Below are 57,671 nucleotides of genomic sequence, written 5' to 3' on the forward strand. Positions count from 1 at the left end.
TGCGCTGGAAGAGGCACGGAATCGAGACAATCGCACATTTGCGCTCTGCAGTGCTTAATAAAAGAACTGGCAATATATTAGAGGCTGCCAAAATTGCAGCGTGATTCCGTAAATCTGACATGCACCCAGATTCAGCTTGAGAGTTCATTTACACAATGCTATGATATATCACCAGTCGAGTATACACATTAAGAGGTATGTAATGATTTCCAAGTGCATTCGAGTCAGCGCCTTGCTGGGTAGTATTTTCCTCTCGACATCCAGTTGGGCAATTAAAGTTCCAGTCACGCAATACGCAAATGTATCGCCGCTTCCGGGAGGCTGCATAGCACTCAACCAGGACGGCAAGCCTGATGGCCGCGGCGCAATGCAGATAAATATTCCTGTAGCTTATACGCCGGGCAATGGCTATGCTAGCCTGGGTGCTTTCAGCGGAGAGCATTTGAATGCTTACTATAGTGACAAAGAGCAAAATGGCACAGGCGTGCTTGCGTTCGGCTTCGGAGGTTGGCCAAAGCTTTACGCGTCGGCCATGGCTGTGAGTAGTTGGATTGCGGATGACAGCAAGTCCGTGAGTTTTCAGCTCCAGTGCATTAAGGAAACCGATAAGGTGCCTGCAGTTGCGGTTGGTGTTCAGGACCTGTTGAATAAAGAATGGAAGCAGTTTAGGCAAAAGATGAATACCAAAGTCGGGTATTATGCCGTCGCCACTAAACAGTTCGATATTGATAACAAATCTATTTATACTACACTCGGCTACGGTGCAGGCAAGTTTTTAAACAGGCCTTTTGTGGGTCTTTCGTACCCTATCAATGACCACTTGAGCATCGCAAGTGAATATGACGGCTATCAGATTAATGGTGCGCTGGGATGGAGGCCATTAGGTAGATACAGTTCATGGACAGTCGCAGCAGGCTTTAATGGCAAATGCGGTCCATTCTTTGGTGGATGTGCAACAGGCACAATGAATAGCGCGTGGTCGGTTCCGATAGGGCTCTACCTGATTTATAAGTAGTTACAAGATTCGCCTCAAGGTTTTCAAGATTATCCAGAAGTCGCTCAAGACAGACGAATGCAGTGCATAATCCAGATTGAGGCGTATTTTTTCGGGCATCACTTCATTTATGTATGCAGATTCAGGGTCGGATGCCTGCGCAAGCACGGTGCTTTCATCCCTGTAGCGGATGGAAGCGGGGTCGGTGATGCCGGGCGGTATATCCAGCACTGCGCGCTGCTGTTGACTGTAAAGCTCAACATATCGCTTGACTTCCGGGCGAGGTCCCACCAGGCTCATCTCGCCCATAAATACATTAAATAGCTGCGGGAGCTCATCAAGCTTGCTCTTGCGCAGAAACCTTCCAGCGCGCGTGATACGAGTGTCTTTACCGACCGTAAGCTGCATGCCGATCTTCTCCGCATCCACGACCATCGTCCGAAACTTCCACATCCCGAACGGTTTGCCGTGCAGCCCGATGCGCTCCTGGCGAAAGAAGACCGGCCCCTTGTCATCCAATTTGATAATGATTGCTGTGACAAGTAAGACCGGCCACAGCACAATCAGTCCCGCGCTGGTGAAGCAAAGATCGAATAGTCTTTTTCCGGCTCTCATGCAAGAATCTCACGGACCGCGTTAACAACTCTCTCGGTATCTGCATCGCTCATACGAGTGTAGATCGGCAGGCTGACGGCGTGCTCATAACACTCAACTGCGCATGGATAATCCTCAGCTTTAAGATTATAGTATTTACTCCAATATGGATGGATATTGAGCGGGATGTAGTGCACGCTCGTGCCGATGCCGCGCTTGGTCATTTCCTGAATGAAATCATTGCGGGAAATGGGCGCATCATCGGTCAACCTGATGACGTAAAGATGCCATGCATGCATTTCGCCCTCTGGAGCTTTTTGTGGCAATATCAAAGGCAGATCAGCAAATCTTTCGTTATACACCTCGGCAATTGCTTCGCGGGAAGCCCTGAATTTATATACTTTGGTAAGCTGGTGTATTCCAATAGCTGCCGCTATATCGGTCATATTATACTTGAAGCCTGGAGCCACAACTTCATAGTACCAAGACGGCTTATCGGAATTATATCTGTTAAACACGTCGCGGTCGATTCCATGCAGGCGCATCATACGGCAGCGATCGGCTTTGTCTTTATCTCGCAGCACGATCATTCCGCCCTCGCCGGTCGCCAGAGGTTTTGTAGCATAAAAGCTGAACACTACCGCATCACTTTCGATTGCGCCAATCAATTTGCCTTTGAAAGTCGTCGGAATGGCATGAGCCGCGTCTTCGACTACTTTCAGATTGTGCCTGTGGGCAATATCGTATATGGCATCCATATCACATGCCAGCCCACCGACATGCACCGGTAAAATCATCTTGGTGCGCGGGGTAATTGCAGCTTCGATCTTAGCAGGATCGATAATAAGTGTCTTGGGATCGATATCTACAAACACAGGGTCTGCTCCAAGATATCTTATGACCTCGGCTGTGGCGGTAAATGTGTAAGGAGTAGTAATTACCTCATCGCCTGCAGTTATTCCCAGGGATTCGAGCGCAAGATGCAGACCTGCCGTAGCCGAGTTTACCGCGATGGTTTCTACATCTCCTCCCAGGAAGGTCGCGAAATCCTGCTCAAACCGGCGCGTTTTGGGTCCGGTGGTAAGCCAGCCGGAGCGCATCGAATCGACGACTTCCGCTATTTCCTCCTCACCTATATCAGGCAGTGCAAATGGTAAAAAAGTGTTTACATATGAACTCATAACTATTCCTGTTTCTCTATCCAGCACAATACGTGTGTTCGCAGTAATGGAATGCAATTGAATAAACTATATAGCCAAGGGTGTACAGCAGTAACTCGGCGGTTGATCGGTGGAGCAAGCGTTACGCGCCACGACGATATCTTGCCGTCGGGAAAGAGTTCTCTGATCCGTCTTAACGGAACTCCCCGCACATCGGGATTATTGGGGTTATTCATTACAAAATCGTACCACAATACGCCGCCCCCAGGCTTTGTAAGCGACCACATTTTATCGGCCAGCCTTTGCTGAAACTGATTGTCCAGAATTGAAGTGAAAACTGTCGATTGCAATACGATATCAAACGATTCGCGTTCCAGGTCAAGTGCGGTTGCGTCCCCGCAGATTACTCTGGTTGCGTTTGGAAGTCTGTTTCTCGCAGTATTTGCACGTTCTTCGAGCAGTTCATTTGCAATAAGATTTTCAGGCTTGAAGCCAATGCTGATTAAATAAAGAAGATTTGTACCTGTCCCACAGCCAACTTCCAGAACTCTTTTACTTTCAACAGGCGCAATACCGTAATTGTTGATCCATCTTATTATAGCCCGCTCTTTTTCCTGAGTACTTAGACAGACATCTATGCGTGTTGGAATGTACAACGAAGACGTTTCTGCTTGCTTTCGACGGGAGTACCTTTCTCGAACTCTATCTACTTCGCTCATTACACAAATGCCTCCAGGAAACGCTTGGCCAAGATCGAATAGTCGTGAGATTTAAGCACATATTCATGTCCGCGCGCCCCCATTCGACTGCGCTCTTCGGGGTTCATCTTCATAAGAGTTAAAACCGCATCGGCAATATCCTTCTGACTGCCCGTGGATATCGATATGCCACACCCACTCTCGCTCACCATATCATTACCTGCATCTATCGACTGCACCACGGGCTTTGCAGCCATCATGTAATCCATAAGTTTATTCGGACTGATGCCAAACCTGAAAAGAGACTTGTGAGCCAGGCCAATGTACAATACATCCATCTTGCTCAGCAAGCTCGGAATTGATGCCTTCGGTACAGCGGGCAAAAACCTTACATTATTAAGACGCATGTTGCTCGCGGTTTTTATAAGTTTCTCTTTATCAGGCCCTTGCCCGACTAAAATAAAAACAGCATTTGACCCTTCTGTCAGAGCGGCTGCTTCCATGAGGCGTTCGAGTGCATTAGCCGGCCCGTGAGCTCCCGCATAACAAACAAGAAACCTGCCCTCGCCTTGCAGCGCATCCAGAATATCTTTTTGCTCCTGTGGGATGGTCTGCTTGCTTTCCAGCCACTCGCTTGTATCGATCCCATTCGGCACATAGCAAAACTTACCTTCTGCCAGGCCATGTTTGAGCATATGGCTCTCTGCAAGCGGCAACATAGATACCACTCTATCGCAGTGCTTGTATGCATAGTTCTCTGCCCACTGCATCAGCATGATAAACGGATGCCATTTGGACATTCCACCTATCTCCATAGGTGATAGCGGCCACAGGTCGTGGACTTCATATATCAACTTGGCAGAGGCAAGCCGGGCAATTTTGCTGGCTGGATAATTGTCCAGGGGATATGTAGATGAGGCTATGACCACATCCGGCTTGATCGTCCGTGCAAGTTCGATTCTACGAAGAAGCAGTTGATTGGTAAAACTGAGCATGTTCTTTACACGCCCAACGCCATTCCCCGAATACGCTGGAGTCTTAAGCCAGATATAATGGACTCCCTCGATTACCTCATGAGTCATATTGCCTTTGATCTGTGGATTACAGGTGCGAACATGCGAGTTTGAAGCAGCAATTATTGTTACTTCATGTCCAAGCCTTACCCATTCGCGAGCCATATAGAATGGTCGATATTCCATGCCATGCTTTATTGAGCCGGCGTAGTGGTTGATGAGTAAAATTTTCATATGATTCAAATATGCGCGGCAGCAGTTGAAAGAACTCTCTCATAGAAATGCACCGTTTAATCCACACATGCAGACCATTTATAGCGTTTCTTAAAGAATCCCCGTCCGTTCGGCGCGGCACCTTGCACGTTGGTATTTTAGCATAACCGTCTGTTTGGTGTCCAACACTGGGGCGTTTTGAATTGCGCTGAACATGAAACGCTAAATCAGACAGACGCCCTCGACAAACGCCAAATCGAGTTGACATGCCTACAGTGTCCTGATAGAATGACGTAGGTAGGCAGGCTTTGACAAAACAGGTTCAAGTTATTCAAACCGAAGCCGGTCTAATATGCCAAGGGCACGGATGGTTTTACGCAATTATGAGCACTGATGCCGCGGTTCGTCGCGACTCTCTTCAGGACGATCCTGAGGTTGATCTTCGAGAGCAAGTTAGGAAGTGGCGCGCCAGGTGGAAGCTGCTTCTGGCTTTCATATTAGGTGGCATGGCACTTGCTTTTATCTATACAAAGATGCAGCCCAACATATATGAGTCAAAAGCTAGCCTCTACGTGAAGTCGACCTCAAGTACAGCAGGTCTGTTGGCAGATTTACCAATAGGACTCAGCCAAGGTTCCAGCGGTTCGGGATATATCATTGCGCTTCTCAAAAGTGAAACAATGTACAGGCGTGTGATAGTCCAGTTGAATCTCCTCCAGAGTCATGCGTTTGCCGACAGAAGGGTTTGTAACATACCTTCCGCCGTAGAGGAGCTTTCTCGCTCGGCAATGGTCCACGAAGAAAAGGATGGTACGATCAGTCTGATTGTTCGTTCACGAAGTCCAGAATTGTCGGCAAAAATCGCAAATGCCATGGTAGGCAATCTCGGTACGATGGTCATTACGGTCTCGAAAAAGAAGACCGATTTTATCCAAGGCAAGATGACCGGCACACTGCGCGATTTGGAGAAAGCCGAAAACGATCTTATGATCTTCCAAAAGCGTAACAGCATAGCCTCGATAGATGATCAAACGAAGGCTATGATTACAGAGTTGAGCGAGCTCGATAGCAAGCTGGTCGAACTGGACGTGCAGCAACAGGACATAAGGAGCCAACTCGCCAATTCCGGTGACCTGAATGATTTGGTTGGTCTTGAAGTTGAGTTAAAGTCTTTGGAATCGAGTCGCAGTTTTCTGGAGAATAAACGAACCGATCTGCAAAAAAAACTGGAAACGCTGCCGCAGATGGGGCTGGAATATATGCGATTGCAGCGTCGCGTTGCCTCGCTGACCAAAACCTATGAACTGCTGTTGCAGCAATATGAGATGGAGTCCATCTCCCAGCGCGGTGAAGACGGCGATTACCAGATAATAGATAAGGCTCACCCCAACAAGCAAAAAGTCGCTCCAAGCGCGGCCAGAAATGCCGTATTGGGTGGTATGATCGGTTTGATGGTTTCCATGGGATTGGCAAGTTTTATGTCGAACCCAAAAGGCGCATATAAGAAGCGTCATGCCTGAAGACCATGCTTTACCACGATAGATGACGGGGCTCCGGTCCCGACTTCTGCACATTCGGAACCAAACAACTATAGACATAAATGAGCGACGGCAGTCCTTAGCTGTCCGATTTCAGCTATTTTTGTGGGAGGGTAAAATGGAAAAAGTTGGTGCCACTTTGGCAGAGTGCGATAAGCGCGCAACCGAAACCGGCTTGCTGCGAGTATGTGTAGTTGGACTTGGATATATTGGTCTTCCCTTAGCCACAGTTTTAACTGCAAACAATATTGATGTCTACGGAGCCGACGTTTCCAGAGAAGTGGTAGCCAATCTTAACTTGGGTCAGACTCACTGCGTTGAACCCGGACTGGATGAAATGCTGGAAAAAGCTGTTTCCAGCGGACGTTTTCGCGCGTTTGAGCAGCCGGCGGAAGCTGATGTTTTTGTGATTGCTGTCCCAACACCGATAACAAAAGAAAAGGAGCCGGACGTCACTTGCGTTATCTCGGCTGCGGAATCTATCGCTCCTCGTCTCGTGGCCGGCAATCTTATAATAATCGAGTCCACTTGCCCCGTAATGACAACAGAGGTGGTTAAGGACCGTCTGAGCAAGCTCAGGCCTGATCTTGAATTTCCAAAGCGAGATGAAGCGGGGCATCCTGACCAGGTGAGCATAGCTTATTGCCCTGAAAGGGTGCTGCCTGGTCGTATATTTCTGGAACTGGTCGAAAATGATAGAGTCGTAGGCGGTCTTGATGAGCTTTCCACCCGGTTGGGCGTAGCTTTTTATGAAAGATTCATTCATGGCAATGTATTGCCTACCGATGCGCGCACTGCCGAAATGTGCAAGTTAGCTGAGAATGCCTACAGGGATGTAAACATTGCTTTTGCCAACGAACTGTCGCTGGTATGCGAGCGTTTTGCGATAAATCCGTTCAAGCTTATAGAGCTTTCTAATCGGCATCCCCGTGTAAACATACTCCAACCCGGACCTGGTGTAGGTGGCCACTGCATTGCAATAGACCCATGGTTTATTGTGGATTCGGCGCCTGATCTTGCTAATCTGATCAGAACATCTCGCCAGGTAAACGATTCAATGCCCGGCAGAGTTGTCGAGCGCGTTCTGAAAGCGGCAAAAGAGTTTTCCAACCCGACAATTGCGTGCCTTGGTCTTGCGTTCAAACCCGATGTGGATGATCTAAGAGAGAGTCCGGCGGTTGAGATTACAAGAGAACTGGCGCAGATGGGTATGGGCCGAATCCTTGCCGTTGAGCCGAATGTCAACGTCCTGCCAAGCATACTGCAAGAACAACCGGTTGAACTAGTCGATATTAACAATGCGCTGGAAGCTGCGGATGTGGTGGTGCTTCTGGTAAACCATAGACAATTCCTTAGCTTGGATCCCCACTGCCTGTGTGGCAAAAAAATCATTGATACGCGGGGCGCTTGGCGGTCTGCTTACGAGTAGGAGATGTGCATTGATTGAACATGCCGCCGCATCGTCCCCGGATGGATGCTTTATAGCAGAGGTCCGATCCACAGTGGATCGCCTGCTCGAAACCCTGAAATCCGTCGATGGCTACGGTTATGATACCTATGACTACAGAGTAGGTAAGTTATATGAGAGCTTGTTTCATGCACGTAAGACAAGCCTATTGTGCGAGGCTTTAATCAGATGCTTCTATGCAGTCGAGATAATAGCCCCTATCGCATTTCGCAGGCTCAGAGGGATTAAACCGCATTGGGACCCTATGGGTAACAGCTACCGCGCCGGCGCTCATATGTCGCTCTATCTGGTCGATGGTGACCGAAAACATCTGGACGAAGCCCGAGCTATTCTAGACAGGATCGTTACATGCGCTGTGGGAAATTCGCCCGCCAGGGGCTTTGCGCTCGGATTCAAGTGCATTACAGGTTCGGGCAAGCTCTGGCGAACGGATGTCCCGGTCTCGCACTATTCTCTTAGAGTCGCACGTAAGTTGCTGATGTGGGAACGTATCAATAGAGATGACCGCTATGCCGAAATGCTCGACGAAGTGATACGGTTCCTTACAGAAGCACTGGCCTGGGTTGAGCACGAGGGTATGCTGGGTGTCGGCTACACTCCCGATGATCCACTTCAGGTTATTAATATTTGGGCGGATGTGGCATCGCTGCTTGCAAGCTGGGATGTGTTGCGCGGGACTCAGGTCCACAAAGAGAAGGCGCTGCGGCTGGCAAGAGGGGTGCTGGCGCATCAGCAGGATGACGGCACTTGGCCATATTTCGCAAGTTGGATGAATATCCCAGGTAGGGTGGATAACTCCCATACGTCTATGGTTCTTGGCGCACTTGCGGACATCGCGGTCTGTTACCCGAACGATATACGCCATGAAGTGGTCGCGGCGCTTGAGAAGGGCACGCGTATATGGCTAAATATGTTCTTTGATGAAAATACGGGCAAGTATTGGCATTTGCCGGGTATTAAGCATCAGTGTCATGCTGTTGCCTTTGGTGACGCCCTATATGCGATCACTAGGCTCGTTCGACCCGATTTGGGACTTTCAGCCGAGCTTGTCGAGCGGCTGGGGCGTTTAGCGGACAAGATGGTCGTGTGGTCGCTGCGAGAGATGAGGCTGCCCAACGGCCGGTTCTGCGAAAGAAAACTGCCGTATCGCCGCTACAGCGTCCGGAGTGTCAGATCTTTTGATGGGCTAATTGCAGACGCCTTGGCGCTCTACTGGGCAAGGATGCAGGGGCATGAGGGGATTTACAGCAAGTTATGGACGGTCTAGATTCCGCTCCTGATATAATATCAAGTAAAGAGACCGCGAGCAAACAGCCTTCATTTCGCCGCAGCGCAGTATTGACCGGTTTGACACAAGGGTCGGTGGCTGTGGCAACACTGCTGCACTACTGGCTGATTCGCTGGCATTGGAGCGTAGACGATCTCGGCGGATACACACAGCTCATGCGCGTGCGCGGTATACTGCAATGGGTTGTGCTGCTTCAACTGCCGATTGCACTGGCGCGCGAGCTGGGAGCTTCTCTGTCGGACTCCTCACAGGAAAGCCGCAGATCGCTGACATGGACTGGGCTAAGCCTCGGCACATTGCTGGTCGCTGTTTTTAGCTTGGCAATGGTTGCTTTTCCCCGCCAAAGCGCTTATCTGATGTTTGGCAACGCACACATGCAAGCATGGGTTTTGCCGTTTGTATGGCTATTGTCAGGTAATGCTCTTTGTTCACTGATTGGAAGCGCCGCGCGCGGACTGATGTCATTCCACATCACCAACTTGGTTCAGTTCGTATCAGCGGTGATTGTTCCCACAGTATTGCTGTTGACCGCAGGGCATTACAGCATGCAGTTTGTGGTCGGGGCAATAGGAGTGCTTTCCACAATGACGGCTGTGGTGTTCACGGTTGTCCTTTGGCAGACACGTCAAGAAGATGCAGCGCCTCTCTTTGCATGCGCAAGAGAACAATGGCGTATTGCAAAACAACTGCTTATGTTTGGAGTCCCAAGACTTTCCACCCTTGTGTGCGTAGCATTGCTCAACCTTGCAGTTCCCTGGCTGATTTCCAAGAATGGAGATTTGCATCTGCTTGCAGCGGCGAACACGTTGCTGGGCGTCATTTCATCCATTACAATTGTGGTAGCTCCATTGGGTTTTGTCCTTCTGCCGCATCTCAGTAACTTGCTTACTAATGGTCATCGCTCGGAAGCAGGGCGAATTATGAGCATTACTATGGAGTTTTCGTTGGTAATAGGAGGACTAGGATCTCTGGCAGCCATGGGACTGCTTCAGATTGCGCTGCATGCCTGGCTGGGATCTGAAGTGGCCAGTTATACCCCAATGGTGATAGCATGCGCCATAGCGCTGCCCGGATCACTTGTCCTTGAGATGCTTCGGAGTCCGCTTGACGCCGCATCACGTGTACCGTGGAACAGTGTGATGTACGGCTCTGGAGCTATTGCTTCACTTGCTGCTTTCTTTTGCCTTAGAGACGTCGGTTTCTCATTGAGCGTCTCGGCTGCATGGTCTCTCGGAATAGGATACATCGTATCGGCTCTGGTGGGAAGTCTGATCGGCTATCGGTGCTACGACATGGAGTTTAGCGCCAAGCGAGTATTACCGGCACTTGCCGTTTGGTGCGCTGGGACGGCTATTCTCATTCCTATGCATTATAATCATTCTTTAGCGCTCCAAGCCATAGTCACAGCCGTGTTTATGACAGCGTATGTAGGCGTGATTTTTGTAACAAGACCTCCATGGCTCGAACGACTTCTTCCAGGGCGAATTGCACTCCGCCTTTATCCGGGAGGAGCAAAACAATGAAAGTCCGTCGCAGCAGGCTGCTGATTATCCTGGGGTCGCTTGCGTACGTCTTGCTGCTGCAGTGGATATATCCCAACGTCATAGCGCCAATCTATTCAGATGTAGGAATGATATACACCAGGTTGCATACCTGGGAGTATATTCTTCAAACCGTTTTAGGAATAATCCCCGCCTTTTGGATGCCCGCTGAGATGAAGAAACCGTCTCAATATCAGTGGTGGCTGCTCTACTTGACCGTGATAGTTCCAACTTGCATTCTTCCTTACCATGTTACTCTGCTGCCGCATGACATGATAACTTTTTATGTGTTTCTGATAATTGTATGTTTCGCGTTTATGTGCAGAATATCGTATTTGCCTCCGCTGAAGCTGCCGTTGCTGAGAATTTCCCGGTTCTATTTCGTGTTGGCTGTAGTGGGGTTTACAGCAGCCACTTATGGCATACTTATAGCTTATCTGGGAGTGCGCACCATGATACCGGGATTTGCCGAGGTGAGCGGCCTGAGACAGGAATTCAAATCTATAGGGCTACCTGGTGCGGTGATTTACCTGTACTGGTGGCAGGGGACCGTTGTTAACCCATTGATAACTACACTCGGGTTGGTCAATCGCAAAATATTGCTGGTTATTCTAGGTACGTTGCTGCAATTCGAGCTGTTTGCGCTTACCAGTCTACGAGGGTTCGGTGTATCTGCAATGCTGCTCTTGGGTATGGGTGTGCTCATTTTACGCACGCGCAGACAAATGGGGGTTGCTTTTCTTTACGCATTATTCGGTGCCACGGCTGTCATGGTTATCTGGCATGCAATCAGTCCTTCTGCATTTGGTCCGCTTTTGTTTCTCAAACGTTGGATACTTAATGCAGGTCAGTTGTCGGGCTATTATCTGGAGTTTTTTACAAACCACGTTCCCGCGCACCTGCAACACTCAAGCTCACTGCTTGAATGGCTTTTTCCCGGCCCTTATGATTTGCCAAAAGGCCAGGTTATAGGAAGAGCCTATTTCCTTAGATTTCCAACGGGAGATTACACGAATGCCACCGCGCACATCTGGGCTGATTCCTATGCATCATTCGGATATTTCGGTGTGGTGTGGGCATCTGCTGTTGCTGCGTTTATCATGTGGATAGTCGACAGCGCTTTCAGGCATACGGATCGAAGAATTGCGCTTATGCTAATGTGTGTTGTGGCACTTGCCTATGCGGGGCAGGGAGTTCATACGAGCCTTCTCACTGGGGGAATTGTTCCGATGGTATGCGTGGGTTTGACATCACCCTTTGGCTCCTTGCAGAAATTGAAATTCAATGATTTGCCGGACGAAAACGGCGAAAAGTGGGAGCTTTGATGATGCGGATAGTACACATGACTTCTGTACACGCACCCTACGATGTGCGTATATTTCATAAGGAATGCAAGACACTTGCCGCAGCGGGCCACGATGTCACATATATTGTGTCGGGGCCATGCGATGAGCAACGAGACGGTGTAAAGTTTTTGTCAGTGCCGCTTCCTTCAAACCGAAAAGAGAGGATGCTCAAAACAACTCGTGAGGTCTATCGGGCTGCAATGAAACTGGATGCGGATGTTTATCACTTTCACGATTCAGAACTCATCCCTACAGGCTGGCTCCTGAAGGCCAGGGGAAAGCGGGTCATATATGACGTGCATGAAGAACTTGCATCGGATATCTTATATAAGGATTGGGTGCCTGCATGGGTCCGTCCCGGACTGGCTCTGGGGGCGACAGTGGTGCAACATATATCATCTTGGGTATTTGACGGCATAATCGCTTCGCGGCCAGCTCTTGCCGAGAGTTTTTCTAAAAGGAAGACCACGCTTGTAAACAACTTCCCTATTCTCGGAGAATTGGTAAAAGCGGAGTGTGTGCCGTTCAGAGACAGACCCGGAATTGCCGCATATGTAGGAGGGCTAACTGCTGAGCGAGGGATTCCGGAAATTATTGAAGCTTTAGGTAAACTGCCCGACGATATCGATTTTGAAGTTCACATCGCGGGAGAGTTTTATCCTGCAGCGCTTGAGGAGCGAGTTCGTAGCATGCCCGGCTGGAAGCGGGTTCGAATGCTTGGCTGGCAATCACGAGAGCAGGTTGCCGATCTGCTGAACCGTGCCCGTTTCGGTCTGATTATGTTTCTCCCCATAGCCAACCATGTGCGGAGCTTTCCTACTAAGATGTTCGAATATATGTCCGCAGGACTACCAATATTGGCTTCCGACATGGATTTGTGGCGCGAGATAGTCGAAAAGCCCGGTTTTGGAAAAGTTGTTAATCCAAAAGATACCGACGCGCTTGCGAATATGTTCCGATGGATGCTTGAGCATGAAAGCGAGTGCGAAGAAATGGGCAGATGCGGTTGTGAAGCAGTGCAGCGCGAATACAATTGGGACGTAGACGCAAAAAAACTACTTGCACTCTATGATAAACTCGGCGCAAAAAAGCGCTGATATCTGCTGTGATTTGCCATGCTGATTCTACCGCACTTGACCATTGCTTTCCGATCTGATATGATTTTGAATGTCAAGGGCAGGATGTTATTAGTCCGGCCTACAAAACCGAGGTGAATCAACATCATGTTGAAGGGTATATTTATCGCTCTACAAGTGATCAGCGCTTTAGCGCTTATAGCTATCGTAATGTCTCAGGCAACTAAAAGCGAGGGCTTGAGCGGCACTATCGGTGGAAAGACCGAATCTGCGTTTCATGGAAAACCGGGCATCGAGGAAAGACTTGAAGAACTCACCAAATGGTCCGCTATCAGTTTTATGGTGTTGAGCGCGATCGTTATGTATGTTGTTCGGTGATATTTATTACACTATAAAGCCAAATCGCCCGCCAATCTGAATAAGATTGCGGGCGATTTTTTGTGACAATGCTTATTAGGCAGCACGCTTGAGCTGATCTATAGATTGAGCTTTATGCGGACACTGGCTGCACTCTGTAAGCGAGCAGTCAAAACACTCTTCACGCTCCGGCTCTTTCGCCGTTGAGATGAGATATACATACAGCGCTACGCTGCCGATTATCCAACCAGAAAGAATTGCAATCCACATTCTTGCCATCCTCCATACTTATTATTGGCGGCGTGGGCAAAATCCTCAGATGGTATCATATATCTTTGCCTTACGCTTGTTTTATTAAGCAAATAATACATACGCTACATGTCAAGCTCCGCTTCTTCACACTTGCTTAAGGCAGGTTCATAGGATATAATGTGAGTCAGCAGTTGCAATCCCTTGCGTTTAGAGAGCGGTATCTTACCTCAAACTTCTAAAACCGGAGGTTCATAATGGAACAACGTCAGTTCGTCCTCTCGCAACGAGATATGCCGACGCAGTGGTATAACATTTCCGCAGACCTAGACCAAACTCCGCCGCCGCTTCATCCCGCCACAAACCAGCCCTGCAAACCTGAAGACCTGGCGCCAATATTTCCGATGGGCGTCATTGAACAGGAGATGAGCACGCAAAGGTGGATAGATATCCCCGAGCCCGTGCTTGAAAAGCTGGCTCTCTGGCGTCCATCGCCTTTATACAGGGCGATATTTCTTGAAGAAGCGCTTGGCACGCCTGCGAAGATATACTACAAATATGAAGGCGCAAGCCCAGCCGGAAGTCATAAGCTCAATACGGCAATAGCTCAAGCTTACTACAACAAACTTGAAGGCACGAAACGGATCGCCACCGAGACAGGTGCGGGACAGTGGGGAAGCGCATTGTCTATGGCGTGCAGTTTCTTCGGGATAGGCTGCACGGTATATATGGTCCGCTGCAGCTTTACACAGAAGCCTTATCGTAAGTCGCTGATGCATGTTTATGGGGCTGAGGTCTACCCAAGCCCTAGCGAACAAACCAACTTCGGCAGAAAAATCCTCTCCAAAGACCCTGACTGTCCGGGAAGCCTTGGGATTGCGATCAGTGAAGCGCTTGAAGATACGGTGACACATGATAACGTTAAATATTCGCTGGGCAGCGTGCTGAACCATGTCGTTCTGCATCAGAGCGCTATCGGACTGGAATCGAAGAAGCAGATGGAGATGGCAGGAGTATATCCCGATGTCGTGATCGGATGCGTGGGCGGCGGGAGCAACTTCGGCGGGATTGTGGTGCCGTTTATGGCCGACAAGATAGCCGGCAAAAATGTAAGAGCGACGGCCGTCGAACCAAAGGCTTGCCCTACCCTGACAGAAGGCCCTTACAAATATGACTTCGGCGACACGGCTCAAATGACTCCTCTGCTCAAAATGCACTCACTGGGCGCGGACTTCATTCCGCCCGCGATTCATGCCGGGGGGCTCAGATACCATGGTATGGCTCCGCTGGTAAGTCTTCTGAAGGACAAAGGCTTGATCGACGCTGTGGCGCTCGATCAGGTGGATGTGTTTGAGGCAGCCGTGCTGTTTGCCAGGACTGAGGGCATCATTCCTGCGCCGGAATCCGCTCATGCTATCTGCGAAGCCATAAATGAAGCGAATCGAGCGAAGGAAGCCGGCAAGCAAACCGTTATCCTCTTCAACTTGAGCGGTCACGGGTTCCTTGACCTGGGCGCATATGACAACTACTTCCAGGACAAGATTCAAAGCACTGCTGCATGTAACAATGGATAGCCGATAATCATCGTTCTACGGAGCATTGATGGTCGGAGGCAATCCTGCCTCCGACCTATATTATTGCCCGCACAGCGTCCGGGGTTAGAATTCCCCGGACGATCAGGATGCTCGGGGGGATTCCTGTTTGCGGACCTTACTTGCCTGTTTGCCCACTATTATCTAAAATAGATAATGGAAATTGTGTATTGTGGCGGCATATGAGCTCTCCACTCTCCACTCTCAGCTATTTTGAGGGGCGAATGAGCATTATATACGGTTTGGACAATGTAAGGAGTGAGCAGCATGGGCGTGCGGTTGCAATAGGGGTATTCGACGGCGTCCACTGGGGCCATCGGGCAATCTTTGAGCGGCTGGTACAAGTGGCAGGCGAGCGTGGAATTAGGAGCGCTGCGCTAACATTCGACAAACACCCTGCTGAAATTCTTGCGCCCACTCGCGCCCCGCAATATATAAACAGCCTCGACCAAAGGATAGAACTCATAGAAGCCCTGGGAGTCGAGGAGGTAATAGTAGCGGAGTTTGACCACAGACTCGCGAACCTGACGCGTGAAGACTTTGTCGACTCAATACTCCTGGAAAAGCTGCATACTAAACAGGTTGTGGTTGGCTCGAATTTCAGATTCGGCAAAGACCGCGCGGGTGATATTCGTTACCTTAACGAGATTTCGGAAGATATTGGTATCGGAATCACTGCGGTTTCCGCCGTAATTGTTGACGGAGGACCTGCAAGCAGCACTCGCATTCGCGCGTTCATATCTCGGGGCGACATGGAGGAGGCTGCGAAACTCCTCGGCAGACGGTTTGCGCTGCGCGGCGATGTGGTTAAAGGAGAACAGATCGGTCGCACACTCGGCTTCCCGACAGCCAACATAAGAACAGCCCCGCGTCAAATTATCCCCGCACGCGGTGTATATGCAGTTGAATCATCTATTTCTAATACCACTTACAGTGGAGTATGTAATATTGGCCGCAGGCCGACATTCGGCGGCGACACCACCACTATTGAAGTGCATTTTTCCGACTTCATTGGTGACCTCTATGGAAAAAAACTGGATATAGCCTTCTGCCGACGCCTGCGCGATGAGATGACTTTTGAAAGCCCAGAAAAACTGGTAGAACAGATCAGAATAGATATAGAGAAAGCCAGTGGGACGTCAATAACAGAATTTGACACTACCCATCTCCGCTGATATACTCACTTTACGCATGCTTGCAAAAGGAGGACGTGAAATGAATATGGCGCTGTCTTTAGCCGGAATCAATAACGCCGCTGATTTTGTGCACACTACCCTGCGCACAAATAGTAGCGCACGTCCCCCGGAGCAGCGGCTTATTTAGTAATAAACATCTAAACCAGCAATTCAAAGGCCGCTTCTTCCGGGGAAGCGGCCTTTTTTTGATCAACCAAAAGCAGAGGAGAAGACAAAAATGTATCTGTACGATGAAGTGCATGCAGCCTACTACGATCTCACCTCGACCGGCCTCGTGGGTGATGTGGAGTTCTATGTCGATGAGGCAACTAGGACCGGCGGTCCGGTTCTTGAACTCGGCGCAGGGACCGGAAGGACTCTCATCCCGATAGCTGAAGCCGGAGTTGAGATTGTAGGGCTGGATAACTCCTCCGCAATGCTTGCGGTTGCGCGCGAGAAGATATCGGCTCTTTCTGAGCAGGCGCAAAGCAGGATCAGGTTAGTCGAGGGAGATATGCGAAGCTTTTCACTGGATCAGAAGTTTAAGCTCGTGACGATTCCATTCCGAGCGTTTCAGCACATACTTACCCCTGAAGACCAGCGCGCAGCCTTGAAGTGCATTCGTGAGCATATGGTGGATAATGGCAAGCTTATATTTAATACATTCGATGTGCGTTTCCATACTGTTGCCGAACACATGGGCACCCTTGGCGGCGCGGTAAAGAAGCTTAAAGAGTTTTCACATCCGGACACGGGCAATCGTGTAATTGTTTGGGACACCCGCAGCTATGATGTCGAAAATCAACTGGTTGAGCAGGATTTCATATATGAAGAACTCGACGCACAAGGCAAGGCAGTGGATAGGATCTACAACAAATTGTCTCTCCGCTGGGCTTATAGGTATGAAATGCAATACCTGCTTGAACTCTGTGGGTTCAAAGTTGAAGCTTTATATGGCGACTGTATGCGCGGGACGTTTAAATATGGAGGTGAGCAGGTATGGATTGTGAGAAAGAGCTGAGGGATGTTGTATCTATCAGGCGGATCGCACAATCGGAGATAGATGAAAGCGCACGGGTAATCCGCGAGAGCTTCGCAACCGTGGCACTGGAATTCGGCATCACTGAGGAGAACTGCCCCACACATCCGGCTTTCATTACACGGATTTCGCTTGATGAAATGCTAAGATCGGGGATAGAGCTGCATGGATTATTTATCTATGGGTGCCAGGTAGGAGCAGTCACGATAGAAAATGTCGGCGAAAATGCCTATTACCTCGGCAAATTAGCGATTTTGCCCGATTTCAGACGTCGTGGTTTGGGTGATATTCTTGTCGGGTTTGCAATTGACAACGTGAAAGCGCGAGGCGCAACTCTGCTCAAACTCGCAACAGTTGATAAGGCTACCAGGCTTAAGAATTGGTATAAGGGCTTTGGTTTTGTTGAGACGGGCACTAAGAAATTCGATCATATGCCGTTTACTGTATGTTTTATGCAGAAAAGACTGACTGAGGAATAGTTTATCAAATTGCCGGGTGTCTTCTATATTGCATCAGAGGCGTGATTCAGACTAGGCCTCTAGAAGGAGGTGGGTGAATTGATTAAAAGCCTATCACCCGCCCCGGGAGCAGGGCGCCGGTAGTGGCTACCCGGAAAATTGCTCTTTAGGCCGCCGGAGCCGCACAGCCCCGGCGGCTAGAAAAAATTATAAAAATTTTTTGCTGCATCTTTAGCAAACCTGCTATAATGTGCGATAATGCTAATGATGGTGGGCAATTAACCGCCATCTGAGGATAATAACTATGAGCTATTTAATCTACCGAAAGGAGGCACAATTGATGATGCGCATGTTTACTAATTACATGTCGCACTGCCCGATTGTCGTCGGCAGTACGCACCAGAAGCCTCGTTTCGGCAGCAAGTGGAAGTTCTGAGAAGGTTCGTTTAGTTTCCTTCCAGGCTCTTACCTGGAGGAAAAATACCCCTCCTTAGTCTCTTCCAGACGCTGCCGAGCGATGGCACTATCGCTGTACCTGTAAGTTCCTGTTCTTGATTTACGTTTGGAGGAGACACCCCAAGATGAACGCCTGTATATCACGGGCGCGCGAGGGTGACCAGTTAGCAAAGAGAAAGCTGGTCGAGGCCCTGCGCCCTAGAATAGCAAAAATGGCCGCATATTATGGTCGCATATGTTCGGAAGACCCTGATGATCTGCTGCAGGAGGCATGGCTGGGCCTGCTGGAGGCTCTTCCTGAGATCGACCTGAGGATCGGGACTCCTGAGCAGTATCTGATCGCCCGCGCAAGGTGGAAGCTGTTGGATGCGGTAAAGCGCGCCAAAGTGCGCCGGTGCAGTTCGCTTGAGGATGCCCCGGTCGAAACCATAGCCTCAGAGAGCGACACGGCGATGTCATTCGCTTGTGTTTCTGAGTTTGTGGGGGAGTTGAAGGCAACCCAGCGCGAGGTGCTCGACTGCCTGCTTGCGGGGCTCACGTGGCGTGAGGCTGGTGAAAAGCTGGGATGCGCATCCGCTAACATTGCTTATCACGTGCGTCAGATCAGGCGGCGATATGAGGAATGGTCAGAGGAACCGGCATGCATGATATAATCAACTCGATGGATTATATAATACGCCAGGCGAAAATTGACGATTTCGATCAGCTCTCGGAAGTCTTTCGAGAACTCGACCACCTTCATGCGGATGCGCTTCCGCAGGTGTTTTACAGGCTGGATGAACAGGTCAGGTCTCGTGAAAGCATCGAGAATGCAATCGAGTCCGACAACTTGATCATCCTGGTGGCTGAGTGCAACGGGCAAATTGTCGGGTTAATTAATGCAGCAAATAGAGAAAGCCCTGCTTTTCCGGGGATGGTTCGCCGTAAATACACCTGGATCGAAAATATAGGCATAAAGAGTGAGTTTCGAGGGATGGGGATCGGTCGAGCATTAATGAAATGCGTAGAAGATTGGTCCCTTGAACTCGGGTGCGACCGGTGTGAACTCAATGTATGGGAGTTCAACACCGGTGCAATTGACTTTTATGAAGAGCTTGGCTATGAACCCGCCAGCAGGCGGATGTGGAAAAAGCTCAAGTAATCAGCCGGGCTATTAGTGATTATGACTATGGCTCTCTGTACGGCGCGGTCTCCTGCCATCTGCCTAAAGCTCTTGCGGTGATGTCTACATATAGGTAACCGTATTCTTCGGCAGGCTCTATCTGATTGGCGAACTGCCAGTCGTTCCACGTGGAGACCATTATAATCTCAGGATTAGTCTGCTTTGCATGATCTAATTCCTTCAGATAGTATCTGCCATCTTCCCGTTCCTCTCGGGCGGAGTGCTCACGGACATCTTCCAGGGTCCTGCCTGCTTCTTTGCGAACATACTTCGACAGATAGGCGTCTTCAAGATAGGAGTCATAGCCCGGAGATGCGCACATAAAGTCTTTGCGAGCCGTCTGCGGGAAAGGCTGTATATAGCTCCAGTCATCGGTATAGAACGGGCGGATACGCCTTAGCTCAAAATAGTCCGTATACTCTTTGCGCTTCTCGATCTCGACCAGTCCCGGCGCTTCACCGTTCAGGTAGCAGACCACAAGCGGTTTACCGTGATATCGATAGTAATATGAGTCTTCACACATATGCTCGCGCATATAGTCCAGAGCAAACTCCAGTTCTTCCAGAGTCGGGTCGGAGACATAGTGTTCCAGGTATATAAAAAGCTGCAGCCGACGTGATTCATTTTCCTGATGAGCAAGCATGTCCATTAACATAGCAAGCGCGCGGTCTTTTGCAAAATCGGTAGGGTTCCATTGAGTCACAGGAAACACATCATAGACTATTGCATCGATCCCTGCTCTGCGAATATAATGCAACTGCTGCGCAAGAACCTCCGGGTCATCACTCTTGTAGTAACCGTGCAATGGGTGATGCTCGCCGTTAAACTCGCGTATGTTGTTCCAGTCGCGCGGGTCCAACTGATAATGCCCGGAAAACCATAGGGCTAGTGTGCCGCCATAGCGCGGCGCGTTCTCAGGTATTGACTCTATTAAGTTCATTTCAGCCATCCAAGTCGTCCGGTGCCTTTCCGTTCGGCTCCGATTGTTTTGCTTGTCGGCTCTTGGTAATGTCACGAATTATCTCATAGCATCTTGTGGCTGCTCCGACTAAGTTAGCTGCGGTAGATACTTGAGGGGTGACCGCATTTTCGACCGCTTTAGTAACGCCGGTAACGCTGCCGCTTACCTGGTCGACTGTGGACTCTGTTTTGTTCATAATCGAGCCGATTGTGGAGTTGACCTGTCCGGCAACACTGCCCACTGTATCGTCCACCCTTGCCGCTATCGAGTCTATTTTTGAGCTGACCTCATCCGTCGTGCTCTCGAGCCTGGTCATTATGGAATCCACTTTGGCGCTGACTTCATCTACTGTGTCTCGGGCTTGCTCAGATATTGCCTTCGCCTGGTTGATAATCGGCTGTACCTTGGCCATGGCTTCGTCCGCCTTGCGATTGATCGTATTCTTGATCATAATAATTCCTACAGCCAGTGCGGCAGCAGTCAGCAATACTATTGCAGTAGTGATAATCTGGCAAATTGCTATCGCAACGAGAGTCCATTCGGGCATTGTCGTTCCCTCCTTCGTATTAGCTGAGAGCTTCGAGTTACTCAGCGCTCAGTTATGCGGAACGTATTAGGATTATATGGTCGCAAGCTTTCTTCCTGCATCAGAGTTTTGGCCTATCGGGTCTGAGCCTGAATCCATTCATCCCACAAAGTCGACTGCGCAAGGTTTAGCATACCGTATCTGACATCATATCTTACTGCGGCAGGCATGTAAACTGCCAGCCCGTGCGCATTAGGAGTATCCGAATTGTGAGCTTCGGCAATCACCGCATTGCCTATCGCCTGTTCCAGTTCATTATACGCGTCATCAGCAGATGCACCAATGGCCTGGGTGCATCTATAAGCGTAATCGAGTAAATCCAGGCTGTCCCTGTCGCTGCTTCCATTGCACAGAGAATAGTTAAGCGCGTTATCGCGAGCAGCGGCAAGCTGATATGCATACGCAGATGAATGCGATCTCAAAATATCCGCGAAGCCGCTTGCAGCGTCGGCCACCGATGCTATTTGTCTCAAGTCCACCGCCGACTGAATTATACCTTGATAAGACGGATATTCCTTAGCATACTCGTTCACAATAACTCTGCACAAGTTTTGTGGTGTTGTGGAAGCTCCCATTCTGTTTAGTATCGCAGAGTAATCATATCCGGGAGAAGGCTCCGGCGCGGGTGAACCGACCATATATGCTGCTGAGTCTTTAAGCTCATACGCAACTTCGAGCTGCTGCATAAGGCAGGCGTCAAATGCCACCACGTCCATATTCACATCAGCCAGAGCAAGCGGAATATCGGTTACGTTCATCCCGCTGGAGTTTGTCTCGTCCGAAACTACATACTTATATTGAGATATTGCGCTGTTAAGCCGAATAGTCCAGCCGGAGCCATGATCCCATATTACCAGGCAATAGTGGTCGGCAGGAAACTTGCTTACACCCCAGTCCACAAAATCTTTTAGTGTGTGCCAGTCACCCATGTCCTGTTCACCAAGCGCGGGGTTATCAAGCCTGACGGAGTGCATGGTAGATGTGTTGCCGTCCCTTGTAATCAGATAACGGCGGGTATCGGTCCAGTCACCGTTTGTGGAATCATAGCCCGGCGTTCGGTCCATCTGGACAATCACCCGCACGTTCTTTGTCGAGCCGACCATCTCCATCTGGTTAAAATTGTTAATCCCGGCGCTTTCCAGGTCATTGTCCGCATCAAGATATATCAGAACGGTCCATGCGCCGTGCTGCTCGGCTTCCTGCTCAGTATAGATAAGGTCCGCCGGTGTGGCTGCCGAGGCGCCCGCCGAGCCGCCGCCCCCGCCGCAGCCGCTCAAGACGGCAGCAAGTAGAGGAAGCGCCAGTAATAATAGAAAATAACGACTCGTTGAATGCATCCTACCAATGATTATGGCAGATTCTCAGGCGGTTGCAAACCATTTTTTATTCCCAGTTCTGCGAAAATCGCATTGAGCCTTTCAAGATGTGAATTATTCACTTCAAGAGATGTATTATAAAGATGATGTTGTAACACATCAGCATCTTTCAGAAGTTCGCAGATATCGGTATCAATTTTACCTTTGTTGCTGTGACAGGCTATTGCGTCACAAATAACAGATATTTCTTTTTCTGTAAAATCACCCGATTCCCGGAGAAGATGCTCGGCCTCCGTTGCTCCGAGGTGAGCGTGGTCTGCTGGTTTTCCCGTTTTGTATGCCCAAATGTCATGAAGCATACCGGCTGCTGTACAAATTTCCGGGTCTATACCGCGTTTGAGTGCAAGCATCGCGCATACTGTTGCCACACCGTAGAGATGTACGAATCCACAGCGGCTTTCTTCAAGATCAGGTTGCGCTCGCACAATATTGTCTATGGTTGCTCGAAGATACTCAAGTCTATTCATCCATCGCTCCTGATACATTCCCGGTCCATGCTATGTGGGTGACGGGTAGTTCACCGCAGGCTGCCTGGCCTGCCACTATTAGTCCGGCATCCGTAAGCGCTTTAGCGACATTGTAAGCCGGCTGATTTTTTGAGTAACTGCCGTATGCTCCAACAATTAACACACCATCGGGATTTACATAGTGTCGAAGTAACCTGAACAAGTAATCTCTGATAAACGGTTCGGGCACATTGTCTGAAAGCGTATACACATAATCGAATTTTCGCGGCGGAACCCAATCCCAGGCGTTAGCCGTCCAGAAATGATCCCCGTGGTTCGGAAACCTTTCTTTTGCCAAGGCTATCAAATTAGCGCCAATGTCTACGCCATAGGCTTCGATTGTGATGCCTTTTGCCTTTGCCCAGTCCACAAGGCATTCGAGGAGGTATCCATTGGCACATCCGACATCCAGGAAATCGCCGTCTTTTTCTACTGCGTTAAGGATGATTTCTCGCTCACTTTTCCACTGCGCTTTGCCGCCATAAAAACCGGATTGCTTGATAGGGTCAGAGTGAGAGAGATATGCCTCTTGCAGGCGCCGGATATTGTTGAGAAACTGATTGGGAAGTTTTTTCCTCATAGCATGCAATAGTTCTGCATCCGGTAGAGATGTCCCTTCAGTGCGAACCAAGAAATACTTAAGACCGTGCCAGTGCAGGTTTATTCACATGCTTAATGAGTCTTACGGTAGTGGTGCCGTCGAATTTGAATGTCACCTCATCCACCAGCATACGCATCATGTAGATACCCATGCCGCCTTCAAGCAGTGAGTTCGGCTTGTGCTCTGGAATAGTATCCGGAAGAAAACCCGCTCCGGGGTCTGTGATATCTATAGAAAGCCCTTGCGGACCGGCGACGCACTTTATTGATATTCGAAGCTCAGGATTGCACAGGCAGCCGTGTCTTATGGCATTCGCTATTGCCTCTCCAACGGCGATGAGTATATCCTGCGCCTCACTCCGGCTGAACGGCATGGATTCGACAACGTTCTCTATGCGGCTGCGGGCAATACCGGCTGTCTGCGGACATGCCGGAATGCTGAAGTCGCTGATGTGCCAAAATCCTCTGTCGTCATCGGTCGATTCCGGCCCGCCGCTTACAGGCATATCATTGACGGCTGAGTTAAAGTAGACTGCGGCTCCGCACATGGTCAGGACTCTGCTTACTTGTTCACTTGCTCCTATCAATTCAATGGCGGCTCCCCTGTCAACGGCTTTGTAGGCACACTGAATGAGCGCAGAGATACCGCTGGTGTCCATATAATGCACGTCACCCAGGTCCGCTTTCACAAGTTGATGGCCTGCAGACAGACACCGTTCAAAAGCTTCGGACATGCGCTCTCTGTTGTGAAAGCCGACCTGGCCGGTGAGTTTTACCGTAGGCGGATTTTCTATACTTACGTCCACTTTAAGATCGGGTATTGCGCATGTCATCAAACTTGCTCCTCGCCTTTTGTCTTGATTAACAGCATTGCTGCGTCATCACTAAGTTTGCCGCCCGATAACACAGCCGCCCGGTCAAGGATATGATCGCATATATCCCGAACCGATTCATCCGCTTTATCTTCGATTATAGCCAATACGGCTTCGTGCCCGAGTCTGTCGCAGCCATGTCCCGCATCCGTTATTCCGTCTGTGTAAAAAAGCACGATGTCTCCTGCCGAAAGACTGATCGCATGTTCAAGATAATGCGCTTCGCCGAGCAGACCGAGAGCGGGCCCCGTGACATCCAGAGTCGTCGCGAATCCGGCCCTGCGGCTATGAAAGATCGGTTGTTCATGGCCGGCGTTTGCATATATGAGTCTATGCTTTTGCTCATCGATCACAGCATATACAAGCGTAACAAAAACCTCTGGAGGTGTGCAGGATGCCAGAGCTTTATTGAGCCTCATCAGGACACCGGCGGGGTCGTTCTCTCGAAGCGCATATGCCCTGAGCATATACTTGGTCATGGCGGTGTATACGGCTGCTTTGAGCCCCTTTCCCGATACATCCGCCATAACCACTCCGTATTGCCCTTTGCCTAAGGTGAAAACATCGTAGAAGTCTCCTCCAACAAGTTCTTCGTCAAGGGCTGGCAGATAATGCTGGGCAATCTCGAAACCTTGTATCTCGGGCAGTTCATAAGGCACAAAGCTCCTCTGCAGTTTGTCTGCTATGTAATGCTCCCTTTGATAAATCTCTTGTATCCGCTTTCTTGCTGACTCCTGCTCGGTGATGTCTGTAGCTGCTACCAGGACGCCGGTGATGCTTTCATCGCTGTCTCGAAGCGGAACGCTGTTTACAAGAAACGTTCTCATGCCACTGTCAGGACTCTGCCAGTGAATTGTCTCATCACTGCATGCCTGACCACTGATCGAGCGAGCCAACGGATGGCTGTCAGGTTTTATGTGATTGCCGCTGTCATCAAATAAGCTGCAGGCACATTTAGGGCTAAATGCGTTATGTTCGTATAACTGCTTTGCCGCCGAGTTGTGAAGTGCAACATTGCATTCTGCGTCATATACCAGTAATGGCACCGGTACTGCTTCGAGCAAGGTTATAAGCCGGGACTTTTCCATCTCGATCTCAGCAGCTCTTTTTTCAGCCAGCTCAGCCAGTTCCTGTAGTCTGTTGCGAGCGTTCACATCATCGCTTACATCCAGCGCGAGCACGGCCATGGCATTTATGGGACCGTTTTCGGAAGGTATTTTAAGATGAACAATGCTTCCGCTCCAGAATTTTGGACCTTGTGCAAATCCGTCGTATCGAAAATTTCGGACTCGGATCGATTTTCCATTTTCGCGAGCATGGCGGAGCAATTTCATAAGGCCGGACTCTTCGGCCATCGGCAGCGCTTCATTCAATCTTTCACCCAGCGGCAGGGTCTTTTCACTGTAAAACCTGAAATATGTCCTGTTGCCGCCGAGTATTTTGAACTCTGAATCAACCAGAATAACGCCTGCCGGCAGATTTTCTATCAGGCAGCGCAATGATCTCTGCTGCTCGGAAAGCTCGACGAGCATTTTCTCCATCTGCAAGTGCAATTGCCTGTCCTTGGCACTGGAAAGGGGCATCAGGCTTTCAATTTCACCTTCAAAATGAGATCCACGATTAATCCCTTCAGTCGCGCTTGCAACCAATTCGTCCATGATTTTAGTTGTTATGCGCTTCTTAGTCATTGAGCATTTCCCTGAAAGCTTGAGGTATAGAAGTGATTGATGAGGCTGTTCGGAACGATGTCAAGCGTGTTGCAGTGATATTGAACCATACAAGTTCTAGCACGCGTATTAAATAACAAAGCCCGGCTGACACAACTTGCTCTCCCTAAGCCAGATTTGGGGATGTGACTGCAGCTTTGCCGTCACGACTGCGTCATTACTGCTTCGCAAATACGAGAGTAAATTATCACAGCAAATCGGAAAAGTCAACCGTTATTTGCGCATGGGATTCGACAAATTACTGGTTTTGTAATGGAACATATGCGGGGCGGGCATCGTATAATAAATAGCAAACCTTCCCACCCTCTTTTCTCACCCCGGTCCACCCAGGACCGGGGTCACTTTTTTTGTGCTGAAAATGACTTCACTCCTTTTTTGTCATAAAGTGGAACAAATGTGGCGTGAGTATCGTATATATAATAGCAAACCTTCCCACCCTCTTTTCTCGCCTCCGGTCCACCCAGGATCGGAGGTAATTTTTTTGTCTGCCGACACATCAACTGGATGTAGGATCGAATCTGCGGAAAATCAGACCGGAGACTGCGACGCCTGCGGCCCCCAGTGCGAGATTGCCGATAGATGTGGTGATAGCGGCGGTATAGTAGGAAGTTTTGAAGACATAAATGCAGATAAGCGCCAGGACGATTGTAGGCAAGACCGCAATCGAGACCAGCAGGAATGAAAACAGACCGCTGATGTAGTTTTGCGCGGTATCACGCGCATCGGGGTAGGCCAGGCCGGATATATTTGTAAGTGAGACATTAGCAAATCCCAAAAAGGGAGCGCCCAAAGCGCATGCGAGGAGTGTCTCGCCCCGAGTCTGTGGAATGATCGCCCACATTGCTGCGGAGAACACAAGCACACCGGCGGTCAGATAAATTACTGAGTTCACTGTTTGCGCCAGCATTATTTTCCAAGCCGCTATCGGCATTGACTTCAAGATATTTGCGTGCTTTAACTCAGTCCTTACCTCATTTGGAGCCATCAGTGACAGAAGCCAGACTACGTAAAGGAGCACGACAGGCAAATACGGCAAAATCTCCCCGATTTGTCCCGAGGCGACCTGTCTTATTATATAGACCATTACAACAGGCACAACAAGCATCATTCCAAGCTGACTTTTGGAGACTCTGTATCGAAGCAGCAGGCTCTTCCACAGCAGTGCGGTAGCTCCGGCGCCAAACGGCGGTATGTCCAGGCCGGATAGGCGTTTTGTCCCCTTTTCCCGCAAGGCCGCCATTCGGACACCTGCAAAGTCACCCTGGCGCATCGCCAGCTTCCTGCGCGCCATTCTCGCGCTTATTCCCAGAGAAGGCTCGTATATGTTTTCTTTTCGAGACATCAACAGCGCGAAGCTGCCGATTGCAAGTGCCCATAATTGAACGAACAGCCTCCACTCTTCCGAGGTCATGCCCGTAAGCGGCGCCAGAAGCAGAGCGGTGCACCAGCGCACCGGCGCAAAGAAAAAGCTGATTACCGGCGAGTTTGTTGCCCATAATATGCTTGCATAACTGCTGCCTGTTGCGAAATACTGGAATAGGCCATACGCGATTGCCGATATTGGGCCGACGAAGAGAATGACCTTGATAATTAGGCCTGCCTGTCTGAGCTTCTCAAAGCCGAAAGTGAAAATGATATTAATGGTATGCGCAATATTGATGACAGTGACCAGCAGTACAGTCAATCCGACGATGCTTACCAGCCCCAACGGCATCATCCGAACGCCAAGCGCCTGATATACAGGCCCGCCTATTATAAAATAGAGGAATGTTACATAGAAGCCGTTCTTGAGGTAGTCCTTGATAAGCTGGATCAGCAGAACATGTCTGCGGCTGACCGGGGTTGGAAATAGAAAGTCGATGTGGGCAATCGAGAAGATGAGAGCGCCCGAGCTAAAGGAATTGTAGATAACCATCATGCATCCAACGCTCAGGACAATGAAGAGGATCGCTTCAACTACCTCCGGCTGAATTGCCTGCAAGGCATCAAAGTCCGGTTGTCTCGGCCTGACTCCGCTCGAGAACACGACCAGCCCCTGAATCATCATCGACACAACGTAAGCAGCCATCAACAGAAACGGAATCAGCCTTTTGGGGCTGCGGATGGAGTTCTTTATCGAGTTGACAAACTGTCTCAGCTCAAGGTATAGCAGGGGTCTCAAGGGTTTGCTTCTCCTCGGTCAAACTCAGGAACACATCCTCGAGCGTAGCGTCATTGCCCATTTTGGCCCGCTCATGCAGGGTTTTGAGGTCTCCCTCAGCGAGTATGTTGCCCTCGCGTATTATTATTATCCTGTCGCACAGGTGCTCAGCCGTATCGAGCATATGTGTGCTGATGAGTATCGATTTGCCTGCATCTCTGGCATCCGCGATCATCTCTTTTAGTTCGTGGACACCCTTTGGGTCGATCCCGATAAGCGGCTCATCAAGGAGTATCACGCGGGCATCGTGAATAAAGGCGCATGCAATCGCCAGTTTTTGCTTCATGCCCTTGGAGAGGCTCAACACCAGATCATTGCGCTTTTCATAGAGATCGAAACGCCTCATCAAATGCTCGGCGCGCGTCTCGAAACTCTCCATTGTCTGATACGCCATTGCGATGAACCTGAGATGTTCGGTTACGGTGAGCATCTCGTAGGGGGTGGGGACCTCCGGCACGAACGCAATCCGCCGCTTGACCTCCTGCTCATTGTGCTCCAGGTCGATACCGTCAACCTCTATTATGCCTTCGGACGGTTGGACAATACCCGTAATGCATCGCAAGATTGTGGTCTTTCCGGCGCCGTTCGGGCCGAGCAGACCGACAATCTCGCCGTCAGCCACGTCGAACCAAAGGCCGTCTACAGCAAGTGTCTTCTTATAGTATTTGACTAGATTGGATACTCTAAGCACGAGCTCTGCTCCAATATGGCGGTCTTGTATTACTTAGAATGAGTATTACCCGTCCGGTGTTCCCGGCATATACAATTGAGTGTGCTTGCAAATACAAAATATAAAATACTAAATCTCAAATTGTTCTCGCGAAGTCCTTGGCCGAGTACGTAATGATAAGGTCAGCTCCCGCGCGCTTGATTGATGTAAGGATTTCGGACACGATTCTGCGCTCGTCTATATATCCGGCCTGCGCAGCAGCTTTAACCATACAGTACTCACCTGAGACGTTATAGGCAGCCACCGGCACGTCAAACGACGCCCGCGCGTCACTTATAATGTCGAGGTAAGAGAGCGCCGGCTTAACCATCACAATATCCGCTCCCTCTTCCACATCCAGCGCGATCTCCTTAAGAGCCTCGCGGCGGTTCGGAGGGTCCATCTGATAGCTTGCACGATTTCCGAACTGAGGCGCGCATCCAGCCGCGTCTCTGAATGGGCCATAGAACGCCGACGCAAACTTTGCCGAATAGGCCATAATCGACGTGTTGATAAAGCCCCGGTCGTCCAATGCTTCGCGGATAGCCATTACCCTGCCGTCCATCATATCCGACGGCGCGACCATATCCGCACCGGCTTCGGCATGGGAGACGGCCGTCCGCGCTATCAGTTCGAGTGTCTCGTCGTTTTGCACTTCGCCGTCTCGCACTATCCCGCAGTGGCCGTGTGAGGTGTATTCGCATAAACAGACATCGGTGATTACTACCAGTTCGGGGACTTCACGCTTCAGAGTCGATACTGCCCGCTGTACTATGCCGTCCCTCGCGTATGCTTCTGACGCAAATTCGTCTTTACTGGCGGGCAGCCCGAACAGGAGCACTGCGGGAATACCTAAGTCGCGCACTGATTTTGCTTCATCGACCAGGGCATCCACGCTGAAGTGATATATACCCGGCATCGACGGGACCTGCAGTTTAACATCCAGCCCATGAGCGACAAAGAGTGGATATATCAAATCGTCAACGCAGACGGATACCTCGCGTACCATTCTGCGCAGAGTATCGGATGCGCGCAGTCTTCTCATTCGGTTTATGGGAAAGGACATATTTGACCTCTAATTGCCTCAAGCATCATTATACTACATCGGATGAAAAAAGCCGGAGCCCAAGCCCCGGCCAACCACGAAATACAAAATACAAAATATCAAATACTAAATGGAAGCGTCTGCGACGAACTGGGCTACCATATCTCCGACTTCGGTGGTGGAGTAGCCCATCTTGCCTGCGCTCATGCTCTTGAGCTTATTGCCTGTGACGTAGGCAATGGCCTTGTCGATAATATCAGCGGCCTTCGACTCGCCGAGAGTCTCCAGCATCATCTGAACCGCGCCGATTGCGGCAAGCGGATTGATAACATTCATACCCGTATACTTAGGCGCCGAACCGCCGATGGGCTCGAACATGGAGACGCCTTCGGGGTTGATGTTGCCGCCGGCGGCAATGCCCATTCCGCCCTGGGTCATCGCGCCAAGGTCAGTGATGATATCGCCGAACATGTTGTCTGTGACGATTACATCGAACCACTCGGGATTCTTGACCATCCACATGGTGGTTGCGTCCACGTGGGCGTAGTCTGTGGTGATATCGGAATACTCCTTGGCAACTTCATTAAATGCCCGGTCCCAAAGATCAAAAGCATATGTCAGGACGTTTGTCTTGCCGCAGAGTGTGAGTTTTTTATCCTTGTTGCGCTTTCGGGTATACTCGAAAGCATAGCGGATGCATCTCTCGACACCCTTACGAGTGTTGATCGACTCCTGCACGGCCACTTCGTCGGGTGTGCCCTTTTTGAGGACGCCGCCCGCGCCCGTATACAGGCCCTCGGTGTTCTCGCGCACGACTACATAGTCTATATCCGCCGGTCCTTTGTCCTTCAAAGGCGTTTCGACGCCGGGATAGAGCTTAACGGGGCGTAGGTTGATATACTGGTCCAGCCCGAACCTGAGAGCGAGGAGAATTCCCTTTTCAAGTATGCCCGGCTTTACATCCGGGTGACCGATTGCGCCCAGGTAGATGGCATTGTATTTTTTCATCTCGTCGATTGCGGAGGCGGGTAGAACCTCGCCGGTACGTATATATCGGTCGCCGCCCCAATCGTAGCCGACTGTCTCATATTTGAAACCGACCTTATGGCTTGCGGCCTCCAGAACTTTTAATCCCTCTCTGACGACTTCCGGGCCGGTCCCGTCACCGCCGAGGACAGCTATCTTATACATGCAATTTCCTCCTGCATTGGTATCGTAAACATGGGTCACAACCAACTCTGACAGTACTTAGTCGACGCTGCGGTCAATTCCTTCCCGACTTACGCGCGCATGTCGCATTTTGAGGCAAGACAGGAGATCTGTTGCGGAGATGGGCGTATCGGCCTGCCCGAAAGCAAGCCGATACATAATAAATATGGCTATTTCTTGGCCTTAGGAGCAACCCTCTGTGGAGTCGGCATCGCCATAGGAGTTTCAGGCGGGTTATTTATGGTGCCTGCTACATCCTTTAGATACGGGATGTCGATAGTGATCTTGGCGGCTTTCTTCTTGTCATTTAGAGCCTGGGTGAACTTGGGGTCCATCTGCGACTTCTGCAGCGCCGCCGCATCCTCAACCTCATCCTTTACATCTTTCAGGGTCAAGTTGGCTTTCGGCTGCTCCTGTGTCACCTTCATTACAGCGTAGTTGGTCGGCATGCCTGTCTGCCCGAACGAAAAGACCTCGCTTACTTCGCCGACTTTGGTGTTTTTGGCAGCGTCGGTAAGCTCTTTGGGCATTCCCTGCTGGCCTTCGGCTATCCAAATCTCAATAGGACCGCCGCCCATAGAAAAACGCTTGTCGGAATACTCTGCTGCGGCGTCATCAAAGCTCATACCGCCCTTAACTGCCTTGGCAGCATCCTCGATCTTTTTTTTGTCGGGGTTAATAATCAGCGCCACATACTTGCGCGGACCGTGAATATAGCGCTGTTTCATCATCTCGTAAGCTGACTTCAATTCGCTGTCGCTTACCTTGGAAACTTTTTTGGCAAGATTTATTCGCGCCTGCATAGCGGTCAGCTCGGATTTGATCGCATCTTCGCCAAGGAGCTTTACCTGGCGGTCATATACTCCATCGCGTTTCAGGATTTCAATCTGCTTGTTTATCTGGTCCTGTGTCGGAGGGACATTTTCATCCTTGGCCCATTTCAGAATGATATTTTGTTCAATCAGGCTTGACAGCACATCTCGACCCGCTCTTCGGCTGGTCATGTCCAGATACTGCGAAGCAGGTATGCCCTGGCCGTTGACGGTGGCGACGGTAGCGGGGACATTAGCGACTTTACAACTTTTTCCACAGCCGGTGAGTATTACAGCGACACCGGCAGCGGCTACCCAAATGGCGGCTTTTTTCATTGTGTTTGCGTTATCTCCTTGTTCTTGCGGATTTAATGATTAAGTTCAAACGTAGTATTAGTGAGATCAAGTCAATATTCCTGCCTGCTTAAAAAAACTACCCGGAGCGGCCCAGGTTCAAACTATTTATATATAGTCTACTCTGGTCCTTTCTCTGCTGGAAAGGAATTTGTCGATTGCAAGCGCCGCGACTACCCCTTCTCCCGCGGCGATTATGGCCTGTTTAGGATGTAGACATGTGACATCGCCGACTGCATAAACGCCGGGCAAATTTGTGGCAAAATTGCAATCTACATCGACACAGCCTTCCGCCAGCAGTTTCAATGAACCGCCGAGAAAATCGGTTATAGGAGCTGTCCCCGATAAAAGCATAAATACTCCCTCAAGAGGCAGCAGCGATTCCAATCCGGCCTTGTCGGTGACGATGATGCCCGTTACAGCCTGTTCGCCCACGATCTGCTTGACTTTAAGCCCGACGTGAGTGACAACATTGGGCGTTGACATGATCTCATCCAGCAGTTCGGAGGTCCCCCTAAGGCGGCTCATCGGCGTAATCAAATGTACGACTTGTGCAAACCGCGAAAGGAACAAAGCCTCCTCCATTACGACTTCGTTTTGGCCGACCACAGCAGCCGCTCTGTCTTTGAAGAACGCCGCGTCGCAAGTGACGCAGTAGCTGACTCCTCTGCCGAGAAAATCGTCCTCGCCGTCGATTTTTTCATGCCTGCCGAGCGAACCGGTTGCGATAACGGCCGTGCGACCGTGATACGTGCCTGCCGGAGTGTAGAATGTCTTTGTCTCAGAGATCAGATCGACCGCCATCACAGCATTTTTGGAGTAATTGGCGCCGAAGTTCGTCGCCTGGTCTCGAATCGTGTCCAGCAGGTCCGAGCCGGCCACCGGCCCCCTTACTCCCGGATAATTCTCGATTTTCGCGGTTGAAGCCAGCGCACCTGCGCCTGGGGCGCGGTCCAGCACCAGCGTGTTGAGCTTTGCGCGCGCCGTATACAGAGCGCATGATAGTCCGGCCGGACCGCCGCCGATAATGACCACATCGTATGCATCGTCGCTCATAGTTATGAGTATACCCTTATCCTGCTGCCGTACACAAAAGCGGCGAGTGGATTATCCACTCGCCGACAAAAACTAAAACATACTGTTCTTATTACCACTTAAGGGTGATGATACGTTCTCCCGGACGGCATTGCAGCAGCGTGACATAATAAACCCCGTCTCTGACTTCCTGAGAAACCGTGCACGATTTACCGTCCACTATAATCTCTTTCGGCGAACTGCGCAGAACAAACACTGTCTTTTGTCCGGCGAGCAGTTCTATTTCCGCTCTGCCGGAGCCGTCGACGAGCTTTCGCATGCACCCAGCGCCTTGCACATCGTAGAATTTTGATCTTCGTCCTACTACTCTATAGAGCTTGAACGAGTGCGGTGCAATCGTAATCTGGGGGTCACCGTCTGCAAGCAAGCGCTCTTCCTGCACATCCCATAAGTTTGCTCGACCTGGCCTGCCAACGGCATGCCCTTCACTATCCGATATATTGGTCACGATCAGATAGTTGGAGGCGTTTACATTCCAGAGTATTCCTTCACTGCATGAATCAATCAGCAGATTGGAAGCGCTTACCTCTCGAAGCACATATTTGACCGCATTCTCCGCCATAGAGGCAGTCTCCGGTGAAAGTCCGAAACCGCAAAAGACGGCAAGTGTAGAACGGTCGCGCCACTCGGCTACCACCGGCACTTTTGTACCTTCCGCGTCCACTTCATACAAAACACTTGCGCGTGAACCAAAGATGCGGCGAATATCGGCAACCTGCTTCACTTTCAGCGGCTCATCACCCAGGAAAGCCGAACGCCGGACTCGTGAAACGTCATTGAGCTCGACAGGTTCATCAAAGGCGATGGTCATGTCCTCTTCCTGCCTGAGCCCTATCAGTTCCAGTATTCCAGGCTGGGAGAGCGCACATGGCTGTGTGCCCGGCAGACTGGGGTCTGCGTTGAAACCCTTACCCGAACCGAAAGCAATGGCAGCTCGCTTTTCCGAGCTTTGCCACCAGTTTCTTATTACAAGCATCTGCTCTACACTCATGGGAAAGTGTTCTTCAAAGATAAGCACCTGGACCTCTGGATGCTCCTCAAGGTCCTTGTCAAGGGTGTCCGCGTGGAACGTGAGCATCGGAATATGGGCATCAATTGCCATCTGCTTTGCCAGGGCCATATAGTGCGAAAATACACCTTCGTATGTCAGGGGCTCGACATGCCTGGTGCCGGAGTAGGAAAAAACAAAAGCCACCGGCGATTTGGGATACCCGAGTCTTCTGGCTGCGCTTGCTGCAGGTTTTAATACCTTCATGTGGGCGTCGTCCTTACCGGAACGCTCACCATGCCAGGGTGTGCCGAATCCGCATGGAGCCGCCGCAAGAGATGAAAGCATGGTGTCTGTGTAGATATCAATAGGAACAAGCTCCGGGGAACCTGTGCGATCTTCTACAAGACTGTCTAGAGCGATAACATCCTTTCCAAGCGCATGAGAGAGCATTTCAATATAACCGAGTTTGCCGGAGGCTGATGTTTCATCGCCGGTACGCATCAAGCCTCTTGTCCCTGCTACCAAAAAATCAAGGCCGTCAATTTTCGCGATCCTGCCAATATTGCATGACGCGTTAAACGCGCTGTCGGGAGGATTTTGGGCAGGGATAAAGGACAAGTGAATTACGCCCGCTTTTTTTACGCCCACTGACTTGGCGTGCGCCACCAAATCAGCGCAAAACTCTTCAACAACTCGCGCCTTCGCATCCTGAACCATCAGGTATTCGGCGTTTTCTTCTCGCGAGAGCGGGTATTTCACATTCGGATATTCTGCAGCAAATTTCGCATAGAACCGATCATTGGAACCGGGAATGTCGACCTTAAAAAGAGGTTCATCGAAGACAACATAGTCAAAGCCATATTGCTTTACAAACAGCGAGGTCAACTCTTTGAGATAGTCTTTCCATGCATCGGATGCAAACGAGGCGTAAAAACCGTTTTCTTTGCATTTGATGGGATTGTTGTCGGCATCATACTGAGCTTCTTCGATTCCGACCCTGTCAGCCGCACAGATTGTGGATTGTATCTGCACACAGGCGGGATAACCGCGCTTATGAGCTTCGGTGACAAATCCAGTGTATGAATCCTTGAGCACGCCGACAACTTCGTCATAGGGATAAGCGTCAAAAGCGCAATAGGCAATCTCAAATCCCCATCTCTCGAGGTCATCGAAATACCTCAGCCTTTGATCGGCATCCGCCACTTGTTGCGGTCGTACCGGCAATGCATTCATGACCAGCCCCCCCGGAGTTAAATACCACGCACTCCATTGTAGCGAAACAGGATTATACCATCTCGCCCTTACTGACAAAAACTGACGTAAGATATATGTGTGTGCTTCTAACGCCTTGTTGACAACTCAGACTAATTTTGTCGATAACTTGCTCTGCAAGCCCAAGGCTATTAATAATTATACACTATAGCAACCGTTAAGTCTATATTGCCGGCTACAAAAGCTCATCTTGAGGCATTGTCATGGTCTGTTCGCGAATGCCAGGACGCAACCTGTATTCCTTACACAAATACTCAAAAGCGCAAAATATTATCCGCGCATCAATTGCAGATGTTGCCTACTTGACGACATGTGTGACTGCATATACAATGCCATACATGCTGCAGCGGCAATAATCGCCGATACTTCCCTTTGTGAGGGTGCATAGCCAAACACCCTGCCATGAGGCATATTAAGCATCAATGTATTATGCGTCTGAGTCACGCATTTGTCAATGGGTTAATTGCTAATTAGCGGTTTTTGTCTCAGCTTCCGCAAACTATTGTTTATCAGGTCCATCTAATTTGACTTGTCAAACAATATAAGCCAGAGAATATATTTGATAATCTGATCAAAGTCAAATAAATATCGGGCTGATAACGGTAAAATACCGCTGTCCTGGGTCGCAATATTGGGCATCCAGCTTTCAACATATAATATGAGGAGAATGCGAATGAACATGTTTTGCTACCAATGCGAACAAACAGCAATGGGGACGGGGTGCACTGTTCGTGGTGTGTGCGGCAAAGACGCTGCAACTGCCGCGCTTCAAGACCTGCTCGTATACGCTTCAAAAGGTATCTCAATGTATGCTTTCAGAGCTGATCGACTCGGCGCAAAAGACCGCCGTATAGACGTTTTCATCATCCAGGCGCTGTTTGCTACAGTCACAAATGTAGATTTTGATCCTGAGCGCCTGAAAGATATGCTCATCAAGGCCGGAAGGATAAAGGATAAAGCCAAAAAGCTATATGAGGATGCCACTGCAAAGGCGGGCAAAATCCCCGACTTACTTACAGGACCTGCGTCGTGGGTTCCCAAAGATGATATCGACGGACTTGTCGCGCGGGGCACCCAGATCGGAATACCTTCGAGAAAGAATGCGCTTGGCGAAGATATTACCGGTCTGCAGGAACTTGTGACATACGGCCTCAAGGGCGCCGCCGCTTATGCCGACCATGCGCAGATCTTAGGCAAGGAAGATGATGCCGTATATGCCAAGTTCCATGAATACCTAAATCTGCTCACCAAGGCTGAGCCTACTGTTGACGAGCTGGTTGCAGCGAGCCTGGGGGTGGGCGAACTGAACCTGCGAGTTATGGAGCTTCTCGACGAAGCCAACACCGACGCATACGGCCATCCAGAGCCGACTGCCGTGCGCATAGAGCCGGTTAAGGGCAAGGCGATTGTGGTTTCAGGTCATGACCTCAAGGACCTATACCTGCTGCTTAAGCAGACTGAAGGCAAGGGGATTAATATCTATACGCATGGGGAGATGCTCCCGGCTCTCGCATATCCCAAGCTCAAAGCGTTCAAACATCTGGTGGGCAACTACGGCGGCGCTTGGCAGGACCAGGTAAAGGAGTTTGACGCGTTTCCCGGCGCGATCTTGATGACCACAAACTGTATTCAGAGGCCCAGAGAGACCTATAAGGGCAGGATTTTCACGACCGGCCTTGTCGCGATGCCGGGAGTTGGACACATCGGCGAAGATAAAGATTTCACTCCCGTGATTGACGCCGCTCTGGCCGCTGATGGTTTTACGGAGGACGGACCCGACAAAACAATCATGGTCGGTTTTGGGCGAAATGCTGTAATGGGAGTCGCTGAAAAAGTGATCGATGCGGTAAAAAGCGGCGTCATAAGGCATCTCTTCCTTATTGGCGGATGCGACGGCGCAAAACCGGGACGAAACTACTACACCGAGTTCGCGCAGCAGGTGCCGAAAGACTGCGTGATCCTGACGCTGGCCTGCGGTAAATACAGGTTCAACAAACTCGACTTCGGCAGCATAGACGGCATACCAAGGCTCCTGGATGTCGGCCAGTGCAACGATGCTTATTCTGCCATAAAGATTGCTATGTCACTTGCCGAGGCGTTCGGCTGCAGTGTAAACGATCTGCCGCTCTCGATGATCCTCTCTTGGTACGAACAGAAAGCATGCGCAATACTGCTTACGCTTTTGCATCTTGGGATAAAGAATATCAAGCTCGGTCCCAGCCTGCCGGCATTCGTTACACCGCCGATCCTCAATGCTCTCGTTGAGAACTTTAATATAGCTCCAATAAGCACACCCGAAGCAGATCTTGCCGCGGCCTTGACATAGCAAGCATATAAATGGGGCACAGCGCTTCTACTGTGCCCCATCAGCACAAAATCCGTGAATTCACGTCTGGAGGCAAGAAATCACCTATAGCAAGTCCCCTTTATCCCCAATAATACTAATAGGTGCGTCCGCGCATTACGAGGATAACGGATGACTGAAAATCGATACGCATTGACTTTGAAATACCGCCTGATCTTCTACTTGTGTGGCTTTTTATTTGCTACGATGTCATACATTGTCGGAGTTTGGGCATATGGCGCGGAATCGGCCGACTGGGGTAATCCGGAAGTCTATCGTATGCTGCTGGACAATCTGCAGGTAAACTTTCAAAGTCACTACCTCACATTTTTCTCCTGGCAGATCATCTGCATAAGCATTGCGGGCATTATTGGGCATCTCTTTGATATGGAGGTATACCACAGGCGCAATGCCGAGCAGCGCGCCAATGTGGATGGCCTGACCGATATCTTCAACCACCGCTATTTTCAGGAGAGGCTATCGACTGAGATCGAAAGGGCAAATCGCTATAGTCGTCCTCTCTCTCTGATTATGTTCGACCTGGATAACTTCAAAACATACAACGATACCTGGGGCCATCAGGAAGGCGATAAACTGCTTAAGTGGTTCGCAGATATATGCGCAGGCTGTGTCAGAAACATAGACATACTTGCCCGATACGGCGGCGAGGAGTTTGTTATTATTCTTCCCGAAACCGAGCCTGCAGATGCGCTTGATGTGGCTGAAAGAATCAGGAAGACGACCGCCAAGCGCAGCAAGAGCGTATTCGGCAAGAACAAGCAGATGACTGTCAGCGCGGGTATAGCCGGTTATCCCTCTCAGGGGCAAAGCCATCATCAACTCGTTCTGAACGCAGACGCGGCGCTATATTATGCCAAGCAGCAGGGCAAGAACCGCTGTTATGTATATCGAGAGGAATTCCACTGCTCCTATCGGGCTAAACCCTGCCATGTTAAACCGCTCTTGGACGATGACGACACAAGCGCAATCGAAGCGCTTGCTGCAATGGCGGATGCCAAAGACAGCCACAGCCGTGGACATTCTTTCTCGGTGATGAGCTTGTCGGTTGCGCTGGCAGAATCAATAGAAATGTCGGCTGAAGAGATCAACAACCTAAAAATAGCAGCGCTGCTGCATGATATCGGCCGTATAGCTACGCCCGAGGCAATACTGGAAAAGTCCGAACCTCTCGAAGTCGACGAATGGAAGCAGATCGAAAACCAGCCGAGGCTGGGCTCCTGCATACTCAAGCGTATGCAGCAGATGAGCTCGATTGTACCTGCAGTCAAGCACCATCACGAGCGCTACGACGGCAAAGGCTACCCGGCAAAGCTCGCAGGCAAGAATATTCCGCTGCTCGCCCGCATTATTGCGATCACCGAGTCGTTTGATGCCATGACCAACAATCGGTCTTACAGGCAGGCTATGACCGTCGAGGATGCCGTCAGCGAGCTGAAAAACTGTGCGGGTACGCAGTTTGACCCGGACCTAGTGAAAGCGTTTGTGGAGGTCATCGAAAAACGTGGATATAAGAAGCAGGCTGCTTAAGTCTATCTAATGAAGTAAGCGTGGTTGACGCCGTAAAATGAGACTGCGTAGATACCGATGTACGCCAGCACAGTGAAATTGCCGACAGCACTTACAAAAGCGGGATTTCTGTGGCGTCTATACCATTCCATAACAGCGACGTAAGCCCCCAGTGTGGCAACCTTTACAAAAATAAAGAGCATTAACCCCGTTTTCAGCACTGCAGCCATAATGGGGTTGACCTCAATCACGCAGCCGGTTGCCAGCCAAAATACTGTTGTAATCAAGTCCAGCAAACCCACAATTAACACTGCCGCATTGACAGGCATTATCTTTACTCTTAAAGCATCCATATTCAAAGGATATCACAATGCATGCCTATATTCCACTGGCAAATCTACCGGGTTGAGCCATAAAAAAGACCCGCCGATCACATGGACCGGCGGGCCCGCTTGAAGCTTTATGGCTCCTGCGGGAACTTAAAGCACTCGAAAGGAGAAGAAAGATAGGTCTTCCGTCATTAACGGATTTCCCACTTCTACATTCCCACCTAGATCAAAAGGCAAACAACTTGTTATTGCGTCTCTTCGACTGCCACTTTATGCTTTGCCATTTCTTCCGCTTTGGGCATAATGACCTCAAGAATGCCATGCTTGTAGCTGGCCTTCACCTCTTCCGGCTTTACCTCTGCCGGCAATGAATAGCGGACATGAAATGCTCCGTAGCTTTGCTGGCGAACATGATACCTTTCACCGGGCTTTTCTTCCTCGGTCTTTCTCTCGCCGGAGATAGTGATTTCATCTCCGGTAACGTCTATATCTATCTCGTCCTTTGTCATTCCCGGAATCGTCGCCGAGAGTATGAGTTCCTTATCGGTCTCTTTCATATCGACCTCCGGTGTAAACTCACCTAGCTCTCTGAGCCACATTCTCGGAGGTCGAACCATCGGTACGCCGAAGAAGTTTCTAAACATCCGCTCCATGTCTCTAAATGTGTTCCACGGTTCCAATGTTTCAACTTCACTCGGCTCTCTTCTTGCAAGAGTCTTTTCGCGTGCCATAACATATCACCTCTATCCTTTATTACGACACTATATAGATACCCAACATGCTGATGGTTCAAACACATGAAGTTGTATAATTGCAGTCTATTTATTTGATAGCATGGCGCTCAAGTTATAGGAAACCCGCCGTATTCTTCAATCGCCTTGTCTATATCTTCCATCAGGCGAATTGTATTGCCAAGCGCGGCGACAATACGCGCGTAATGAAGCAGATCGTCATATGAGAGTTTGCGATCTTTGCGATCCTTGAGCCATTTCTGGCAGACCTGATATCCGCCGACATGGAAGCCCCAGACTTCCGGCGGCACATTCTCGAAATACTGCGTATCGTTTATCCAGACTCTGCCGATTTGGGCTCCCTGCCCCGGTTCGGTATATCGAACACGCTCAACAACATCTGTCCCCGGCTGGTTATAGGCAGCCGGAGCTTTTCCGGTCTTGTCCATAAGATGCAGAGCAACCAGTTCTGCCCCCAATTCGCACAGCCGAATAAAGAGCGCCGGGTTGCTTGTCAGAGGCAGGCGCGGAAAGTCTATTTTCAAGAACTGGGTGTAGCGCGCTCTGTATGTCGGCGAATGGAACACGGCATACATATAGTCGAACACGTCTTCAGGCCCGAATGTGCTTACGCGGTCTCCCTTGCCGTCAGGAATAAATGTCATGCCGAGCCGTTTTGAGAAATCGGCTATGAACTGATGCGAAAGATTGGGCCGCCTTCTGCCGGGAGAATTTGCATACTCGTCCTCCCAGAGGGTGCCGTTAGACATACGGTCGGGATAAACATATAGAGGGAAGTGATAGTTAACCTCCTTGAGTGATACACTGTGAAGCTGAGTCAGGTCCCTCATGCAGAAAACATGCTCCCAGTCGCGTCCTATCTCCACAGAGCGAGTAGTGCTGATAGCAAGATTGCCTTCTCCGTTGAGCATATGGCGCATCACTTCATCACGTGGTCTACAATGGAATCCTCCAGAATGCCCTGTGTAATACGTATAACGGATATCAAATGGGCGATAATTAATGCGAACTAAATGTTTCCGCATGGGTCCACTCTCGACCACATCTTTTTGCGCAAGAGGCACTTTCCAGTCATGTGTATCCGCACCTAACGAGTAACGCCTGCGTGCCTGCTCGGCATCCATTGAAATAAAATCCTGCACAACCTGCCAGATATCATCCTCTGTCCAGCAAATCGAAAACGAATCACGAGCCGTTGCGATACCAAGACTGTTGAGCACATATATGCTTGGGATGCTCCAGCACTTTTCATATTCCTCACGCAGTTTGTCGTCTTGTGAAGCAAACATATGAAATGGCGCGGAGGGCGCGGTTTCAGTCCACTGCGTAGTTGGGATGCTGTTTTCTGACAGCCATTCATATTTCTCGTGCCGCTTTCCCCAAAGATCAAAATGCCTTACTTTGCACTCGTGCTTACCCTTGTGAGGCCTCTTGACGAATATCCCTATAGCCACACCTTGTTGAATATCAAATACGTTTTCGTCCTTTGACCCGTCAGGGCAGTGCTCTTTCTTCTTGCTGTTGCCGTGTAGGTCCAAAACATATATATCATCAAACGTGTTCATCAGGCTTTGGCGCATGCCCCGGAAAGTCGGGTTGTCCAGATAGCCATGATTCGAGATATAGGCGAGAACGCCATGGCCTGTCTGCTCTATTCGCCACTGCGCAAAACGTATGAACTTTACATAGTCATCATTCAGCCACTTGGGGTTTTTCTCGCCCAGCGGCTTGCCGTCAACTTGAAAATAGCTCTCGGTCGGCTTGCCGGTAAGCGTGTCCTTGCCGTGCAGGAGGTCGTTTATCCACTGGCCCTTGTTCGCCGAATGGCCTGAATACGGCGGGTTTCCCAAAACTACCATCACCGGCACGTCTTTCTTTACCCTGCTTGCCGCGTTTGCTTCTTCAACAATAAACTGAGAGAACAGGCTGTGCCCGGCGTATTTTTCGGCCTCTTCAAGAGTGTTGGTGAGATAGACATGCAGCCTTTCGTCCGCCTCGAAATCGTAACCCGTTTCCTGGAGCTGCAGACCGAGCTTCATGTGCGTGACGGCATACGGAGCCATCAACAGTTCAAAACCGTGTACCCTCGGAAGCAGATGATCGCGCACATAACCCGACCACATCCCCTGATTGCCCGCCAACGATTCATGTATTAGATCTATCACGCCATGCAGGAATGTTCCCGTGCCCGTCGCCGGGTCCAGTATCTGGACCTTGTGGACTTCGCGTTCCTTATCCCCATTCTTCAGCTTGACCTTTGCGGGATCGGCCAGCCCACCGGGCAGTTCGAAATCCGTTTTCAGTATATGATCGACGCTGCGCACTATATACGATACCACCGGCTCTGGAGTGTAATATACGCCTCTGGCTTCCCGCATTTTGGGGTCGTATTCCGCCAGAAAAGTCTCGTAGAAGTGAACTACCGGGTCTTCCTGTCGCGTGCGCTTACCGAAATCCTGAAGTATCCTCTCCATATCCGCATGGGCAAGCAGGTTCGCCACATCATCCACCGCCCAGGCTATCCTATCGTCAAGGTCATAACCGGCAATGTGCTGAAACATCTTGCGTAAAAAGGGGTTTGTTTTCGGAAGGTCATACGCCGCGTCTTGACGGGTAAAGTGCGCGCCATTGGACGTGTTGCATCGCGCTGCGAACAAACCGTAGCAGATCGTCTGCGCATACATATCAGCGAATTGTTCTTCGGTCAGGTCGTGGAGCAGAGTTTCGCGAAAACCGTCAAGCTGTGAATGGAGCGAGCCGCTATCGGACTCCCGAGACAAAGCCTTGGTAATGGTTTCACGGATCAGCCGGGCGATATGCGCCATTCGCTGGGCAAGTTCGCGAGGATTGGCCACTGTGGGAGTTTGAGTTTCAAGAAATGCCCTGACAATCTCAACAACTTGTTTGCTGCCATCGGGATCCTCACGGAGCTTACCATTTATATCGAATGTGGCAAGTCGTGCAGCGGCGCGCCGTTCCTTACCGACATACCACCGAAATTCCAGATAGTCTGTAAGAATGAGATTTCCGAGGCTTTCCTGATATCTGGAAAGCTGTTCACTTCGCTCGGCTTCATCCAACGACCTGCCGATGTCCTTGGTCTCAATGTAACCCAGCGGCGTGTGGCCCTTTGTGACAATCAAATCCGGTGCGCCGCAGTCGATGCGCCTGGGTTCATTTGTCGCCATAATGCCGGGATGAATGCTCTCGACAAACGCCTTCAGAGCCGGACGATGAGTATGTTCGGTCGAATCGCCTCTAGCAAGGCTGTTGCCGACGGTATGCAAATAGTCGATAAGGACTGTCATATGCTCAACTTCTACACTTAATGTATATTTTCCTGTCGAACTAAAAGCAATCGGGCTAAGGTTTCGAGCTTTTGAGCGCTGCGGGTTCGCGGAAGACTGATTGGCTCTACCAATGAACAGCCTTTTGGAGTATTCTATAGTAGGCTTTAGGTCCATTGCGGCATAAGGGGTATGATAAATTGGCAACTGTGCTATCTTTTTCAATTCTTGGGTTTTTGGCAGGGATATTAAGTGGGTTGATCGGCATTGGCGGAGCGACGCTGGTCATACCTGCTTTGGTTTATTTTTTCAAGTTTTCGCAGCACAAGGCTCAGGGTACTACTCTCGCAATGATGATTCCGCCTATAGGGTTTCTGGCGGCCTATGCGTATTATAAAGCCGGTCAAGTAGATATTAAAGTTGCCGCCATCCTGGCAGTTGGTTTCTTTGTTGGCGGGTACCTTGGTGCGAGGCTCGCAACCGGGGTCCCGGATCATGTGCTGAAAAAAATGTTCGGAGTGTTCCTGCTGATTGTTTCGCTCAGGATGATAATCAGCAAGTAAGCATAACCTGGGAACCGGCCCGGCTGTCCAAGCGTATCTACAGAGGGCAAAAAAGTGGCCCGCCGAATGTTCGACGGGCGAAGAATGTAACCACACACTCTTTCGAAGGAGAATCATTAAGACCTGTTGCATATGGTGTGCCAATCAGGCATGCCGGGCGATAATCAGGTTCTTATACCGGTATTTATGGCGTCACACCAGTCTTTTAAGAAAGCCGCCGGGCTCATGCTCGTGGCGGTGCTGCTCAGCCGTTTTCTCGGTCTGATCCGAGACATGATCATTGCGCATCAGTTCGGCCAGACAGGGCCGACGAGCGCATACATTTCCGCATTTAACCTGCCTGACCTGCTTTACTTTTTCCTTTCAAGTGGAGCTCTCTCGGCTGCGTTTATACCGGTCTTTACCGAACGCTTCAGCACCGGCAGGCAAAAAGAGGCATGGGAAATTTTCAGCATCATAGCCTGCTTTATGGGTATTGTCCTGGGCGGCGCTGTAATACTGTTTTGGATATTTGCGAAGCCGCTGGTATGTGTGCTGGCGGTCCCTGGGTTTGTAAAGCACCATCCCGAGCTTATTCCATTGACAACTCTCCTGACGCGCATCATTCTGCCATGCCAGCTATTCTTCTTCCTTGGCGGATTGATGATGGCATCGCTGCAGTCCAGGCAGGAGTTTCGCGCCACGGCAGCCGGGCCGGTGATCTACAACATCGGCATTATTTTCGGCGCTTTGGTGCTCAGCCATTGGTTCAACATTGCCGGTGTCGCTATAGGTACACTGATCGGCGCATTTGCAGGCAACATCGTTTATGCGTATTATTGGATGCGCAAGCTCGGGTTTGAGTTCCATCCCAGTTTGAACCTGCGGCATTCGGGCGTTATTAAGATTGCACAGCTTGCCCTGCCCGTGGTGTTTGGGCTGGGCCTTCCACAGATCGATGTTATTATCAACCGCTGGTTCGCCAGTTTCGTCTCTGCTTCGTCTCCGGCCGCGCTCAACAATGCCAATCGTCTGATGCAGGTGCCGCTCGGCATTTTTGCCCAGGCAGCAGGCACGGCTATACTTCCATTGCTTGCTACCTACGCCGCCAAGCATGCCTACGATGACATGCGCAGCGGCATAGCTTATGGAGTGCGCGCGATCATGGTCGAGAGCATTCCGTCGATGATGTTTATGATAATAATGGCCGACCCACTGGTGCGCACGGTCTATATGTCCGGTAAGTTTGGACCCGCCAGCGTCGGCACGGCAGCAATACCGCTGATTTATTACTCTCTCGGGATATTTGCCTGGGCAGGCCAGGCGATTGTGGCACGCGGGTTCTTTGCGCTGCAGGATACAATTACACCAGTTGCAACAGGCACTGTCGCCACTATCATTTTTATACCGATCAACTACATTCTCATGCGTAAGATGGGAACCGGCGGTATTGCACTCGCCACTACTATAGCCGTCTCGCTGCATTTCTTTGCCTTGGTATGGTTCCTGCGCAAAAAGCTTCATGGGCTCGAAGGCGGCAGTATTCTGAAGACCGTCGGGCGCATTATTGTTGCCGCCGCAGTGATGGGTGTTGTATGTTTTGGGGTGCGCCTGGGCATGTCCCGATTGGTCGGCTCGTGGCAGCTTCAGGATGGCGATATAAGCAGGCCAGTCGCATTTGCTCGCACACTTCAAGAGGGCAGCACACCAATGTCGGCGTATTTGTATTCCAAGCTGTCATCTGACGCAAAGCGCAACCTAAATACTGCCGATGGTCGCCTTGAGATGATGCACGATCTGAATATGGTCATCAAGAGCGGCAGCGTTTCACCTCAAGATGCGAAGCTATCGCCCAAACAGAACAGGCGGAGTCTTGAGTCGGCGTATCCGAGTTTTATAGTCAAGCGCCCAATCGGCCGTGTCGAAAGCAAGATGGGCTCTTTCCTGACCGTGCTGGCGGCTATGTTCATTGGCGGTGGGGTATATCTTGTGCTTCTCAGGCTGCTCAAGGTCAACGAACTCGACTACCTCTGGAGCGGCCTGCGGAAAAAGCTCTTCAAGCGACCGGGTGGTGGAGACAGCGGCGCGAGTGTGCAATCTCCCGAGCCGCTCACAGTCCAGGAACCTGACTAGCTATTGATCAACACTTCCTGTTTTGGTATAATAACAAAGCGCGGTCCCATGGTGCATCGGTTAGCACACGGCTCTTTCAAGGCCGGGAGAGGGGTTCAACTCCCCTTGGGACCGCCACCGATATGTATATTTGCGAGCGCTCGGGGGTCTATTAGGTTACCTTCGAGCGTTTTTGTTTCTGAATCTGCCTTTATTTCTACAACAAGCTTCTTCAAGATCGATCTTCTTTGTGCGAAATCCGTCGACACAGCCGCTTCAGTTACCTCGTCCCTAAATTGCCTGAGTCTGTCAATATCCACCTTGGCAGGCTTCTCGACATCATTTACTCGCCGCAGTCGCTCAAGTGATGCCGATGTATCATTGATGCGCTGCTTCAGTTCATCACTGCTCTGAACGCTACCGGCAACATCGAGCAAATTCGAGAGTTGTTTTTCAAGACGCTTAGCTTCGCACTTTCGCTCGGCGGAGGTGTCTGTGAAAGCACTCCAATAATCATCGATCTGGCAATTCATTTCATCCGCCCATTGCTGAAGCTTTGTAGGATCGTCCGGCATACGGGCAAGTATCTTGCTGAATATTAAGTTCTCGATTGTGTCTCTTGGAATATTCCACGCTGGCCCACAATCCGCACCGCGTCGATAGAGATGTGAACCACAGGCATAGTAATCTCCTGATTTACGCTTTATACCAGCATAGTTTGCACTACAGAGTTTACATTTCAACAGACCACCCGAAAGCGCAAAACGGGATTCTTCTCCTTTACGGCCAGGTTTGGGTTTGCTTCTGTTATCTACCATCTTTCTAATGTCGTCACACTCCTGTTCCGTGATGATGGCAGGGTGGGCATCCGGGACAACGACCCATTCGGATGGATCGCGCTGCCGCCGATTATTGCGGTCCGTGCAGTCCTCGCGGTTCCAAAATGCGGTACCAGCATATTGATATAACCGCGTCCAGTCGCCAATGAGCCCCTGAACGGTTGTATGACTCCACGCCGCTCGCTTGCTCGGAGTAGGAACGCCTGCACTGGTTAGTTTGGCGGCTATCGTATCATATCCGAGGTGCTGCCCAAGTCGCCAGTCCAAGAGCATAGTTTTTGCCCATTGCCACACAGGCTTGCCTGCAACTATCGTGTCATCGAGAACCCAGATAGCCTTGTAGATGTCAGTATGTTTAGCTGATCTGCCGATCTTAAGCCGTTGCTTTTTGTATCCCCACTGCGCCCATCCGCCGTTCTTGTAGGCCCATCCGGTCTCAGGGTCCCGCTGCTCGAAGTTGGTTTTCATATTCGGAATGACGACGTTCCTCAGCTTGATAGAGAAGAGGCGGTTCAGCGACCAGGTGAGAGGCATCATTATAGCGCCGGTCTCGCTATCCGGGTCGTAATAGCCCTCTTCAGCCGACTCTATGCGGACGCCGTGACGGAGGAGATCACGCTGGATAGTTTGGGCGTTATCGCCGCGGCTGAACCTGTCATAACGCCATACGAGCACGACTGTTGTGTGCGGGTCGTCCTTGGCATCTCTAAGGAGTCTCTTCCATCCGACGCGCAGATCGTCATCCTTGAAAGCCGATATACCAAGGTCCTCATACCACTGGACAATCTCATAGCCGCGTTCACGGGCGTATGCCTCAATCCGCTTGCGCTGTGTCTCGGGGCTGATGTTCTTTTCGGCGGAGCGCTCGTGGCTGACGCGTACGTAAGCCCGGGCGCGCTCTTGCTGGAGAGGCTCCTGGTTGTTTTTGTTATGTGAGTTGAGGAGATCGGATAGGGACATTTTTAGCGCGTCTGGATTCAAGTCAAGGTATGACCATAAAGGTCACACCATGCAATATTTAGTGTGAATATTCACTTTCTCGGCGGTATCACCCAATCGACACGTGTAATTTCTTGCCGAGACCTTTTGCCACTTTGTTTAGCAGGCCAATGGACGTGTTCTGCTGCCCGCGCTCTATGCGACTGATGTTACTCTGCTTTGTTCCGACCTTTGCAGCCAGTTCTTCCTGGGTCATACCCCGTTCAAGTCTGGCTTTTATGAGTTGTCGAGCAACTTCATATTCCGGAGCCAGTTCTTCCAATGCGGTGGCGAACTCAGAATCTTCTTCGATTAACTGCTGTCTTATTTTTTTCCAGGGAACACTGGTGGGCTTGTTCATTTTTGTGTCCTCCGTATATAGTCGTCCATGTATTTCTTTGCGATATCCAATTCGTGAGTATCCAATTTCATATCTTTCTTTATATATCCATGGAGCAAAATGAAGCGATTGTGGACCGGTAGAAAGTAGAATATACGTGATATATCACTGGCAAACTTCGTTCTAAGCTCCCACAAACCTTTGTATTTTTCACCTTTAATAGCTTTAACGTAGGGCTCTCGCAAATGAGTTCCGAACTCTGCGAGCATGTCAACATCACGGACTGATTTTGCTCGGTGTTTGACGGGAAGTTTACGTTGAAATTCCAATACCGGAATTTTCCCATCTTCTTTTGCATAAAGCTCTACTTCCCAATCCATTATATGCCTCACATTTGATATTATATCACATATGATATGTTTGTCAACTGCTCAATGAAATAAATCAGCTATTGTGTCACCATCCGAGCGCTGCTGAATTGTGCCTGTTCGTCTGCGTGGCATGATACTTCCTTACTATGGCTTGCAAACCTCGCAAGCTCGATATCCGTTCTTTGTAGCCTCTGCTCGGCTGATTGATGTAACCTTTGAGTCCCGGATCGTTCGGCAGTCCCGGCGGTGGTAACAATGGCCACTCTTGGCTATGTATACGGAGCCGACAACAGCCTGCTTTTTCGGCTGCTCAGTCGGCTCGTCAATACTCTTACCTCTGTGCTGCGCTCTGAACTCCCATGGCGGGATTGGCTCGCTCTTTGCCCACAGGCCGAGTTTTGCCGACTTCGCCGAAGCCTCGTTCCTTGGTAGCACCGTCGATTTTGGCGCGTATTCTTTCCACCACCAGGCCATACCCATGGCCACGAGCTTTTGGTTCAGGTTAATCCTGCCCGGCAGGATCACGACAGCCACAACGCGGTTATCCCTATCCTTGCTTACAGGTTCAACGGCAACCTGTTTATTCAGCGCCAGTTCGGATGTTGCCTTGGTGGCCTCGGAGCCGAATTCCTGACTCTTTTCCGGGCAATCTATGCCGAACAGGCGAACATGCTCGATTGTCTGGCCGCGCTGCACTTCTATTGTGTCACCGTCCAGAATACGCAGGACCGTGGCGGCGTAGGGGCGCGGAGCGCAGGGTGCGGGAGAGCAGCAGAATGGTAAAACGCAGAGGAATAGCATTCCTCTTGAAATATTACTGGTATGAATCGGCATCGCCTGATAATAAACTCTCTGGGCTAGTATCCGAAAAGCGTAGATCATCAAGTTCCCAAGTATCTTTATTTTCCTTATAGGTAAGCCTGCACAAATAATAATTGCGTATCATTGCACCAAAGCTGTTTTCAGAGTTCACTTCCGAGATTACTATATAAGTGCCAGGGCCATCGTGATGCACAATAACGCCATCTGAATCACTATCTTCTTCATAAGTTGGAAACTTAGCTGTTGAAGGAGATTTTAAGTTGCGTTCAACAAAGACCTGAGACATAATAAATGCATTTTCTTCGTTGTTTTTAGATTCACTACCAGTTGACGTAGACAAGAAAAGCCAAATCAATAATATCACTGTGCCTGCAATTATCCCCGAGCATACATTTCTTTTCAACGGAGAGACTTGACATTGTCCCGATTTTGTATTCATTTGCACCGTGGGTGTTGCAGGAGTCGAGCAAGTCTTTTGGTTGTTTTGTATGTTGACTTGTCCAGTATACTGACTTCCAGATTGCGTGCTTGCCAAGAACCAGCCTGGATATTGTGGATTCGTTTGTATGTTAATAATAGGTGAGGTGATAGCTTCTTGGCCATTCAGCAGGATATGGCATCTCTCGCCTACACGCGGGATTTCTAAAAACACAACCTCAATGAATTGACTCACCGTTCTCCTCCTGGTAGGAGAACCTGAAACTGCTGGGTTCTCAGTAATGTGTTGGTATTAATCTTGGTTTGTATGCAAGCCCGAGTTCTTGCAATCTCCGCCGCATAGCAGATATGCTCACATCGAACCTGGCGGCTAATGTGCCGGTCTTATCGTACCGGTCCGGGTGACCGAGGTCTGATGCCTGCTCGCGGACCATATCGGCGGGCATAAGCAGCTCTGTTGCAAATTGATCGCATAGCCGCTCCATCCACCGTGGCAGATCGACAGTGTATTTGTGGCCGGTCGCCTGGCCGATGATATGATGCCCGATCTCGTGCGCCAAAGTAAAGCGTAGTCGTGATTGTGGGATATAGTTATTCAGCCCGATCACGCTGACTCCAGGAACATAGTAGCCCGGCACTTGCACACAGGATTCTATGCTCTCTATATTCAGGCCGAGGTGGTCACAAACACAATGCAGATCACACGGAAGCTCAAGTCCTAAATGGCTCCACGCGCTCTGTGTCCACCGCCGGATTGTATACTCATCGACAAACACTACCTACTGCCTACTACACTGACTTACAAAGGTACCGTCATCATGACGGTACCTTGAGACTAAAAGCCTAACTGCTTAGCGATATATTCTTCGCCTGCTTTAGCAAACATATCGTTCCAGCTTTTGAACCGCGTTGTCTTGAAAACGTGGTCGTCTAGTGTCGTATCAGGCAACGCCGCAAATACGGGGTTACTGATCTCCTGCGCTGGGCAATTTGCCAATTTGTTTTTCCAGTTTCTTAGTGCTTTCCTCCGGAGTCGGCAAGTCTTCGGGCATAGTGCCACCGAGTTCTTTGATGGTTTGGCGAACCTTACGGCCAACTTGGAAATGTGTGGTGTTTGCGTTTAACTTGCCCTTAACATTCTCCCTGCGTAGTTTTTCCTCCGTCTGTGTAGCACGAAACAGATTAGCTGCCAATTCAGTACTGCCCATATGATCAAGAATCTGTTGGCTTTTCTTCAGCCCTTTGTGCTGGTGAATGCCTTTGGCGTCAAGTCCGCCGTAGAGTCCTTTGTAACCATGATTCTGGAAAACTGCAAAATCCAGAGTGGTTTCTACGCCCGCCTGCTGAGCCGCCTCCACGAGTTGCTTGTTATGCTCTTTCAATTCATTACGCAGGAATAGGCGCTTTTCATCCTCTTGAAGGCGTTGGAACGCTTCATCATCAGCAAGTTCCTGCCGCCTTGTTTGAATGGCAAAATATGCTTGCCCATTGGCAATGATTGGTTTAGACGGATCGCCATTCTGGACAATGAGATAGCATGCATAACGAGTTAATGCTACATCAGCTATTTCGCGTTGGGTGCCTGAACCAATATCAACCTTTTTGCTGAAGTCAGCAAAATGGTCTTCGACACGTTGTCCTGCATTTGCGCAGGCAGTCTTGGCCTTTGCAATAACTTGTTCGAAGTTCCGCCACTGGCTATAGTCGAGAGCAACCTGCAGATCGCGCGCAAGCCAATAATCAATGCCATTATGAGTAACCTGCTTCAGGCTTTCAAATGTCTGATAATGCTTTTTCTCGATGTCTTTATTGCTCAATAGTATTCCCCTATCTTTAGGAGAACCTATACTGCTCGGCTCTCAGTTTGTTTTTTTAGTTCTGAAACTTCTTAGCGTATTTCTCCCGGATTCGCTCAAGCTCTTTTTCCACCTCGGCATCAACCATCTCTTTGGCTTTGCCTTGTAGATTTTGTGGCATATCGCGGAAAAGAACCTGACCAGCCGCTTTGACGGGATCGGATTCTTGCCAGTCTGGCGGGACCGGAAATCCTCCGGCCTCTAAACATTCAATAGCTTCTTCTCTAGGAAAATGTTCAAGAAAAGCAAGTGCTGTTGTGTATTGAGGGAGTTTGCCAGCAGTCCACTCAGAAATATATGTGCGCGTTACAGCACCACCTGTCTTGGTTTCTGCTCCACGTAATGTCAGTTTATGTTTGTTTAACAGCGAACGTATCGCGGCTCCCCATTTTTCGTTTGTTTGTGGCATACGCATACCTTCTGTGATGTCAACTGTTGACATTATACATTCCATAAGTGCCTGAGAACAAAAAATCCTAAAAAAATACGGCAACAACTGTTGACACACATCAATAATGATGGTATAACTATGAGTGGCAACAACAGTTGACACATCGGAGGAAGCGCTTATGAATGGTTTCGATATTCTCAAGGCTCGCAAGCAAACAGGAGTTTCCCAGTCTGACCTTGCTGATGCTCTTGGTTTCCAAGGTGGCCGTGGCGGACTCACTGATATCGAAAACGGCAATATTGATGTCACTGCAGACTGGGCGCTAAAAGCAATAGCCCTTGTTCAGCATATTTCAGAACAGAAGAAAGTTAACCAAGCCGCCTAAGAACGCAAAATGGCCCGGGCCTATTGCGGCTCCGAGCCTATAACTGCATCCAACATTATGCTTAATTGTATAACATTTTGACTAAAAGCTCTACTGGTAGAAATACCAGGATTTTGATGTTGAGACTATAAATATGCGCAAACCGCTGAACCTAACAATTGATTTTGTTGAACCCAAGCCGATCACGGTCACCAGCCGGATCACAGGCGAAACGCGCCAGGTGGAGCGGACGTTTCCCGATCTGGCTATCGACCTGGCGGGTGCGATCTGTCCGGAGATCGCGGCTCTGGTGGATGCCGTGCGCGATACGCCGTTCGCGCTTGCTCAGGCTCGCAGAGCGCTTGAAGAGGATATGGACCCGGCTGAGGTAGCGAAGCAGAGGGAGATCGCAAATCTGAGGCGGCGGCTGGCGGAATTGGAGGGAGTGGTATGATAGGCGATTTTGTTTGTTTAGTTATCGGGGGTGTAGTCATAGCAGTTCCGCTGATAATTGCAGCTTATTTCGCGGACAAGGAGGCTCTTCGCGATGGAATCGATCTTTCATCTGATGATTAGGGCTGAAGCGATGTGGGCGCAGATGATATGGGAGTTAATAAAAGCAGCTAACAGCAGATGCTGGGGGGGGTGAACAAGAATGAAGAATGCTAGGCAAGACCAAAACTACTTCGATATGACAGAACCGCAACGAGCTGTCTATCACGCCAACGAGCGAAAAGAGTGTGCTAAGGCCGCTTTGAATGCCAACACGATTGTTGCAGAGTTAAACCGCACAATCTCTCGCAGAGAATCCGCAATAATGGCAGACGTCTGCGCTGAGCAAAATGGTGACGGCAAACCAGTGTATTCAAATGACGCTGCCCGCAAGGCTGAAAGGGATCGACGTATTGAGTCGGACGCGGTAATCGTTGCTGCTCGCGAAGAGCTTGAAAAGAAGCAATTGTTGGCTCAGGAAGCGAGTATAGATGCTGCTTATCACACCGATATGCTCAGGATATACTGCGCATTCGCACAGTCCACGGAGGTGGCGTGATGGCTCACTATGACCCCGATTTTCCTCTCGACGATGAAGCAGGCGAAATGCTGCCGGTTTTCATTCTTGCCAGTCGCCCGGGAGCACCAGTCACGATTAATCACCCAATGTATCGTCAGATTGTCGTATCGCAGGAAGAGGCATGGGATATCGCATTAGCGTTGGTTGCGACCGCCTCATCCGGGCGCACCATCGATCACCACGTGCGGAAATACGGCAACCAGATTGTGCTCACAGTTGAGCGTGCCCGACAGGCATATACACCTGGTGAGGCGCTCACATTATCTCAACAGATCAGCGCAGCGTTACAGGTATATCGAAACCAACATCTACAGGAGGTGGCGTGAATTGAGTAACTTGACCAATATGCTTCAGCGTGAAGTGACGAAGCTCGAAGTTCGCATTATGAACAAGAAACAGCGGCTTGAACAGGACCAGGTTTCCTTGGAAGTCCTTGAGGCCGATCTTGTCCTCTGGAAAAACAAACTCAAGGAACTGGAAGCTGATGAGACCAAGCGTGCGGCTCGGATATCAGAAAATACCGAGGCGGCGTGATGATCATCACAGCGGTAGGTCCCAGACGAATCGAACGCACAGCCGATTCGGAGCGCATCATCCGAAGCGATGAAGTGCTGTGGGCCTACACGCTCAAGCAAATCGATGCTACTCACTGGCTGGTGAGTCATCCCGTTGATGATGAGCGCAAATACATCGTCGACACTGATCTTCTGGAGTGTTCCTGTATGGACTTCCTTTGTCGGATGGACTACGAACAGAAGCTGTGCAAGCACCTGATAGCGGTCCAGCGGCACATACGACTTGTGGGAGGGCTGATTGATGGCAGTCCGGCTTGAGACCCTGCAGTTTGGTTATGCCGAACTGCTTACGACTGACAGGCCCTGTCCGCACTGCGGGCAGCCTATGAAGCATTTGTATGACCCAGAATTAGGGCAGCCATATGCCCAATGTCAGAACCCAGAATGCGAATATCTCAGACAGCGAAGTCCGCTAATGGACAGATTAAAAGAGATCAGAAAAGGAGCTAAAGACATGCCGGTAATTACAGCGAAAGAAACACAGTTCGAGATGATCCCGGAGGCAAAGTATCTATTTCAGATTGTCGACATCGAATCGGACACAGGTCAATACGGACCGCAGTTCAAGATCAAGTGCGAAATCGTCAAGCCTGATGAGGTCGAGGATGTTGAAACAAAAGGCAAGTCGATAAACGTGCTGACTTCTCAGAAAATCTCTGGCGGAGACAAGCCCTCCAACCTGTCAAAAGTGGTAACGGCTGCGTTTGGTCGCGAGATCGACTACGCAGGTGGAGAGCAGATAGACACTGACGATTTGATCGGTCGTCGATTCTTCGGTATGGTCGGACATGTGTCTAAAGGCGAGAAAACCTACGCCAACATACTTAGTTATTCGCCATACAAGAAGCAGTCTGTTATGCCGGTCGGCGGCGGTGAGTTCGCAGTCGGCGAGAGCAAGAGTAAAGACGATGACGATCCGTTCGAGGATGAATAGGGTCAGCGAGGTGAGGCCCGGCCACAGTGGTCGGGCCATTATTTGCACCACGAAGCGGGGGAGCGTAAAACGATGAGCGAATTCGAGTCACCAAAAGAACGCAGGGAGCGCCTGCGCAGAGAAGATCAACAGAGGCTGATCAAAATCTGGCAAGAGAGGTTTCCGGTAGGGGCACAAGTAGCTGTATCCGGCCATTATCCGTCGTTCAAGACAATAACTGATATGTATGGGGGAAAAGCGAAAGTCGCCAGGCCGGATGACATTTACTTCCTACGGGGCAAGTTCGGGCGAATCGAAGCTGTGGTTTTCACATCTGGTGTCGGGTTGTGCATCACAGTGAATATGGACAAGCGAATCAAGGAGCTTGGCGGTATCAGGCAGGTGTCGTTCAAACCGGATCAGCTTCGAGTAGTAAGCGAGGATTAGGAATATGAATATCTATCTTGCAGCAAGATACGGCAGGCGTAAAGAGCTGTGTGGCTATGCTGCACAATTGGCATTTGCGGGCCACCACATAACCAGCAGATGGCACTATGGCAAACACGAGATGACTGAGCCTGGCGCAGATCCGCAGCGCTTTGCAATGGAAGACTGCAATGATCTGTGGGCGGCAGATATGGTGATTTCATTTACCGAGGAACCGCGTTCCGGCCATTCTCGCGGTGGTAGGCACGTAGAGTTCGGAATGGCCGTCATACTCGGCAAAAAGCTGTGTGTGGTCGGATATCGCGAGAATATCTTCCACTGCCTGCCGGAAGTCGCGTTTTTCCAGACCTGGAAAGACTGCCTTGAGAGCTTAACGAAGCATCGAGAAACGGCACGGACTGGAGCATGAGACTCTCTGAAACACAACTTGAAGAGATTCAGCAACGCTATGAGCAAGGTGTTCGATGTGGTATATGGACTACCCTCAATTTGTTGTGGCTGATCCACAAAATACCTTTGCTCATAGCCGACCTGTTGGACAAGAATCGACAATATGTGATGTTTGACTAGGCGGAATTCATTATAGCTTTTATGCAGATTCATGGGGAGTAGGCACAAGGATGGCAGAATCGGTTTATCTGGCGGCACGGCGATATGCCGCAGCGGGGCTGTCGGTAATACCTCTAAAATTGGACGGCAGCAAGGCTCCCGCGGTTGCCTGGGATGCCTACAAAACAGAGATAGCCGACGACCGGACACTGCGCGGGTGGTTCTCGCTCGGCAACCACGGCATAGCAATCATCGGCGGCGCGGTATCCGGCAACCTGGAGAGGATTGACTTCGATCTGCCCGGTTCGTGCAAAGCCTGGGCGGATCTGGCCAAGGAATGCGGCTATGGCGAACTCATAGAGTCATTACCGCTTGTCCGCACGCCCAGGTCGAAGCAGTGCTACCACCTCTACTACAGGTGTGAATCTCCGGTCCAGGGGAACCAGCCGCTTGCCCGGTATCTCGACCCTGACGGCAAGGTAAAAGTCGCCATTGAGACAAGAGGGGAAGGGGGCTATACCATAGCTCCCGGTTCTCCTGTCGAAGTCCACCCGACCGGCAATCCCTATATACTCGTGCGCGGCGATCTGTGCGATATTCCGGTTATAAGTGCTGATGACCGTGAGGCTCTGCTTGAGATAGCGCGCTCATTCAACGAGTATAGGCCCGATGACAAGGTGGCTTCAGCGCGACCGGAACCGGAACGTGGAGGCACTCCTGGCGATGATTACAATGCCCGTGGTGACTGGCGGAATGTATTGCAAGGCCAGGGCTGGTCGCTGGTATGGGGCAAGGGTGAAGTCGAATACTGGCGGCGTCCAGGCAAATCCAAGGGTATATCCGCCACGTGGAACTACAAGGACTCTGAGGTATTCTACGTCTTCAGCACGAATGCCCCACCATTTGAGGCAGAGCGGTCGTATACGCCGTTTGGTATCTACACTACGATTTTGCACAGTGGCGACTACTCAGCCGCAGCTAAGGCGCTTTCCGGCGATGGCTACGGCACGCCTACTGCCTCTGCGACGGTTACACATACGCCGCGTCAAGAGGCAAAGCAGGTCAATGACGCTGATCTGGCATTCTTCGCT

59 protein-coding genes and 1 tRNA gene (1 of these 60 running past the window's edge) are annotated in these 57,671 nt (G+C 50.2%); 30 read left to right on the plus strand and 30 right to left on the minus strand.

Annotated features, from left to right (window positions below):
* Positions 1–202: 202 nt before the first annotated feature.
* The gene (locus tag ABFD83_04625; GenBank protein ID MEN6356352.1) at positions 203–1,015 is read left to right on the plus strand and encodes a YjbH domain-containing protein; all 813 of its coding nucleotides are present in this window, start codon (positions 203–205) and stop codon (positions 1,013–1,015) included.
* Here ABFD83_04625 and ABFD83_04630 read toward each other — a convergent pair whose 3' ends face one another.
* Genes ABFD83_04630 through ABFD83_04645 form a run of 4 tightly spaced genes read right to left on the minus strand, consistent with a single transcriptional unit; the run spans position 1,016 to position 4,693 of the window.
* The gene (locus ABFD83_04630) at positions 1,016–1,609 is read right to left on the minus strand and encodes a sugar transferase (protein ID MEN6356353.1); all 594 of its coding nucleotides are present in this window, start codon (positions 1,607–1,609) and stop codon (positions 1,016–1,018) included.
* Complete coding sequence (locus tag ABFD83_04635) at positions 1,606–2,769, minus strand: DegT/DnrJ/EryC1/StrS family aminotransferase (protein ID MEN6356354.1); 1,164 nt, start codon at positions 2,767–2,769, stop codon at positions 1,606–1,608. The genes ABFD83_04630 and ABFD83_04635 overlap by 4 nt, the downstream gene beginning before the upstream one ends.
* A gap of 2 nt (positions 2,770–2,771) precedes the next feature.
* Positions 2,772–3,467 (minus strand): class I SAM-dependent methyltransferase, encoded by a 696-nt coding sequence (locus ABFD83_04640; protein MEN6356355.1) that lies wholly within the window; start codon positions 3,465–3,467, stop codon positions 2,772–2,774.
* The gene (locus ABFD83_04645; protein MEN6356356.1) at positions 3,467–4,693 is read right to left on the minus strand and encodes a glycosyltransferase family 4 protein; all 1,227 of its coding nucleotides are present in this window, start codon (positions 4,691–4,693) and stop codon (positions 3,467–3,469) included. The genes ABFD83_04640 and ABFD83_04645 overlap by 1 nt, the downstream gene beginning before the upstream one ends.
* A 362-nt stretch (positions 4,694–5,055) precedes the next feature.
* On the opposite strand from ABFD83_04645, the gene ABFD83_04650 reads away from it, so the two are divergent.
* From ABFD83_04650 to secG, 7 genes are all read left to right on the plus strand, one after another.
* Complete coding sequence (locus ABFD83_04650) at positions 5,056–6,192, plus strand: GNVR domain-containing protein (protein ID MEN6356357.1); 1,137 nt, start codon at positions 5,056–5,058, stop codon at positions 6,190–6,192.
* Positions 6,193–6,328: 136 nt separating this feature from the next.
* Positions 6,329–7,639 carry a UDP-N-acetyl-D-mannosamine dehydrogenase gene (wecC, locus tag ABFD83_04655; GenBank protein ID MEN6356358.1) on the plus strand — a complete coding sequence of 437 codons (1,311 nt, stop codon included), beginning with the start codon at positions 6,329–6,331 and terminating at the stop codon, positions 7,637–7,639.
* A gap of 10 nt (positions 7,640–7,649) precedes the next feature.
* Complete coding sequence (locus ABFD83_04660) at positions 7,650–8,945, plus strand: hypothetical protein (GenBank protein ID MEN6356359.1); 1,296 nt, start codon at positions 7,650–7,652, stop codon at positions 8,943–8,945.
* A complete protein-coding gene (locus ABFD83_04665) occupies positions 8,933–10,489 on the plus strand; it encodes a hypothetical protein (protein ID MEN6356360.1) in 1,557 nt (518 codons plus the stop codon). The genes ABFD83_04660 and ABFD83_04665 overlap by 13 nt, the downstream gene beginning before the upstream one ends.
* On the plus strand, positions 10,486–11,832 hold the full coding sequence (locus ABFD83_04670; GenBank protein ID MEN6356361.1) for a hypothetical protein: 1,347 nt from the start codon (positions 10,486–10,488) through the stop codon (positions 11,830–11,832). The genes ABFD83_04665 and ABFD83_04670 overlap by 4 nt, the downstream gene beginning before the upstream one ends.
* Positions 11,832–12,950, plus strand: a complete 1,119-nt coding sequence (locus ABFD83_04675) for a glycosyltransferase family 4 protein (protein MEN6356362.1) — start codon at positions 11,832–11,834, stop codon at positions 12,948–12,950. The genes ABFD83_04670 and ABFD83_04675 overlap by 1 nt, the downstream gene beginning before the upstream one ends.
* A gap of 126 nt (positions 12,951–13,076) precedes the next feature.
* Positions 13,077–13,307, plus strand: coding sequence for a preprotein translocase subunit SecG (gene secG, locus ABFD83_04680; protein ID MEN6356363.1), 231 nt, complete (start codon positions 13,077–13,079; stop codon positions 13,305–13,307).
* Between the two features lie 75 nt (positions 13,308–13,382).
* Here secG and ABFD83_04685 read toward each other — a convergent pair whose 3' ends face one another.
* Positions 13,383–13,556, minus strand: a complete 174-nt coding sequence (locus tag ABFD83_04685) for a hypothetical protein (protein ID MEN6356364.1) — start codon at positions 13,554–13,556, stop codon at positions 13,383–13,385.
* 236 nt (positions 13,557–13,792) lie between these two features.
* Between ABFD83_04685 and ABFD83_04690 the strand changes: the two genes are divergently transcribed.
* From ABFD83_04690 to ABFD83_04715, 6 genes are all read left to right on the plus strand, one after another.
* Entirely contained in the window at positions 13,793–15,109 is a 1,317-nt protein-coding gene (locus ABFD83_04690; GenBank protein ID MEN6356365.1) for a TrpB-like pyridoxal phosphate-dependent enzyme, read from the plus strand.
* A gap of 242 nt (positions 15,110–15,351) precedes the next feature.
* On the plus strand, positions 15,352–16,302 hold the full coding sequence (locus ABFD83_04695) for a bifunctional riboflavin kinase/FAD synthetase (GenBank protein MEN6356366.1): 951 nt from the start codon (positions 15,352–15,354) through the stop codon (positions 16,300–16,302).
* 238 nt (positions 16,303–16,540) lie between these two features.
* Positions 16,541–17,323 carry a class I SAM-dependent methyltransferase gene (locus ABFD83_04700; protein ID MEN6356367.1) on the plus strand — a complete coding sequence of 261 codons (783 nt, stop codon included), beginning with the start codon at positions 16,541–16,543 and terminating at the stop codon, positions 17,321–17,323.
* Positions 17,302–17,820: a GNAT family N-acetyltransferase gene (locus ABFD83_04705; protein MEN6356368.1), complete on the plus strand. Its 519-nt coding sequence runs from the start codon at positions 17,302–17,304 to the stop codon at positions 17,818–17,820. The genes ABFD83_04700 and ABFD83_04705 overlap by 22 nt, the downstream gene beginning before the upstream one ends.
* A gap of 560 nt (positions 17,821–18,380) precedes the next feature.
* Complete coding sequence (locus ABFD83_04710) at positions 18,381–18,908, plus strand: sigma-70 family RNA polymerase sigma factor (GenBank protein MEN6356369.1); 528 nt, start codon at positions 18,381–18,383, stop codon at positions 18,906–18,908.
* Positions 18,896–19,396 carry a GNAT family N-acetyltransferase gene (locus ABFD83_04715; GenBank protein MEN6356370.1) on the plus strand — a complete coding sequence of 167 codons (501 nt, stop codon included), beginning with the start codon at positions 18,896–18,898 and terminating at the stop codon, positions 19,394–19,396. Before ABFD83_04710 ends, ABFD83_04715 begins: the two co-directional genes overlap by 13 nt.
* A gap of 25 nt (positions 19,397–19,421) precedes the next feature.
* On the opposite strand, the gene ABFD83_04720 is transcribed toward ABFD83_04715, so the two are convergent.
* The 14 genes from ABFD83_04720 to ABFD83_04785 all read right to left on the minus strand — a co-directional run bounded on the left by ABFD83_04720 (position 19,422) and on the right by ABFD83_04785 (position 35,693).
* Positions 19,422–20,357, minus strand: coding sequence for a hypothetical protein (locus tag ABFD83_04720; protein MEN6356371.1), 936 nt, complete (start codon positions 20,355–20,357; stop codon positions 19,422–19,424).
* A 1-nt stretch (position 20,358) separates the two neighbouring features.
* A complete protein-coding gene (locus ABFD83_04725) occupies positions 20,359–20,925 on the minus strand; it encodes a hypothetical protein (GenBank protein MEN6356372.1) in 567 nt (188 codons plus the stop codon).
* A 113-nt stretch (positions 20,926–21,038) separates the two neighbouring features.
* A complete protein-coding gene (locus ABFD83_04730) occupies positions 21,039–22,301 on the minus strand; it encodes a clostripain-related cysteine peptidase (GenBank protein ID MEN6356373.1) in 1,263 nt (420 codons plus the stop codon).
* Positions 22,302–22,312: 11 nt separating this feature from the next.
* Entirely contained in the window at positions 22,313–22,807 is a 495-nt protein-coding gene (locus ABFD83_04735) for an HD domain-containing protein (GenBank protein ID MEN6356374.1), read from the minus strand.
* Positions 22,800–23,426 (minus strand): class I SAM-dependent methyltransferase, encoded by a 627-nt coding sequence (locus tag ABFD83_04740; protein MEN6356375.1) that lies wholly within the window; start codon positions 23,424–23,426, stop codon positions 22,800–22,802. The genes ABFD83_04735 and ABFD83_04740 overlap by 8 nt, the downstream gene beginning before the upstream one ends.
* A gap of 58 nt (positions 23,427–23,484) precedes the next feature.
* Positions 23,485–24,279, minus strand: coding sequence for an ATP-binding protein (locus ABFD83_04745; GenBank protein MEN6356376.1), 795 nt, complete (start codon positions 24,277–24,279; stop codon positions 23,485–23,487).
* A complete protein-coding gene (locus tag ABFD83_04750) occupies positions 24,279–26,006 on the minus strand; it encodes a SpoIIE family protein phosphatase (GenBank protein ID MEN6356377.1) in 1,728 nt (575 codons plus the stop codon). The genes ABFD83_04745 and ABFD83_04750 overlap by 1 nt, the downstream gene beginning before the upstream one ends.
* 535 nt (positions 26,007–26,541) lie before the next feature.
* The gene (locus ABFD83_04755) at positions 26,542–28,206 is read right to left on the minus strand and encodes a putative ABC exporter domain-containing protein (GenBank protein ID MEN6356378.1); all 1,665 of its coding nucleotides are present in this window, start codon (positions 28,204–28,206) and stop codon (positions 26,542–26,544) included.
* Positions 28,184–28,936: an ABC transporter ATP-binding protein gene (locus ABFD83_04760; protein ID MEN6356379.1), complete on the minus strand. Its 753-nt coding sequence runs from the start codon at positions 28,934–28,936 to the stop codon at positions 28,184–28,186. The genes ABFD83_04755 and ABFD83_04760 overlap by 23 nt, the downstream gene beginning before the upstream one ends.
* Before the next feature lie 115 nt (positions 28,937–29,051).
* Positions 29,052–30,020, minus strand: coding sequence for a porphobilinogen synthase (hemB, locus tag ABFD83_04765; GenBank protein ID MEN6356380.1), 969 nt, complete (start codon positions 30,018–30,020; stop codon positions 29,052–29,054).
* Positions 30,021–30,125: 105 nt separating this feature from the next.
* On the minus strand, positions 30,126–31,190 hold the full coding sequence (locus ABFD83_04770) for a 3-isopropylmalate dehydrogenase (GenBank protein MEN6356381.1): 1,065 nt from the start codon (positions 31,188–31,190) through the stop codon (positions 30,126–30,128).
* Between the two features lie 188 nt (positions 31,191–31,378).
* Positions 31,379–32,356 (minus strand): peptidyl-prolyl cis-trans isomerase, encoded by a 978-nt coding sequence (locus ABFD83_04775; GenBank protein ID MEN6356382.1) that lies wholly within the window; start codon positions 32,354–32,356, stop codon positions 31,379–31,381.
* A 126-nt stretch (positions 32,357–32,482) separates the two neighbouring features.
* Entirely contained in the window at positions 32,483–33,430 is a 948-nt protein-coding gene (locus ABFD83_04780) for an FAD-dependent oxidoreductase (protein ID MEN6356383.1), read from the minus strand.
* Between the two features lie 91 nt (positions 33,431–33,521).
* Entirely contained in the window at positions 33,522–35,693 is a 2,172-nt protein-coding gene (locus tag ABFD83_04785) for a hypothetical protein (protein MEN6356384.1), read from the minus strand.
* A 718-nt stretch (positions 35,694–36,411) separates the two neighbouring features.
* Between ABFD83_04785 and hcp the strand changes: the two genes are divergently transcribed.
* Positions 36,412–38,058: a hydroxylamine reductase gene (gene hcp / locus ABFD83_04790; GenBank protein MEN6356385.1), complete on the plus strand. Its 1,647-nt coding sequence runs from the start codon at positions 36,412–36,414 to the stop codon at positions 38,056–38,058.
* A gap of 150 nt (positions 38,059–38,208) precedes the next feature.
* Positions 38,209–39,624 carry a diguanylate cyclase gene (locus ABFD83_04795; protein ID MEN6356386.1) on the plus strand — a complete coding sequence of 472 codons (1,416 nt, stop codon included), beginning with the start codon at positions 38,209–38,211 and terminating at the stop codon, positions 39,622–39,624.
* 2 nt (positions 39,625–39,626) lie between these two features.
* Here ABFD83_04795 and ABFD83_04800 read toward each other — a convergent pair whose 3' ends face one another.
* The 3 genes from ABFD83_04800 to ABFD83_04810 all read right to left on the minus strand — a co-directional run bounded on the left by ABFD83_04800 (position 39,627) and on the right by ABFD83_04810 (position 43,992).
* The gene (locus ABFD83_04800) at positions 39,627–39,932 is read right to left on the minus strand and encodes a DUF5658 family protein (protein MEN6356387.1); all 306 of its coding nucleotides are present in this window, start codon (positions 39,930–39,932) and stop codon (positions 39,627–39,629) included.
* Positions 39,933–40,177: 245 nt separating this feature from the next.
* Positions 40,178–40,663 (minus strand): Hsp20/alpha crystallin family protein, encoded by a 486-nt coding sequence (locus ABFD83_04805; protein MEN6356388.1) that lies wholly within the window; start codon positions 40,661–40,663, stop codon positions 40,178–40,180.
* 110 nt (positions 40,664–40,773) lie between these two features.
* Entirely contained in the window at positions 40,774–43,992 is a 3,219-nt protein-coding gene (locus tag ABFD83_04810) for a type ISP restriction/modification enzyme (protein MEN6356389.1), read from the minus strand.
* Between the two features lie 188 nt (positions 43,993–44,180).
* On the opposite strand from ABFD83_04810, the gene ABFD83_04815 reads away from it, so the two are divergent.
* The 3 genes from ABFD83_04815 (at position 44,181) to ABFD83_04825 (ending at position 46,763) form a co-directional block, all read left to right on the plus strand.
* The gene (locus ABFD83_04815; GenBank protein MEN6356390.1) at positions 44,181–44,534 is read left to right on the plus strand and encodes a sulfite exporter TauE/SafE family protein; all 354 of its coding nucleotides are present in this window, start codon (positions 44,181–44,183) and stop codon (positions 44,532–44,534) included.
* Positions 44,535–44,666: 132 nt separating this feature from the next.
* A complete protein-coding gene (gene murJ, locus ABFD83_04820) occupies positions 44,667–46,646 on the plus strand; it encodes a murein biosynthesis integral membrane protein MurJ (protein MEN6356391.1) in 1,980 nt (659 codons plus the stop codon).
* A 42-nt stretch (positions 46,647–46,688) separates the two neighbouring features.
* A tRNA-Glu gene (locus ABFD83_04825) sits at positions 46,689–46,763 on the plus strand.
* Here ABFD83_04825 and ABFD83_04830 read toward each other — a convergent pair.
* The 8 genes from ABFD83_04830 to ABFD83_04865 form a co-directional block, all read right to left on the minus strand.
* On the minus strand, positions 46,742–48,424 hold the full coding sequence (locus ABFD83_04830; protein ID MEN6356392.1) for a recombinase family protein: 1,683 nt from the start codon (positions 48,422–48,424) through the stop codon (positions 46,742–46,744). The genes ABFD83_04825 and ABFD83_04830 overlap by 22 nt on opposite strands.
* An 88-nt stretch (positions 48,425–48,512) precedes the next feature.
* On the minus strand, positions 48,513–48,803 hold the full coding sequence (locus ABFD83_04835) for a helix-turn-helix transcriptional regulator (GenBank protein MEN6356393.1): 291 nt from the start codon (positions 48,801–48,803) through the stop codon (positions 48,513–48,515).
* A complete protein-coding gene (locus tag ABFD83_04840) occupies positions 48,800–49,162 on the minus strand; it encodes a type II toxin-antitoxin system RelE/ParE family toxin (GenBank protein ID MEN6356394.1) in 363 nt (120 codons plus the stop codon). The genes ABFD83_04835 and ABFD83_04840 overlap by 4 nt, the downstream gene beginning before the upstream one ends.
* A 135-nt stretch (positions 49,163–49,297) precedes the next feature.
* Entirely contained in the window at positions 49,298–49,954 is a 657-nt protein-coding gene (locus ABFD83_04845; GenBank protein MEN6356395.1) for a thermonuclease family protein, read from the minus strand.
* A 13-nt stretch (positions 49,955–49,967) separates the two neighbouring features.
* A complete protein-coding gene (locus tag ABFD83_04850) occupies positions 49,968–50,648 on the minus strand; it encodes a hypothetical protein (GenBank protein ID MEN6356396.1) in 681 nt (226 codons plus the stop codon).
* Positions 50,649–50,688: 40 nt separating this feature from the next.
* A complete protein-coding gene (locus ABFD83_04855) occupies positions 50,689–51,189 on the minus strand; it encodes an ImmA/IrrE family metallo-endopeptidase (GenBank protein MEN6356397.1) in 501 nt (166 codons plus the stop codon).
* A 189-nt stretch (positions 51,190–51,378) separates the two neighbouring features.
* Positions 51,379–52,230, minus strand: coding sequence for a DNA damage-inducible protein D (gene dinD / locus ABFD83_04860; GenBank protein MEN6356398.1), 852 nt, complete (start codon positions 52,228–52,230; stop codon positions 51,379–51,381).
* Positions 52,231–52,285: 55 nt separating this feature from the next.
* Entirely contained in the window at positions 52,286–52,711 is a 426-nt protein-coding gene (locus ABFD83_04865) for a hypothetical protein (GenBank protein ID MEN6356399.1), read from the minus strand.
* A 127-nt stretch (positions 52,712–52,838) separates the two neighbouring features.
* Between ABFD83_04865 and ABFD83_04870 the strand changes: the two genes are divergently transcribed.
* From ABFD83_04870 to ABFD83_04920, 11 genes are all read left to right on the plus strand, one after another.
* Positions 52,839–53,045, plus strand: a complete 207-nt coding sequence (locus ABFD83_04870) for a helix-turn-helix transcriptional regulator (GenBank protein ID MEN6356400.1) — start codon at positions 52,839–52,841, stop codon at positions 53,043–53,045.
* Positions 53,046–53,178: 133 nt separating this feature from the next.
* Complete coding sequence (locus ABFD83_04875; GenBank protein MEN6356401.1) at positions 53,179–53,478, plus strand: hypothetical protein; 300 nt, start codon at positions 53,179–53,181, stop codon at positions 53,476–53,478.
* Positions 53,475–53,600, plus strand: a complete 126-nt coding sequence (locus ABFD83_04880) for a hypothetical protein (GenBank protein ID MEN6356402.1) — start codon at positions 53,475–53,477, stop codon at positions 53,598–53,600. The genes ABFD83_04875 and ABFD83_04880 overlap by 4 nt, the downstream gene beginning before the upstream one ends.
* A gap of 79 nt (positions 53,601–53,679) precedes the next feature.
* Positions 53,680–54,075, plus strand: coding sequence for a hypothetical protein (locus tag ABFD83_04885; protein ID MEN6356403.1), 396 nt, complete (start codon positions 53,680–53,682; stop codon positions 54,073–54,075).
* The gene (locus ABFD83_04890) at positions 54,075–54,422 is read left to right on the plus strand and encodes a hypothetical protein (protein ID MEN6356404.1); all 348 of its coding nucleotides are present in this window, start codon (positions 54,075–54,077) and stop codon (positions 54,420–54,422) included. The genes ABFD83_04885 and ABFD83_04890 overlap by 1 nt, the downstream gene beginning before the upstream one ends.
* A gap of 1 nt (position 54,423) precedes the next feature.
* Complete coding sequence (locus ABFD83_04895) at positions 54,424–54,630, plus strand: hypothetical protein (protein ID MEN6356405.1); 207 nt, start codon at positions 54,424–54,426, stop codon at positions 54,628–54,630.
* Positions 54,630–54,929: a hypothetical protein gene (locus tag ABFD83_04900; GenBank protein MEN6356406.1), complete on the plus strand. Its 300-nt coding sequence runs from the start codon at positions 54,630–54,632 to the stop codon at positions 54,927–54,929. The genes ABFD83_04895 and ABFD83_04900 overlap by 1 nt, the downstream gene beginning before the upstream one ends.
* Positions 54,913–55,605: a hypothetical protein gene (locus ABFD83_04905; protein MEN6356407.1), complete on the plus strand. Its 693-nt coding sequence runs from the start codon at positions 54,913–54,915 to the stop codon at positions 55,603–55,605. The genes ABFD83_04900 and ABFD83_04905 overlap by 17 nt, the downstream gene beginning before the upstream one ends.
* Positions 55,606–55,677: 72 nt before the next feature.
* Complete coding sequence (locus ABFD83_04910; GenBank protein MEN6356408.1) at positions 55,678–56,031, plus strand: hypothetical protein; 354 nt, start codon at positions 55,678–55,680, stop codon at positions 56,029–56,031.
* Between the two features lie 4 nt (positions 56,032–56,035).
* Entirely contained in the window at positions 56,036–56,440 is a 405-nt protein-coding gene (locus tag ABFD83_04915; protein MEN6356409.1) for a hypothetical protein, read from the plus strand.
* 211 nt (positions 56,441–56,651) lie between these two features.
* A protein-coding gene (locus ABFD83_04920) for a phage/plasmid primase, P4 family (protein MEN6356410.1) crosses the window boundary here: on the plus strand, positions 56,652–57,671 show its 5' portion. 1,368 nt of this gene lie beyond the right edge of the window; only the first 1,020 of its 2,388 coding nucleotides appear in the window; it begins with the start codon at positions 56,652–56,654; the stop codon falls past the right edge of the window.

This window comes from Armatimonadota bacterium, from assembly GCA_039679645.1.
GTDB lineage: Bacteria > Armatimonadota > UBA5829 > UBA5829 > UBA5829 > UBA5829.

Excerpts from the sequence above, each read along its gene's own strand:
- ABFD83_04880 (MEN6356402.1), top strand. The coding sequence starts at position 53,475 with ATGATAGGCGATTTTGTTTGTTTAGTTATCGGGGGTGTAGTCATAGCA.
- ABFD83_04780 (MEN6356383.1), bottom strand. The coding sequence starts at position 33,430 with ATGAGCGACGATGCATACGATGTGGTCATTATCGGCGGCGGTCCGGCC.
- ABFD83_04865 (MEN6356399.1), bottom strand. The coding sequence starts at position 52,711 with ATGTCAACAGTTGACATCACAGAAGGTATGCGTATGCCACAAACAAAC.
- ABFD83_04775 (MEN6356382.1), bottom strand. The coding sequence starts at position 32,356 with ATGAAAAAAGCCGCCATTTGGGTAGCCGCTGCCGGTGTCGCTGTAATA.
- ABFD83_04845 (MEN6356395.1), bottom strand. The coding sequence starts at position 49,954 with ATGCTATTCCTCTGCGTTTTACCATTCTGCTGCTCTCCCGCACCCTGC.
- ABFD83_04905 (MEN6356407.1), top strand. The coding sequence starts at position 54,913 with ATGGCAGTCCGGCTTGAGACCCTGCAGTTTGGTTATGCCGAACTGCTT.
- ABFD83_04715 (MEN6356370.1), top strand. The coding sequence starts at position 18,896 with ATGCATGATATAATCAACTCGATGGATTATATAATACGCCAGGCGAAA.
- ABFD83_04685 (MEN6356364.1), bottom strand. The coding sequence starts at position 13,556 with ATGTGGATTGCAATTCTTTCTGGTTGGATAATCGGCAGCGTAGCGCTG.
- ABFD83_04915 (MEN6356409.1), top strand. The coding sequence starts at position 56,036 with ATGAATATCTATCTTGCAGCAAGATACGGCAGGCGTAAAGAGCTGTGT.
- ABFD83_04785 (MEN6356384.1), bottom strand. The coding sequence starts at position 35,693 with ATGAATGCATTGCCGGTACGACCGCAACAAGTGGCGGATGCCGATCAA.
- ABFD83_04710 (MEN6356369.1), top strand. The coding sequence starts at position 18,381 with ATGAACGCCTGTATATCACGGGCGCGCGAGGGTGACCAGTTAGCAAAG.
- secG (MEN6356363.1), top strand. The coding sequence starts at position 13,077 with ATGTTGAAGGGTATATTTATCGCTCTACAAGTGATCAGCGCTTTAGCG.
- ABFD83_04645 (MEN6356356.1), bottom strand. The coding sequence starts at position 4,693 with ATGAAAATTTTACTCATCAACCACTACGCCGGCTCAATAAAGCATGGC.
- ABFD83_04705 (MEN6356368.1), top strand. The coding sequence starts at position 17,302 with ATGGATTGTGAGAAAGAGCTGAGGGATGTTGTATCTATCAGGCGGATC.
- ABFD83_04730 (MEN6356373.1), bottom strand. The coding sequence starts at position 22,301 with ATGCATTCAACGAGTCGTTATTTTCTATTATTACTGGCGCTTCCTCTA.
- ABFD83_04745 (MEN6356376.1), bottom strand. The coding sequence starts at position 24,279 with ATGACATGCGCAATACCCGATCTTAAAGTGGACGTAAGTATAGAAAAT.
- ABFD83_04650 (MEN6356357.1), top strand. The coding sequence starts at position 5,056 with ATGAGCACTGATGCCGCGGTTCGTCGCGACTCTCTTCAGGACGATCCT.
- ABFD83_04870 (MEN6356400.1), top strand. The coding sequence starts at position 52,839 with ATGAATGGTTTCGATATTCTCAAGGCTCGCAAGCAAACAGGAGTTTCC.
- ABFD83_04690 (MEN6356365.1), top strand. The coding sequence starts at position 13,793 with ATGGAACAACGTCAGTTCGTCCTCTCGCAACGAGATATGCCGACGCAG.
- ABFD83_04910 (MEN6356408.1), top strand. The coding sequence starts at position 55,678 with ATGAGCGAATTCGAGTCACCAAAAGAACGCAGGGAGCGCCTGCGCAGA.
- ABFD83_04625 (MEN6356352.1), top strand. The coding sequence starts at position 203 with ATGATTTCCAAGTGCATTCGAGTCAGCGCCTTGCTGGGTAGTATTTTC.
- ABFD83_04770 (MEN6356381.1), bottom strand. The coding sequence starts at position 31,190 with ATGTATAAGATAGCTGTCCTCGGCGGTGACGGGACCGGCCCGGAAGTC.
- ABFD83_04885 (MEN6356403.1), top strand. The coding sequence starts at position 53,680 with ATGAAGAATGCTAGGCAAGACCAAAACTACTTCGATATGACAGAACCG.
- ABFD83_04740 (MEN6356375.1), bottom strand. The coding sequence starts at position 23,426 with ATGAGGAAAAAACTTCCCAATCAGTTTCTCAACAATATCCGGCGCCTG.
- ABFD83_04750 (MEN6356377.1), bottom strand. The coding sequence starts at position 26,006 with ATGACTAAGAAGCGCATAACAACTAAAATCATGGACGAATTGGTTGCA.
- ABFD83_04630 (MEN6356353.1), bottom strand. The coding sequence starts at position 1,609 with ATGAGAGCCGGAAAAAGACTATTCGATCTTTGCTTCACCAGCGCGGGA.
- ABFD83_04835 (MEN6356393.1), bottom strand. The coding sequence starts at position 48,803 with ATGAACAAGCCCACCAGTGTTCCCTGGAAAAAAATAAGACAGCAGTTA.
- ABFD83_04900 (MEN6356406.1), top strand. The coding sequence starts at position 54,630 with ATGATCATCACAGCGGTAGGTCCCAGACGAATCGAACGCACAGCCGAT.
- ABFD83_04805 (MEN6356388.1), bottom strand. The coding sequence starts at position 40,663 with ATGGCACGCGAAAAGACTCTTGCAAGAAGAGAGCCGAGTGAAGTTGAA.
- ABFD83_04810 (MEN6356389.1), bottom strand. The coding sequence starts at position 43,992 with ATGACAGTCCTTATCGACTATTTGCATACCGTCGGCAACAGCCTTGCT.
- ABFD83_04700 (MEN6356367.1), top strand. The coding sequence starts at position 16,541 with ATGTATCTGTACGATGAAGTGCATGCAGCCTACTACGATCTCACCTCG.
- ABFD83_04635 (MEN6356354.1), bottom strand. The coding sequence starts at position 2,769 with ATGAGTTCATATGTAAACACTTTTTTACCATTTGCACTGCCTGATATA.
- ABFD83_04890 (MEN6356404.1), top strand. The coding sequence starts at position 54,075 with ATGGCTCACTATGACCCCGATTTTCCTCTCGACGATGAAGCAGGCGAA.
- ABFD83_04720 (MEN6356371.1), bottom strand. The coding sequence starts at position 20,357 with ATGAACTTAATAGAGTCAATACCTGAGAACGCGCCGCGCTATGGCGGC.
- ABFD83_04840 (MEN6356394.1), bottom strand. The coding sequence starts at position 49,162 with ATGGATTGGGAAGTAGAGCTTTATGCAAAAGAAGATGGGAAAATTCCG.
- wecC (MEN6356358.1), top strand. The coding sequence starts at position 6,329 with ATGGAAAAAGTTGGTGCCACTTTGGCAGAGTGCGATAAGCGCGCAACC.
- hemB (MEN6356380.1), bottom strand. The coding sequence starts at position 30,020 with ATGTCCTTTCCCATAAACCGAATGAGAAGACTGCGCGCATCCGATACT.
- ABFD83_04800 (MEN6356387.1), bottom strand. The coding sequence starts at position 39,932 with ATGCCTGTCAATGCGGCAGTGTTAATTGTGGGTTTGCTGGACTTGATT.
- murJ (MEN6356391.1), top strand. The coding sequence starts at position 44,667 with ATGGTGTGCCAATCAGGCATGCCGGGCGATAATCAGGTTCTTATACCG.
- ABFD83_04795 (MEN6356386.1), top strand. The coding sequence starts at position 38,209 with ATGACTGAAAATCGATACGCATTGACTTTGAAATACCGCCTGATCTTC.
- ABFD83_04670 (MEN6356361.1), top strand. The coding sequence starts at position 10,486 with ATGAAAGTCCGTCGCAGCAGGCTGCTGATTATCCTGGGGTCGCTTGCG.
- ABFD83_04725 (MEN6356372.1), bottom strand. The coding sequence starts at position 20,925 with ATGCCCGAATGGACTCTCGTTGCGATAGCAATTTGCCAGATTATCACT.
- ABFD83_04735 (MEN6356374.1), bottom strand. The coding sequence starts at position 22,807 with ATGAATAGACTTGAGTATCTTCGAGCAACCATAGACAATATTGTGCGA.
- ABFD83_04675 (MEN6356362.1), top strand. The coding sequence starts at position 11,832 with ATGATGCGGATAGTACACATGACTTCTGTACACGCACCCTACGATGTG.
- ABFD83_04695 (MEN6356366.1), top strand. The coding sequence starts at position 15,352 with ATGAGCATTATATACGGTTTGGACAATGTAAGGAGTGAGCAGCATGGG.
- hcp (MEN6356385.1), top strand. The coding sequence starts at position 36,412 with ATGTTTTGCTACCAATGCGAACAAACAGCAATGGGGACGGGGTGCACT.
- ABFD83_04640 (MEN6356355.1), bottom strand. The coding sequence starts at position 3,467 with ATGAGCGAAGTAGATAGAGTTCGAGAAAGGTACTCCCGTCGAAAGCAA.
- ABFD83_04830 (MEN6356392.1), bottom strand. The coding sequence starts at position 48,424 with ATGTCCCTATCCGATCTCCTCAACTCACATAACAAAAACAACCAGGAG.
- ABFD83_04875 (MEN6356401.1), top strand. The coding sequence starts at position 53,179 with ATGCGCAAACCGCTGAACCTAACAATTGATTTTGTTGAACCCAAGCCG.
- ABFD83_04665 (MEN6356360.1), top strand. The coding sequence starts at position 8,933 with ATGGACGGTCTAGATTCCGCTCCTGATATAATATCAAGTAAAGAGACC.